At 39.9% G+C, this 57328-nt stretch carries 67 protein-coding genes (2 of these 67 only partly in view); 21 read left to right on the forward strand and 46 right to left on the reverse strand.

The genetic code is table 11. The features are described 5' to 3' along the window. On the forward strand, positions 1 to 101 hold the end of the coding sequence (locus EJ995_RS12310) for a DUF4198 domain-containing protein (RefSeq protein ID WP_126448685.1). Its footprint begins 1060 nt before the window's first position; the window shows 101 of its 1161 coding nt (coding positions 1061-1161); its start codon lies off the left edge, out of view; its stop codon occupies positions 99 to 101. Positions 102 to 156: 55 nt separating this feature from the next. Further along, a complete protein-coding gene (locus EJ995_RS12315; protein ID WP_241234649.1) occupies positions 157 to 777 on the forward strand; it encodes a HupE/UreJ family protein in 621 nt (206 codons plus the stop codon). Positions 778 to 977: 200 nt separating this feature from the next. On the opposite strand, the gene EJ995_RS12320 is transcribed toward EJ995_RS12315, so the two are convergent. The 36 genes from EJ995_RS12320 to rpsL form a co-directional block, all read right to left on the reverse strand. Further along, positions 978 to 2264 carry a citrate synthase gene (locus tag EJ995_RS12320; RefSeq protein WP_126448687.1) on the reverse strand — a complete coding sequence of 429 codons (1287 nt, stop codon included), beginning with the start codon at positions 2262 to 2264 and terminating at the stop codon, positions 978 to 980. A gap of 260 nt (positions 2265 to 2524) precedes the next feature. Further along, entirely contained in the window at positions 2525 to 7756 is a 5232-nt protein-coding gene (locus EJ995_RS12325; protein WP_126448688.1) for a reprolysin-like metallopeptidase, read from the reverse strand. Between the two features lie 166 nt (positions 7757 to 7922). Next, on the reverse strand, positions 7923 to 9209 hold the full coding sequence (eno, locus tag EJ995_RS12330) for a phosphopyruvate hydratase (protein ID WP_126448689.1): 1287 nt from the start codon (positions 9207 to 9209) through the stop codon (positions 7923 to 7925). Further along, positions 9206 to 10324, reverse strand: coding sequence for a glutamine-hydrolyzing carbamoyl-phosphate synthase small subunit (gene carA, locus EJ995_RS12335; protein WP_126448690.1), 1119 nt, complete (start codon positions 10322 to 10324; stop codon positions 9206 to 9208). Before carA ends, eno begins: the two co-directional genes overlap by 4 nt. Before the next feature lie 74 nt (positions 10325 to 10398). Then, on the reverse strand, positions 10399 to 10875 hold the full coding sequence (gene rplQ, locus EJ995_RS12340) for a 50S ribosomal protein L17 (RefSeq protein ID WP_126448691.1): 477 nt from the start codon (positions 10873 to 10875) through the stop codon (positions 10399 to 10401). A gap of 29 nt (positions 10876 to 10904) precedes the next feature. Continuing rightward, positions 10905 to 11897 (reverse strand): DNA-directed RNA polymerase subunit alpha, encoded by a 993-nt coding sequence (locus tag EJ995_RS12345; RefSeq protein ID WP_126448692.1) that lies wholly within the window; start codon positions 11895 to 11897, stop codon positions 10905 to 10907. 21 nt (positions 11898 to 11918) lie between these two features. Continuing rightward, positions 11919 to 12524 (reverse strand): 30S ribosomal protein S4, encoded by a 606-nt coding sequence (gene rpsD, locus EJ995_RS12350; RefSeq protein WP_126448693.1) that lies wholly within the window; start codon positions 12522 to 12524, stop codon positions 11919 to 11921. Between the two features lie 84 nt (positions 12525 to 12608). Next, a complete protein-coding gene (gene rpsK, locus EJ995_RS12355; RefSeq protein ID WP_126448694.1) occupies positions 12609 to 12998 on the reverse strand; it encodes a 30S ribosomal protein S11 in 390 nt (129 codons plus the stop codon). A gap of 8 nt (positions 12999 to 13006) precedes the next feature. After that, a complete protein-coding gene (gene rpsM / locus EJ995_RS12360; protein ID WP_126448695.1) occupies positions 13007 to 13381 on the reverse strand; it encodes a 30S ribosomal protein S13 in 375 nt (124 codons plus the stop codon). Positions 13382 to 13384: 3 nt separating this feature from the next. Further along, a complete protein-coding gene (ykgO, locus tag EJ995_RS12365) occupies positions 13385 to 13501 on the reverse strand; it encodes a type B 50S ribosomal protein L36 (protein WP_015361145.1) in 117 nt (38 codons plus the stop codon). Between the two features lie 2 nt (positions 13502 to 13503). Then, entirely contained in the window at positions 13504 to 13719 is a 216-nt protein-coding gene (gene infA / locus EJ995_RS12370) for a translation initiation factor IF-1 (protein WP_015361146.1), read from the reverse strand. A gap of 1 nt (position 13720) precedes the next feature. Then, positions 13721 to 15055 carry a preprotein translocase subunit SecY gene (gene secY / locus EJ995_RS12375; RefSeq protein WP_126448696.1) on the reverse strand — a complete coding sequence of 445 codons (1335 nt, stop codon included), beginning with the start codon at positions 15053 to 15055 and terminating at the stop codon, positions 13721 to 13723. Positions 15056 to 15064: 9 nt separating this feature from the next. Continuing rightward, positions 15065 to 15517, reverse strand: coding sequence for a 50S ribosomal protein L15 (gene rplO / locus EJ995_RS12380; RefSeq protein WP_126448697.1), 453 nt, complete (start codon positions 15515 to 15517; stop codon positions 15065 to 15067). A 9-nt stretch (positions 15518 to 15526) separates the two neighbouring features. Beyond that, positions 15527 to 15706 carry a 50S ribosomal protein L30 gene (rpmD, locus tag EJ995_RS12385; RefSeq protein ID WP_126448698.1) on the reverse strand — a complete coding sequence of 60 codons (180 nt, stop codon included), beginning with the start codon at positions 15704 to 15706 and terminating at the stop codon, positions 15527 to 15529. 5 nt (positions 15707 to 15711) lie between these two features. Continuing rightward, the gene (rpsE, locus tag EJ995_RS12390; RefSeq protein ID WP_126448699.1) at positions 15712 to 16236 is read right to left on the reverse strand and encodes a 30S ribosomal protein S5; all 525 of its coding nucleotides are present in this window, start codon (positions 16234 to 16236) and stop codon (positions 15712 to 15714) included. Between the two features lie 18 nt (positions 16237 to 16254). After that, the gene (gene rplR, locus EJ995_RS12395; protein ID WP_126448700.1) at positions 16255 to 16602 is read right to left on the reverse strand and encodes a 50S ribosomal protein L18; all 348 of its coding nucleotides are present in this window, start codon (positions 16600 to 16602) and stop codon (positions 16255 to 16257) included. A gap of 9 nt (positions 16603 to 16611) precedes the next feature. Continuing rightward, positions 16612 to 17154 carry a 50S ribosomal protein L6 gene (gene rplF, locus EJ995_RS12400; protein ID WP_126448701.1) on the reverse strand — a complete coding sequence of 181 codons (543 nt, stop codon included), beginning with the start codon at positions 17152 to 17154 and terminating at the stop codon, positions 16612 to 16614. A gap of 10 nt (positions 17155 to 17164) precedes the next feature. After that, positions 17165 to 17563, reverse strand: coding sequence for a 30S ribosomal protein S8 (gene rpsH / locus EJ995_RS12405; protein ID WP_126448702.1), 399 nt, complete (start codon positions 17561 to 17563; stop codon positions 17165 to 17167). Positions 17564 to 17588: 25 nt separating this feature from the next. Continuing rightward, complete coding sequence (rpsN, locus tag EJ995_RS12410; protein WP_126448703.1) at positions 17589 to 17858, reverse strand: 30S ribosomal protein S14; 270 nt, start codon at positions 17856 to 17858, stop codon at positions 17589 to 17591. Positions 17859 to 17860: 2 nt separating this feature from the next. After that, a complete protein-coding gene (gene rplE, locus EJ995_RS12415) occupies positions 17861 to 18412 on the reverse strand; it encodes a 50S ribosomal protein L5 (RefSeq protein WP_126448704.1) in 552 nt (183 codons plus the stop codon). Between the two features lie 2 nt (positions 18413 to 18414). Next, positions 18415 to 18726, reverse strand: a complete 312-nt coding sequence (rplX, locus tag EJ995_RS12420) for a 50S ribosomal protein L24 (RefSeq protein ID WP_126448705.1) — start codon at positions 18724 to 18726, stop codon at positions 18415 to 18417. 8 nt (positions 18727 to 18734) lie between these two features. Beyond that, positions 18735 to 19103 (reverse strand): 50S ribosomal protein L14, encoded by a 369-nt coding sequence (gene rplN, locus EJ995_RS12425; protein WP_126448706.1) that lies wholly within the window; start codon positions 19101 to 19103, stop codon positions 18735 to 18737. Beyond that, entirely contained in the window at positions 19103 to 19360 is a 258-nt protein-coding gene (gene rpsQ, locus EJ995_RS12430; protein WP_126448707.1) for a 30S ribosomal protein S17, read from the reverse strand. The genes rplN and rpsQ overlap by 1 nt, the downstream gene beginning before the upstream one ends. A gap of 11 nt (positions 19361 to 19371) precedes the next feature. Then, complete coding sequence (gene rpmC, locus EJ995_RS12435) at positions 19372 to 19554, reverse strand: 50S ribosomal protein L29 (protein ID WP_126448708.1); 183 nt, start codon at positions 19552 to 19554, stop codon at positions 19372 to 19374. A gap of 6 nt (positions 19555 to 19560) precedes the next feature. Further along, a complete protein-coding gene (rplP, locus tag EJ995_RS12440; RefSeq protein ID WP_090754397.1) occupies positions 19561 to 19980 on the reverse strand; it encodes a 50S ribosomal protein L16 in 420 nt (139 codons plus the stop codon). A gap of 9 nt (positions 19981 to 19989) precedes the next feature. Further along, positions 19990 to 20709, reverse strand: a complete 720-nt coding sequence (gene rpsC / locus EJ995_RS12445) for a 30S ribosomal protein S3 (RefSeq protein ID WP_126448709.1) — start codon at positions 20707 to 20709, stop codon at positions 19990 to 19992. Between the two features lie 7 nt (positions 20710 to 20716). Next, the gene (gene rplV / locus EJ995_RS12450; RefSeq protein WP_126448710.1) at positions 20717 to 21124 is read right to left on the reverse strand and encodes a 50S ribosomal protein L22; all 408 of its coding nucleotides are present in this window, start codon (positions 21122 to 21124) and stop codon (positions 20717 to 20719) included. A gap of 3 nt (positions 21125 to 21127) precedes the next feature. Beyond that, a complete protein-coding gene (gene rpsS, locus EJ995_RS12455) occupies positions 21128 to 21406 on the reverse strand; it encodes a 30S ribosomal protein S19 (RefSeq protein WP_041494981.1) in 279 nt (92 codons plus the stop codon). Between the two features lie 3 nt (positions 21407 to 21409). Then, positions 21410 to 22234 (reverse strand): 50S ribosomal protein L2, encoded by an 825-nt coding sequence (gene rplB / locus EJ995_RS12460; protein WP_126448711.1) that lies wholly within the window; start codon positions 22232 to 22234, stop codon positions 21410 to 21412. 11 nt (positions 22235 to 22245) lie between these two features. Then, on the reverse strand, positions 22246 to 22536 hold the full coding sequence (gene rplW / locus EJ995_RS12465) for a 50S ribosomal protein L23 (protein WP_126448712.1): 291 nt from the start codon (positions 22534 to 22536) through the stop codon (positions 22246 to 22248). A 3-nt stretch (positions 22537 to 22539) separates the two neighbouring features. Continuing rightward, complete coding sequence (gene rplD, locus EJ995_RS12470) at positions 22540 to 23169, reverse strand: 50S ribosomal protein L4 (RefSeq protein WP_126448713.1); 630 nt, start codon at positions 23167 to 23169, stop codon at positions 22540 to 22542. Then, entirely contained in the window at positions 23169 to 23786 is a 618-nt protein-coding gene (rplC, locus tag EJ995_RS12475; RefSeq protein WP_126448714.1) for a 50S ribosomal protein L3, read from the reverse strand. Before rplC ends, rplD begins: the two co-directional genes overlap by 1 nt. Before the next feature lie 75 nt (positions 23787 to 23861). Continuing rightward, positions 23862 to 24167 carry a 30S ribosomal protein S10 gene (rpsJ, locus tag EJ995_RS12480; protein WP_041494987.1) on the reverse strand — a complete coding sequence of 102 codons (306 nt, stop codon included), beginning with the start codon at positions 24165 to 24167 and terminating at the stop codon, positions 23862 to 23864. Between the two features lie 10 nt (positions 24168 to 24177). Then, positions 24178 to 26319, reverse strand: coding sequence for an elongation factor G (gene fusA, locus EJ995_RS12485; protein WP_126448715.1), 2142 nt, complete (start codon positions 26317 to 26319; stop codon positions 24178 to 24180). 3 nt (positions 26320 to 26322) lie between these two features. After that, positions 26323 to 26799 (reverse strand): 30S ribosomal protein S7, encoded by a 477-nt coding sequence (gene rpsG, locus EJ995_RS12490; protein WP_126448716.1) that lies wholly within the window; start codon positions 26797 to 26799, stop codon positions 26323 to 26325. Between the two features lie 63 nt (positions 26800 to 26862). After that, positions 26863 to 27237, reverse strand: a complete 375-nt coding sequence (gene rpsL, locus EJ995_RS12495) for a 30S ribosomal protein S12 (protein WP_055412060.1) — start codon at positions 27235 to 27237, stop codon at positions 26863 to 26865. A gap of 188 nt (positions 27238 to 27425) precedes the next feature. On the opposite strand from rpsL, the gene EJ995_RS12500 reads away from it, so the two are divergent. The 7 genes from EJ995_RS12500 to rlmB all read left to right on the forward strand — a co-directional run bounded on the left by EJ995_RS12500 (position 27426) and on the right by rlmB (position 38133). Further along, the gene (locus EJ995_RS12500) at positions 27426 to 29066 is read left to right on the forward strand and encodes a BamA/TamA family outer membrane protein (RefSeq protein ID WP_164549919.1); all 1641 of its coding nucleotides are present in this window, start codon (positions 27426 to 27428) and stop codon (positions 29064 to 29066) included. Positions 29067 to 29182: 116 nt separating this feature from the next. Then, positions 29183 to 32218, forward strand: coding sequence for a SusC/RagA family TonB-linked outer membrane protein (locus EJ995_RS12505; protein WP_126448718.1), 3036 nt, complete (start codon positions 29183 to 29185; stop codon positions 32216 to 32218). 15 nt (positions 32219 to 32233) lie between these two features. Continuing rightward, entirely contained in the window at positions 32234 to 33838 is a 1605-nt protein-coding gene (locus EJ995_RS12510) for a RagB/SusD family nutrient uptake outer membrane protein (RefSeq protein WP_126448719.1), read from the forward strand. Positions 33839 to 33859: 21 nt separating this feature from the next. Next, positions 33860 to 34702 carry a hypothetical protein gene (locus EJ995_RS12515; protein ID WP_126448720.1) on the forward strand — a complete coding sequence of 281 codons (843 nt, stop codon included), beginning with the start codon at positions 33860 to 33862 and terminating at the stop codon, positions 34700 to 34702. 116 nt (positions 34703 to 34818) lie between these two features. Next, positions 34819 to 36423, forward strand: coding sequence for a RagB/SusD family nutrient uptake outer membrane protein (locus EJ995_RS12520; protein ID WP_126448719.1), 1605 nt, complete (start codon positions 34819 to 34821; stop codon positions 36421 to 36423). A 21-nt stretch (positions 36424 to 36444) separates the two neighbouring features. After that, on the forward strand, positions 36445 to 37287 hold the full coding sequence (locus EJ995_RS12525) for a hypothetical protein (RefSeq protein WP_126448721.1): 843 nt from the start codon (positions 36445 to 36447) through the stop codon (positions 37285 to 37287). A 111-nt stretch (positions 37288 to 37398) separates the two neighbouring features. Continuing rightward, the gene (gene rlmB, locus EJ995_RS12530) at positions 37399 to 38133 is read left to right on the forward strand and encodes a 23S rRNA (guanosine(2251)-2'-O)-methyltransferase RlmB (RefSeq protein ID WP_126448722.1); all 735 of its coding nucleotides are present in this window, start codon (positions 37399 to 37401) and stop codon (positions 38131 to 38133) included. A 3-nt stretch (positions 38134 to 38136) separates the two neighbouring features. Here rlmB and EJ995_RS12535 read toward each other — a convergent pair whose 3' ends face one another. Next, a complete protein-coding gene (locus EJ995_RS12535; RefSeq protein ID WP_164549920.1) occupies positions 38137 to 38688 on the reverse strand; it encodes a rhomboid family intramembrane serine protease in 552 nt (183 codons plus the stop codon). Positions 38689 to 38914: 226 nt separating this feature from the next. On the opposite strand from EJ995_RS12535, the gene EJ995_RS12540 reads away from it, so the two are divergent. Next, positions 38915 to 40210 (forward strand): replication-associated recombination protein A, encoded by a 1296-nt coding sequence (locus EJ995_RS12540; RefSeq protein ID WP_126448724.1) that lies wholly within the window; start codon positions 38915 to 38917, stop codon positions 40208 to 40210. On the opposite strand, the gene EJ995_RS12545 is transcribed toward EJ995_RS12540, so the two are convergent. From EJ995_RS12545 to EJ995_RS12570, 6 genes are read right to left on the reverse strand one after another with little or no spacing between them, the layout of a single operon-like run. Next, entirely contained in the window at positions 40192 to 40887 is a 696-nt protein-coding gene (locus tag EJ995_RS12545; RefSeq protein ID WP_126448725.1) for a YjjG family noncanonical pyrimidine nucleotidase, read from the reverse strand. The genes EJ995_RS12540 and EJ995_RS12545 overlap by 19 nt on opposite strands. Further along, complete coding sequence (locus tag EJ995_RS12550) at positions 40880 to 42172, reverse strand: DUF7033 domain-containing protein (protein WP_126448726.1); 1293 nt, start codon at positions 42170 to 42172, stop codon at positions 40880 to 40882. Before EJ995_RS12550 ends, EJ995_RS12545 begins: the two co-directional genes overlap by 8 nt. Further along, positions 42169 to 42870, reverse strand: coding sequence for a RadC family protein (gene radC, locus EJ995_RS12555; RefSeq protein WP_126448727.1), 702 nt, complete (start codon positions 42868 to 42870; stop codon positions 42169 to 42171). Before radC ends, EJ995_RS12550 begins: the two co-directional genes overlap by 4 nt. Positions 42871 to 42875: 5 nt before the next feature. Beyond that, positions 42876 to 43637 carry a peroxide stress protein YaaA gene (yaaA, locus tag EJ995_RS12560; RefSeq protein ID WP_126448728.1) on the reverse strand — a complete coding sequence of 254 codons (762 nt, stop codon included), beginning with the start codon at positions 43635 to 43637 and terminating at the stop codon, positions 42876 to 42878. Positions 43638 to 43642: 5 nt separating this feature from the next. After that, the gene (locus EJ995_RS12565; protein ID WP_126448729.1) at positions 43643 to 44671 is read right to left on the reverse strand and encodes an RluA family pseudouridine synthase; all 1029 of its coding nucleotides are present in this window, start codon (positions 44669 to 44671) and stop codon (positions 43643 to 43645) included. 4 nt (positions 44672 to 44675) lie between these two features. Further along, complete coding sequence (locus EJ995_RS12570) at positions 44676 to 45287, reverse strand: PASTA domain-containing protein (RefSeq protein ID WP_126448730.1); 612 nt, start codon at positions 45285 to 45287, stop codon at positions 44676 to 44678. A gap of 126 nt (positions 45288 to 45413) precedes the next feature. Between EJ995_RS12570 and EJ995_RS12575 the strand changes: the two genes are divergently transcribed. From EJ995_RS12575 to EJ995_RS12585, 3 genes are read left to right on the forward strand one after another with little or no spacing between them, the layout of a single operon-like run. Then, entirely contained in the window at positions 45414 to 46397 is a 984-nt protein-coding gene (locus tag EJ995_RS12575; protein ID WP_126448731.1) for a D-alanine--D-alanine ligase, read from the forward strand. Next, positions 46394 to 46846 carry a pantetheine-phosphate adenylyltransferase gene (gene coaD / locus EJ995_RS12580; protein WP_126448732.1) on the forward strand — a complete coding sequence of 151 codons (453 nt, stop codon included), beginning with the start codon at positions 46394 to 46396 and terminating at the stop codon, positions 46844 to 46846. The genes EJ995_RS12575 and coaD overlap by 4 nt, the downstream gene beginning before the upstream one ends. Continuing rightward, the gene (locus EJ995_RS12585; protein ID WP_126448733.1) at positions 46843 to 48609 is read left to right on the forward strand and encodes a M14 family metallopeptidase; all 1767 of its coding nucleotides are present in this window, start codon (positions 46843 to 46845) and stop codon (positions 48607 to 48609) included. Before coaD ends, EJ995_RS12585 begins: the two co-directional genes overlap by 4 nt. On the opposite strand, the gene EJ995_RS12590 is transcribed toward EJ995_RS12585, so the two are convergent. After that, on the reverse strand, positions 48602 to 49204 hold the full coding sequence (locus EJ995_RS12590) for an NUDIX hydrolase (RefSeq protein WP_126448734.1): 603 nt from the start codon (positions 49202 to 49204) through the stop codon (positions 48602 to 48604). The two genes, EJ995_RS12585 and EJ995_RS12590, sit on opposite strands and share 8 nt — an antisense overlap. Before the next feature lie 7 nt (positions 49205 to 49211). Between EJ995_RS12590 and pyrE the strand changes: the two genes are divergently transcribed. Further along, positions 49212 to 49859: an orotate phosphoribosyltransferase gene (gene pyrE / locus EJ995_RS12595; protein ID WP_126448735.1), complete on the forward strand. Its 648-nt coding sequence runs from the start codon at positions 49212 to 49214 to the stop codon at positions 49857 to 49859. 4 nt (positions 49860 to 49863) lie between these two features. Next, on the forward strand, positions 49864 to 50250 hold the full coding sequence (locus EJ995_RS12600) for an SRPBCC family protein (RefSeq protein WP_126448736.1): 387 nt from the start codon (positions 49864 to 49866) through the stop codon (positions 50248 to 50250). Here EJ995_RS12600 and EJ995_RS12605 read toward each other — a convergent pair. Next, entirely contained in the window at positions 50247 to 50960 is a 714-nt protein-coding gene (locus tag EJ995_RS12605; protein WP_126448737.1) for a biotin--[acetyl-CoA-carboxylase] ligase, read from the reverse strand. The genes EJ995_RS12600 and EJ995_RS12605 overlap by 4 nt on opposite strands. 76 nt (positions 50961 to 51036) lie before the next feature. On the opposite strand from EJ995_RS12605, the gene rsfS reads away from it, so the two are divergent. From rsfS to EJ995_RS12635, 6 genes are all read left to right on the forward strand, one after another. Then, a complete protein-coding gene (gene rsfS / locus EJ995_RS12610) occupies positions 51037 to 51408 on the forward strand; it encodes a ribosome silencing factor (protein WP_126448738.1) in 372 nt (123 codons plus the stop codon). A 14-nt stretch (positions 51409 to 51422) separates the two neighbouring features. Further along, a complete protein-coding gene (ftsH, locus tag EJ995_RS12615) occupies positions 51423 to 53447 on the forward strand; it encodes an ATP-dependent zinc metalloprotease FtsH (protein ID WP_126448739.1) in 2025 nt (674 codons plus the stop codon). Positions 53448 to 53515: 68 nt separating this feature from the next. Beyond that, entirely contained in the window at positions 53516 to 54139 is a 624-nt protein-coding gene (locus EJ995_RS12620) for an LUD domain-containing protein (protein WP_126448740.1), read from the forward strand. Positions 54140 to 54141: 2 nt separating this feature from the next. Then, complete coding sequence (locus EJ995_RS12625) at positions 54142 to 54978, forward strand: phosphatidate cytidylyltransferase (RefSeq protein ID WP_126448741.1); 837 nt, start codon at positions 54142 to 54144, stop codon at positions 54976 to 54978. Next, on the forward strand, positions 54968 to 55627 hold the full coding sequence (locus EJ995_RS12630) for a phosphatidylserine decarboxylase family protein (RefSeq protein ID WP_126448742.1): 660 nt from the start codon (positions 54968 to 54970) through the stop codon (positions 55625 to 55627). The genes EJ995_RS12625 and EJ995_RS12630 overlap by 11 nt, the downstream gene beginning before the upstream one ends. Continuing rightward, complete coding sequence (locus EJ995_RS12635) at positions 55620 to 55898, forward strand: acyl-CoA-binding protein (protein WP_126448743.1); 279 nt, start codon at positions 55620 to 55622, stop codon at positions 55896 to 55898. Before EJ995_RS12630 ends, EJ995_RS12635 begins: the two co-directional genes overlap by 8 nt. A 113-nt stretch (positions 55899 to 56011) precedes the next feature. Here EJ995_RS12635 and EJ995_RS12640 read toward each other — a convergent pair whose 3' ends face one another. Then, positions 56012 to 57328: the 3' end of a valine--tRNA ligase gene (locus EJ995_RS12640; protein ID WP_126448744.1), read on the reverse strand. Its footprint extends 1317 nt past the window's final position; only the last 1317 of its 2634 coding nucleotides appear in the window; its start codon lies off the right edge, out of view; its stop codon occupies positions 56012 to 56014.

Consider the following 57328-nt stretch of genomic DNA (forward strand, 5'->3'; position numbering starts at 1 on the left):
ATCATGATCATGATGAAGATGGTTTGCCTATTTGGATATTTATTGCAGGTAGCATTGTGTTGATAGGTGGTTTGTTCTTCTACTTCAGCCGTAAGAAGTAATATGTTACGATCCTCAAAGAGAATCTTATTGTGCTTGATATTGCTGCTACCTGTTATGGCATTTGCGCATGGCGTGAGCAGTACAGATCAAGCAACACTCGATAGCGGTGGACTGTTATCCTATATCTATGTAGGTGCCAAGCACATGCTTACTGGCTATGACCACTTGCTTTTCTTAGTAGGCGTTGTTTTTTACTTGAAGGGCTTTAAGGATATCCTGAAATTCATAACTGTATTTACCATAGGTCATTGCATTACTCTTCTAGGCGCAACTTATTTAAGTTTCAAGGTTGATGAACATCTGATTGATGCTGTCATTGCCTTGAGCGTTTTATACAAGGGCTTTGAAAACCTTGGTGGATTCAAAAAATTGAACATCAATGCACCTAATTTGTTGGCTATGGTATTTGGCTTTGGACTTATTCACGGATTGGGTTTATCGGCCAGACTGCAGTCCTTTGATATAGGTACCGATCAATTTCTAGCTAAGATCCTGTGCTTTAATGTTGGTGTGGAAATCGGTCAAATCCTGGCGCTGATTCCTATTGTTTTTCTCATCTCCTTATGGAAAGGAAAGAAGAGCTATCTGCCATTTTATAAAGCTGCAAATGTTTATTTAGTGATCGCTGGAATTGGTTTGTTTATTTATCAGTTAGTTGGGTATTTCAATTCTTGAAAAAATCGGAGCGATTTTATATAGGACGAAAAATCGAGAATCTTATTGCAGTAAGACTTTCATGATTCCGCTTTCCTGCCTTGCTGGCAGGCAGGCGCTTAAGCGGAATACCATAAAGTCAAACTCACGTCCTAAATTATTTCAACAAAAAATCCCATAAGCAACAGCTTATGGGATTTCAATTTTATAGGAATTGAGGATTATCTCTTTGAAACTTCCTTGAATTCTCTGTGCGTCTCACCTACATAAACTTGACGTGGACGTCCTATAGGTTCTTTGTTTTCTCTCATTTCTTTCCACTGTGCGATCCATCCTGGTAATCTACCTAGTGCAAACATTACCGTGAACATCTCTACTGGAATTCCCATGGCTCGGTAAATGATACCTGAATAGAAATCTACATTAGGGTATAACTTGCGGTCAACGAAATATGGATCGTTCAAGGCTTCTTTCTCAAGACCTTTGGCGATCTCCAGGATAGGATCCTCTACTCCTAGGTCAGAAAGAACCTCATCTGCCGCTTTCTTGATGATGCGTGCGCGTGGATCAAAGTTTTTATAAACTCTGTGACCAAAGCCCATCAAACGGAAAGGATCTTCCTTATCCTTGGCTTTTGCCATGTATTTTTTGGTATCACCACCATCTTCTTTGATAGCTTCTAGCATTTCAAGAACTGCCTGGTTGGCACCACCATGCAATGGACCCCAAAGGGCGTTGATTCCAGCACTTAAACTAGCAAAGAGACCTGCGTGAGAAGAACCAACGATGCGTACCGTACTTGTGGAACAGTTTTGCTCGTGGTCTGCGTGCAGAATTAAGAGTTTATCAAGTGCATCAACCACTACCTGATTGTGCTTGTATTCAGAATTAGGCTTCTTGAACATCATCTTTAAGATGTTCTCTACATATCCTAGATTGTCATCACCATAGTCTAATGGCTGTCCAGTGCGCTTGCGCAAGGCCCATGCTACCAACACTGGGAATTTACCCATGATGTTGACAATGGCCTTATACATGTCTTCCTCGCTATCTACATTGACTGAAGATGGGTTGAAAGCAATAAGTGCGCTAGTCAAAGAAGACAGCACGCCCATAGGGTGTGCAGACTTAGGGAAACCGTCCAATATTTTCTTCACATCCTCATCTACATGAGATTGTGCCTTGATATCGTTGTGAAATTTATCTAGCTGGTCGCTGGTAGGCAGCTCGCCAAAAATGAGCAAATACGCCACCTCTAGAAAACTAGCTTTTTCTGCTAAATCCTCGATCGCATATCCTCGATACCTCAGGATTCCTTCTTCTCCATTCAAGAACGTGATCGCACTTGTACAGCTACCCGTGTTTTTAAAACCTGGATCGATGGTAGTAACACCATCTGTCGCACCGCGCAACGCCTTGATATCTATCGCTCTTTCATTCTCAGTTCCTGTGATGATGGGAAATTCATATTTTGACCCATCAATGTCTAGTATCGCTTTATCTGCCATTAGTCTTTAAAATTTTGTAATCTCAAAAATACGACCTGGCTTTATCAATTTGAAGTTTTGGCAGCTTGATCTCCATCATTTTAATAAAAGATTGAGAATAAATTGCAGGAAACTCATTGAGTTAGAGAATATTCATTTGATTGTTATGATAAATGATGTGTGTTAGCTTTCGCGAAAGCATAATCATAAAAACCTACTGCATAAAAAACGGCGACCAGATGGCCGCCGTTATCGTCTATTAGCTCCAAAACAAATAAACGTTATTCAATCACAAGCTGACGTGTGATGCTGTGCTCGCCTGAGGTAACTTTTACCATGTACAATCCTGAACTCATGCGGGTTGTTGGCTCGATGATTAGCCTGCCGTCAAAGGAATCATTTTGAGAATAGATATTTTGACCCAGCGCATTAAAGATCTCAACCTTGACTGCAGATTGATTTGTGGCTAGATTCTCGATGGTGAATTTTCCCTGACTTGGATTAGGGTACATCGTCCAACTATCAAGGTTTATATCATCACTACTTAATGTGCCAGATGTGCGCTTGATGTAAAATCTATCAGCAGCTTTGCTTTGTTCATCATCACTAACGGTAAATGAGATTTGCTGATCATTTGCGATGACTGTTTCTGTCTCTAGGTAATTGTCGACTAGAACAAAGTCTGCATTTTCAACACCATTCAACTGTACGTTTATAGCGTAGCGAGTAGATCTCAAACGATCCATGTGCAACTTGATTTGTTCATTGAGTTCTAAGTCCTGACGTCGCTCAATACTTAATAGTTTGTCATAAGAAGATATGGCAAATGTCTCGTCTTGATTATAGAATTTGGCGGCGTCATTGTCATCCACTTCATTGTTGTGACTTGCATCAAATCTCAATTTGACCTGGTCTAGAATAGTGCCTTGGTCATTATTCAAGCTCACCACCATAGATTTAGATGGTTGCTGTATGTCAAATACATTAGCTATAGGTTGATCTAGGGCCTTCATGGACTGCGTGAACTCAAACTGACTAGCGCCAGTTGCTTTGACAAAAAATGATTGACCTGGCTGCAAAAATTTACTAGCTGAACTATTAGATGGTGTAGGCTCGCCATTTCCTTCATTGATTTCTACGGCAACATAGGCGCCGCGCTCATTTAATGTAGCGTCCCATACATAAACGAAGCCTGTTGCTACACCGCTCGTTTGAGCATTGCCCATAAGAGCCGTCGCATCTACGGCTGCCTGATAAGGGTTAGCCACCAATACAAAGTCTTGATCGCTCGTTGCATAATTTGTATTAACCGCACCTGGATTTAACGTACCAATTGATCGCAAGATGGTATTAGTTGCGGTAGCCGTATTGCTTGACAAATCTACAGTCCGGTCACCGCGCACCAACATTCTATATCCTGTACCAACGGTAGGCTTATTGACATCTGTATTAGAGATGGCTTGCCATCTTTGCGTATCATTATTAAAAGTAAATAGCGATGGATTACCACTAGCTGTTTGATCAAAGCCATTTGCTCCTGTGTTTGAGCCTGTGATGTGAGTGCCTAATCCTGCAATCGTGGTTCCATTTTCTTGCCAATTTTCATAAATCGTCTTGCTTGAATTAACGGTAGGTGCTATAAATCTGAAGGCTCTTCTTGCCGGAATATACTGCTCGACAATCACGTTACCTGTGATGGTAGCTTGATCCAGATTTGCCACCTGCGCCGTACCATTTTCACTACTGCCTAAGGTTAGTAAATCATTGGTGTTGATTGTTGCATCGTTAGGCGTTAAAACACCATTGATTCTCACAGGAACATTTATATCTACTAATGACGAAAAAGGAACTGTAAGCTTATGCACCTGAACATCACCTGTTCCCGTGATGGACACGTTAGGTGCATCGAGTACTAATTCTCCCAAATTGCTAGTACTTATCGTACCATCAACAAATAAGTCACCTGAGACATTTAAGGTTGAATTAAGAACAAGTGATTGTCCAGCATCCACGAATAATTCACCTATGAAGGCTTCACTATCAATCGTTGCCTCACCACTTATTACTGTTGCTGTAAGATCTTGAGTGTCAAATCTAGGTGCAAAAGGTTCCCAGAAATTATTGAACGTCAAGATAGGCTGCTCAATGTTGATCGCCATAGTTTTCTCGCCATCGATGGTGTTATTCTTGCCCAACAAAACATAATCAAATGCATCATTGTAAACCAGCTCATCAGAGGTATGAGAATAAGCTATGGAACCGTTGTCAATATCTGCCTGTGTAAATGTTGCACCTAATCCTAGAGTGATACCAGCACGAGTGATTTGTCCATAAACCGGAAGTTTTGATAGCACATAAACCATGTCTGTAGTGGTTGCGCCAGCTTGAGTGCTGCTTAATGTACTTGTCTGTATTTGAGAAATACCATTGAAAAATGCAGATAATTCTTGATTAGATGATGAAAAGTCATTTACATACTGTAATCTTCCTGTAATGGTTACTGAAAAGTCGTTAAAAGTACCTCCATTACCGTTACGTGTGTCACGATCAGTAGCTAGCAGTTCCCATGTACCCTTAGAGCTTTCTCCATGGAATCTTTTGAAGCTTTGACCTGGGAAACGAGTACCACTCAAAGGATTGGGACGTGACCCACTTGTACAAGCGAAAGCTACAGATGAATTGTCAGTTACTGTCACATTGAAATTTCTACCTTCTGCACAATCGCGATTATACACTTCACTAAAAGTTCCCGATGGCCCTCTAAATTGCATTTTTATATCTCCTGTACGTCCATGCGTTGCGTTCATGTAAAAGCTAACATCAGTCATTTCAATGTCATCTGTTATGTTGACTTTTACACTTATCGCGTTATTAGTATTAGGGTTCCAGGTGTTATCAGGCGTACTACCTTCATTGAAGTAAGTCTCATCGTCATATGTTCTAGTAACTACTTGAGAAGTCTGAAACGCGTAAACCTTGGAATATTCTGAACTACCACAGTCATTTGATGCCTTAATACTCCAGTAATAAAGATTTCCAGGAACTAGGCTGGTTGTATTGTAACTAGTTACGTTACCTATGGTGGCTGTTTCTACGACTTGAGTAAGTGTGGGATCTGTAGCGATTACGATCTCATATCCATTTGCCGATGCTAGGTCCTGCCATTCAATAGTAGTATTCACATCTTGATTACCTGCTCCATTAGCAGGAGACAAGACAATTACTTCATCAATATTATTGTTAAACACTTTGAGTATTAAGTCCTTTACCACCGTTAAACTAGCAGTAGTTGCTGTTAATTGGAAAGGATATGCACCGGCAAGAACATTTTGGGTTCCTGATATACTAATATTTAAAGAGGTATCTGCCGTTGCGGTTGTAGTAGAAAGTGTCGCGTTGAGTGCCGCCGGTAATCCCGTTAGTTGAAAGGTTGCCGGCTCTTCAAATCCGGGCGCAGCATCATAGGTCACATTCATAGAGGCATCTGCTGGTTTGCAAGAACTAGCCAAGTCGTTTGCCGCTATAAGCTCGAAGGAACCGCTTTTAATCTCAAAATTAGTGCTGTTGATATTGAAGAAAACGTTTTGTGCAGCCTCTACCATAATGCGTGCATTTGTTGTAGCAACTTCTGGAACGGTAACTTCATGTGATCCATTATTGGTTACAGAATTGGCCAATTCTATTGGATAAGTTAAACCACCATCCAGCGATAATTTTATATTGACCGTAGGTGAATATGTGTTTGCATTTGTACCGTTAACATTCCACGTGATGGTCTGCTGTGAATTACCGTACCATATACTGTTGGTAGGATTATTGACTGTCAAAGGGCCGCTGGACCCTACACTCAAAGTTACTTGTGTAAAGTTCGTTTGTCCACCAAATGGATTGTTGTCTCTGACAGTGCAATAAAACGTCATATCTCTTTCTACAGATGGTAAGGTTTCCCATACTGGATCAATCCCTACAGATAAATCTTTGAGATTAGGGAAAAAGCGAGTTGGATTGATAGTCGCAAATTTGGACCTAAACATAGGGCCTTTGTCATTTGTAGATCGAGGTGGTTGAGGTGCACCTGTTTCTGCAGCTGCACCAAAATCATATTGCTCCCAATTGTAGGTGAGAATTTCATTATCATCAGCACCGGTCGAGGCATTAGCTGTTAATTTAAAAGGCGTTGATTTAGGAATAGTTTTATTAGCCACATCATCAATGACCAATCCATTAGGGTTTAATATTCCTAAACTAGTCTGAGCATCACAAGTATCATCTTGTAACGCATTATGCATTTGAGCAATGCTTACATGATGAAAATATGCGTCTGAATTATCTTGAACATTAGGACCACAAATACCAGCGTAGCCCATGATTGTGGATGCGCTGCCAGATTCAAATGGAGCGCTAGAAGGGCTACCACCAAAACAACCATTGTAAAATGTATGACTAGCCCCAAACTGATGACCTATCTCATGAGAGACGTAATCAATGTCAAAAGCATCAAATTCTGGTGTTACAATTCCGGTTACACCTTGTCCTTTGGAAGAATTTGTACACCTAACAGGCGATGCCACACCACCACCACCGGTAGAAAATATGTGTCCTATATCATATCGCTGTGATCCTATAATATTATTAATTACACCAGTATTGGCATAAAGCATTTGAGTCGCACTGTAGTTATCAAAAGTGTCCGTTCTACCTTGCCTATTGCGACCGTTATAGAAAATCAAATAATCGTTATAGTCATTGAGTTGAAAACGAATGGCCATATCACGCTCAAAAACTGAATTTACCCTGGTCATCGTTATAACTATGGCTGCTAGAGCATCCTCCATGATATTACCATTAGTATCATCACCATCATCATGATAAGCAGAATACTCTGATGTGGTTGATACCGCAATGGTATAAGTCCTAAGCGCGCGATCGCTGAAAGCTTTACCAATTGAAGAGCTATTAACTTGTTCTAGAACTGAAATCTCACTATCATCAAATTCACAGGTGAAGTTGTCACTATCACTTCTAAGCATATCACTACGATCGTAAACTATCATCTTAGAAGCTATCCCTTTTTGAGCTGGGCTTAAGTATGATATGCGCTCACCGTCTATCGTGCCATAAAGGCCTTGAGGTGTAATACTAAAGAAGATCTTTTGAAGCGGATTATTAGGATTGAAACCGTAGTAAGATCTTATTTCAGGATACCTTTCTTCTAGTAAAGGCGACATAGCACCAGATTTATAGACCGAGAATGTTACCATAGTACCATTACCCGTTGGGAACGGCATTTCAATGGCATCATTTCCTGAAAATCGATCACTAGCATCTACAAGTAGCGCTGATATCGCATCGATATCAACTTGATACGTATCTGATTTGGCAATAAGTTCTTGTCGTTCTTTGCTTATCGACTTTGAAAAAGTAGATATAGGACTAGGAGTCCATATTTGAGCATTACTAGAAATGGTCATAGCCACAAAAGCAGCTATGCTTAGGAGTAGAGTATTTTTCACCGTTTATTTGTTTTGGAACGGCAAATAAATACGATTAAGTGCTATAATCCTAAATTTTACTTAATAAAAAATGTCTTTTATCTTAATGTACTGTATTTAAACGACGAAAGCCACCTGTTAAAGTGGCTGTTTATCGATATTATGCTTTCGCGAAAGCGTAATGGTTCTAAATCTGGAACGCTTTACGTCCAGGAAAGTAGGCTGAATCATTCAATTCTTCCTCAATCCTAAGTAGCTGATTGTACTTTGCCATACGATCAGATCTTGAGGCAGATCCAGTTTTTATCTGTCCAGTACCTAGGGCAACTGCAAGGTCTGCAATGGTATTATCCTCAGTCTCACCACTGCGGTGTGACATTACAGATGTAAAGCCTGCTTTATGGGCCATACTAACCGCAGCGATGGTCTCGCTGAGTGTCCCTATCTGATTCACTTTAATCAAGATGCTGTTTGCAATATTTTCCTTGATACCACGAGAGAGTCTCTCAACGTTAGTCACAAAAAGATCATCGCCTACCAGCTGTACCTTATCACCTATAAGATCGGTGACCATTTTCCAGCCATCCCAATCATTCTCATCCATTCCATCCTCGATAGAGATGATAGGATATTTACTGGCTAGTTGTGCTAGATATTCTGCCTGCTGTTGGCTTGTGCGCTTAACGCCAGTGTCTCCTTCAAACTTGGTATAATCATACATGCCATCCACGTAAAACTCTGCAGCGGCACAATCAAGAGCGATCATCACTTGCTCACCTGGTGTATATCCAGCATTTTTGATAGCTAGTAATATTGTGTCAAGGGCATCTTCAGTTCCATCTAGTGTAGGTGCAAATCCACCTTCATCTCCTACTGCAGTGCTTAATCCACGATCATGCAATACTTTCTTTAGATGGTGAAAAATCTCGGTACCCATTTTTAATGCCTGACTAAAGCTATCTGCTTCCACTGGCATCACCATAAATTCTTGAAATGCAATGGGCGCATCACTGTGGGAACCACCGTTGATAATGTTCATCATAGGTACCGGCAAGGTTGCTGCACTCATACCGCCGATGTATTTGTATAATGGCTGGTTGAGTTCATTAGCGGCCGCCTTTGCAACTGCAAGAGATACTCCTAGAATCGCATTAGCTCCCAACTTAGCTTTATTAGATGTGCCATCCAGATCGATCATGGTTTGATCAATATAGCTTTGCTCAAATACGGATACTCCACGCAATTCATCTGCAATGGCAGTATTTACATTGTTTATAGCATTCTTGACACCTTTACCCATGTAATCGCTACCGCCGTCACGCAACTCGACAGCTTCATGCTCACCTGTCGACGCTCCTGATGGCACGGCTGCTCTACCCATGATACCATTTGCTGTTATTACATCAACTTCTACCGTTGGGTTACCTCGAGAATCAAAAATTTGTCTCGCGTGTATATCTATAATTGTACTCATATTGTTTCTTGTTTAGTTGTATTGATTAATTCTATAAATTGGTCAAAAAGATAGGTCGCGTCATTAGGACCTGGTCCAGCTTCTGGGTGATATTGAACAGAAAAGCATGGTTTTGAAATTAGTTTTATACCAGCCACTGTATCATCATTAAGATGCATGTGTGTTATTTTGACATCAGGATTGCTCTGTGCTTCCTCTTTATTGATGGCAAATCCATGATTTTGTGAGGTAATCTCACCTTTATTATTTTCAAGATTTTGTACCGGATGATTGATTCCTCTATGACCGGTGTGCATTTTATAGGTACTGATCCCATTTGCAAGGGCTATCACTTGATGACCCAAGCATATTCCAAATAGTGGATGTTGTTTTTCTAGTACCGCTTTCGCGAAAGCTACCGCATCGACCAGCGGTGCAGGATCACCAGGACCGTTTGAAATGAAGTAACCGTCTGGGTTGAATGATAAAGTTTCCTCATAAGTCGCATTAAAAGGGAAAACCTTGATATAGCAATCCCTAGAAGCTAGGTTGCGCAAGATATTGGTTTTAACTCCAAGGTCTAAAGCTGCAATGCGATATTGAGCATTTTCATCACCAAAGTAATAGGGCTCTTTAGTGGATACAGCGCTAGCCAACTCTAGACCTTTCATGGACGGTGTATCATTCAATTGCTTCTTGAGTTGATCAACGTCATTTACCTGCGTGGACATGATGGCATTTTGAGCTCCATGATCCCTTATGTGACTGACCAATGCACGAGTATCAACATCTGAAATGATACATAAGTTATTGTCTTCCAAAAACTCAAAAAGTCCTTTATCAGCTGCCGGTCGTGAGAAATCACTAGAGAAGTTTTTACAAACTAGTCCTGCAATCTTGACCGAATCTGACTCTATATCAAAATCAGTAGTGCCGTAATTACCTATATGAGCATTTGTAGTGACCATGATCTGCCCATAGTACGATGGATCTGTAAAGATCTCCTGATAACCAGTCGTTCCTGTATTAAAACAAATCTCACCAGTTGCGTGATTCTGGGTGCTTACCATCTTACCATGAAATATGGTACCATCTTGTAACAGAATGATCGCGTCTTTTTTTTCTAAATATGCCATAATTCAAAATTAAAATATAAAAAAAGGATCAATGAACGAGCCATTGATCCTTTATTAAATTGTTATGAAGATTTTTATTCTTCTTCATTGCTTTTTTCAGTTGCAGTTTCTACTGGAGCGACTGCTGGTTTTGACTTACCACGACGACTTCTTCTTGTCGTCTTTTTGTTTGCCTCACCTGGCTTATAAAGCTCGTTGTAATCAACTAATTCTATCATCGCCATATCTGCATTATCACCAAGACGATTACCCAATTTGATGATTCTGGTATATCCACCTGGACGATCACCAACCTTTGCACTAACTTCTCTAAAAAGCTCGGTTACCGCATCCTTACTGCGCAGCTTTGCAAAAGTCAATCTGCGGTTGTGAGTGGTATCTTCTTTTGACTTAGTTATTAGAGGCTCTACAAATTGCTTAAGTGCTTTAGCTTTTGCAACTGTTGTATTAATTCTCTTGTGCTCTATAAGGGAACAAGCCATGTTAGAAAGCATCGCCTGACGGTGAGCTGTCTTCCTGCTTAAATGATTTACTTTTTTTCCGTGTCTCATTATATATTCTTTTCTCCAACTAGGATTACCTAGTCACGGTCTAATTTATATTTAGAAAGATCCATTCCAAAGTTCAAACCTTTCACGTTTACCAGTTCTTCTAACTCAGTCAATGATTTTTTACCAAAGTTTCTAAACTTCATTAAATCATTCTTGTTGTAAGATACTAGGTCGCCTAATGTCTCAACTTCTGCGGCTTTCAAACAGTTTAATGCTCTAACAGAAAGTTCCATATCAACAAGCTTAGTTTTAAGCAATTGTCTCATATGAAGACTTTCTTCATCATAAGTTTCTGTCTGTGCGATCTCATCAGCTTCAAGTGTTATTCTCTCATCAGAGAACAACATAAAGTGGTGAATCAACGTCTTGGCAGCCTCAGTCAATGCATGCTTAGGGTGAATACTACCGTCAGTAACGATTTCAAAAACTAATTTTTCGTAGTCGGTCTTCTGCTCTACACGATAGTTCTCGATGCTATACTTTACATTTTTGATTGGTGTAAAGATGCTGTCAACCGCGATGGTACCTAATGCTGCACTTGAGTTTTTATTCTCTTCTGCAGGAACATAACCACGACCTTTCTCGATGGTTAATTCTAAGTTCAAATTGATTGAAGACTCTGTATTGCAAATCACCATTTCTGGGTTCAACACTTGAAAGCCAGAAATATATTTTTGCATATCACCTGCAGTAAATTGATCTTTACCAGAGAATGATACATTAACAACCTCACTGTCAACCTCGTCAATTTGACGACGGAAGCGAACTTGCTTAAAATTCAAAATGATTTCGGTGACATCTTCTACAACACCTTCAATTGTTGAGAATTCGTGATCGACACCTTCTATACGAATAGAAGTAATCGCAAAACCTTCAAGAGAAGAAAGTAGTACACGACGCAATGCGTTACCAACTGTCAATCCATATCCAGGTTCCAAAGGTCTAAATTCAAACTTACCTTCAAAATCGGTTGAATCGATCATGATTACTTTATCCGGCTTTTGGAAATTTAAAATTGCCATAAAAATTTTGTGGTTTAGTTATTATTTAGAATACAATTCAACTATCAACTGCTCCTTGATATTTTCAGGGATTTGAAGACGCTCAGGTACTGCTACAAAAGTACCAGACATTGTAGCCTTATTGAAAGTTATAAAGTCGTATACATGCTCGTTGCTAGAAAGAGCATCGTCAATTGCAGTTAAAGATTTTGATTTCTCACGTACTGCAACTACATCACCAGCCTGTAGCTGATAAGAAGGAATATTAACCAACTGTCCATTAACAGTAATGTGTCTGTGTGACACCAGTTGTCTAGCACCACGACGAGAACGAGAAATACCCATGCGGTACACCACATTATCTAATCTAGATTCTGCTAATTGAAGTAGGACTTCACCTGTGATTCCTGTGCTACGAACAGCTTTTTCAAACATCAAGCGGAATTGCTTCTCTAAAATACCATAAGTGTATTTTGCTTTTTGCTTCTCTTTAAGCTGAACCGCGTATTCAGATTCTTTTCCACGGCGTCTTGCGTTACCGTGCATTCCTGGAGGATAATTTTTCTTCTCCAATGCCTTACTAGGGCCAAAAATTGGTTCTCTAAATCGACGAGCAATTTTTGCCTTAGGACCTCTATATCTTGCCATTTTCTTGTTGTTTAGTTGTTGATGTACTGTGAATTCAGGTCAATATCCTTCAGCAGCCAATAATCAACAGATATTTATAATTAATTATACTCTACGACGCTTAGGTGCTCTACAACCATTGTGAGGCAGTGGAGTCACATCTATAATTTCAGTCACCTCGATACCTGCATTGTGAATTGTGCGAATAGCACTTTCACGACCGTTACCTGGACCTTTAACATAGGCTTTCACCTTACGTAAACCTGCCTCATGAGCTACTTTAGATGCATCTTCTGCAGCTAATTGTGCTGCATAAGGAGTATTCTTCTTAGAACCTCTGAAACCCATTTTACCAGCAGAAGACCATGAGATAACCTCACCTTTCTTATTGGTTAAAGAAATAAGGATATTGTTGAATGATGAAGAAATGTGCGCCTCACCAATTGAATCAACAACGACTTTACGTTTTTTAGATACTGTTTTAGACTTTGCCATATCAAATATTATTTAGTTGCTTTCTTCTTGTTAGCAACTGTCTTACGCTTACCTTTTCTTGTACGCGAATTGTTCTTAGTTCTTTGACCTCTTAACGGAAGACCAGATCTGTGACGGATACCACGATAACAGCCGATGTCCATCAAACGTTTGATATTCATTTGCGTTTCTGATCTCAGCTCACCTTCAATAGTAAACTCGCCTATCGCGTTACGTATCTTACCGATCTCATCATCATCCCAATCACTTACTTTTTTATCTAAACCGACACCAGTTGACTGAAGTACTTCTTGAGCACGACTTCTACCTACACCGTAGATATAAGTTAGGGCGATCTCGCCTCTTTTATTTTTTGGTATGTCTACACCTGCAATTCTTGCCATAACTTAACCTTGTCTTTGTTTAAATTTTGGGTTCTTTTTGTTGATCACATAAAGGCGACCCTTGCGACGCACGATCTTACAATCGGCGCTTCTCTTTTTAATTGATGCTCTTACTTTCATAATTAGTATCTATAAGTGATCCTTGCTTTCGTCAAATCGTAAGGACTCATTTCTAATTTTACTTTATCTCCTGGTAATAGTTTGATATAATGCATACGCATTTTACCAGATATGTGTGCTGTGACAACATGTCCATTTTCAAGCTCCACTCTAAACATTGCGTTTGAGAGTGCTTCAATAATGGATCCATCTTGCTCTATAGCGGATTGTTTAGCCATATTATGCTACTGCTTTTCTGTTTTTACCTGTTTTAATCAAACCATCGTAATGACGATTCAACAGGTATGAATTAATTTGTTGCATAGTGTCAATAGCCACACCTACCATAATCAACATTGATGTACCTCCATAAAACAAAGCCCAAGCCTGCGTAACACCCATTAGGCTAACGAAAGCAGGAACAATAGCAACGAGTGCTAGAAATATGGAACCCGGTAATGTAATCTGTGACATTATACGATCAAGATAGTCTGCAGTTTCCGTGCCAGGTCTTATACCTGGAATAAAACCGCCATTTCTCTTGAGATCATCTGCCATTTTGTTAGTTGGTACCGTGATCGCAGTATAGAAATAAGTAAAGACAATAATTAACAAGGCAAAAACTAGATTGTACCAAAATCCGAAAATATCTGAAAAAGCAGTTGCTACACTCTTCGCCCAATCAGACTCAAGTGTTCCCAATGCTTGAGGTACAAACATGATAGCCTGTGCGAAAATGATAGGCATAACACCAGATGCATTCAAGCGCAGTGGAATGTATTGACGTGAACCAAATACATTCTTTTCGTAGCCACCGGTAGCGGTTCTACGCGCGTATTGGACAGGTATTTTTCTAACAGCCATTACTAACATGATACATGCAAGAATGACAACTAGCCAAATAACGATTTCAATGATTATTACGAACGGTCCACCAACACCATTAAGTCGTGAAGCCACCTCTTGAGCAAAAGCTTGAGGCAACGTGGCGATGATACCGACCATTATAAGCAATGATATACCATTACCGATACCGCGATCTGTAATCTTCTCACCCAACCACATAGCAAATACACATCCTGTTACAAGAATAATGGTACCTATTACCAAAATCAATGTTTGATTGTCCAATAAGTAAGCTGATTCAGGAACACCAAGGGTTCCTAGACTTAACAGATAACTAGGAGCTTGAATTAAACAAATCCCGATGGTCAACCATCTAGTGATTTGATTAATCTTACGGCGACCAGACTCTCCTTCTTTTTGAAGTTTTTGTAGATACGGTACGGCAATACCCATGAGCTGAACAACGATACTAGCGGAAATGTAAGGCATAATACCAAGAGCGAAAACTGATGCATTAGCAAATGCACCACCGGTAAAAGCGTTGAGTATAGTACCGATACCACCACCTTCAAAGTTGCCTTTAAAACCAGCTAATTGCGTAGAATCTATAAAAGGAAGTACAACTTGCGCACCAAATCTATAAACCAGCAATAAGCTAAAGGTCATAATAATACGATCCTTTAGCTCTTCTATCTTCCAAATATTTTTTAAGGTGTCTAGTGCCTTCATGTAGTTCTTTTATGCAGTTTGTGCTTTGCCACCTGCTTTTTCTATTGCAGCTTTCGCGGAAGCGGTAAACTTATGAGCTGTAATGGTAAGTGAACTAGTTACTTCACCACGACCCAAAATCTTAACAAGATCATTTTTACCTACTAATCTCTCACTAATAAGGTCTTCAATAGTAATCGTTTCATTCAACCTTCCTTCAGCATGATATGCCTGTAAAGTATCTAGGTTGATACCTTGATAATCCTTACGATTGATATTGGTAAAACCGAATTTAGGTACTCGACGTTGCAAAGGCATTTGACCACCTTCAAAACCTAGTTTTTTAGAATAACCAGATCTTGACTTGGCACCTTTATGTCCACGTGTTGCAGTACCACCTTTACCTGATCCTTGACCACGGCCAATGATTTTGGCAGATTTTTTTACTGACCCTTCTGCAGGTTTTAAATTTTCTAAACTCATGATGTGATATTATGCTTTCTCCACAGAGATTAAGTGAGACACCTTAGCAATCATTCCCATAACAGCAGGAGAATCATCATGCTCTACAACTTGGTTCATCTTACGCAAACCTAGCGCCTCTAATGTTTTCTTTTGTCTTGCTGTGCGATTAATCGCACTGCGAACTTTCTTTACGTGTAATTTTGCCATCTTGATTATCCGTTAAATACTTTGTCAATAGAAACTCCACGTTGTTTTGCTACGGTAGCTGCATTTCTCAATTGCAATAACGCATCAAATGTAGCCTTTACCACATTATGTGGATTTGAAGAACCTTGGTTTTTTGACAGTACGTCATGCACTCCTACAGCTTCAAGCACCGCGCGAATTGGTCCACCAGCAATAACTCCTGTACCAGCAGATGCAGGCAGCAATAGTACTCTGGCACCACCAAATTTACCTTTTTGCTCGTGTGGTATACTTCCTTTTTGTAGCGGTATGCGTACTAGATTCTTCTTAGCATCTTCCACGGCCTTAGAAATTGCCTCAGAGACTTCTTTGGACTTACCTAAACCATGACCTACTACACCATTCTCATCACCTACAACTACTATTGCAGAGAATCCAAATGCACGACCACCTTTAGTAACCTTAGTAACACGTTGTACACCTACAAGACGATCTTTAAGATCAAGTCCACCTGGCTTAACAGTTTCTACGTTTTTATACTTTTGATACATTGTCTGTATTATTTCTTATTAAAATTTCAAGCCTCCTTCACGAGCTCCTTCAGCTAAAGAAGATACTCTACCATGATACAAATAACCACCACGATCAAAAGATACCTCAGTAACGCCAGCAGCGATAGCTTTTTCAGCCACCTTTTGACCTACTAGTTTTGAGACTTCCTTCTTAGGAGCATCTGACTTCAACTCTCTTGAACTAGCTGAAGCGATAGTAACACCATCAATATCATTAATTACCTGAACGTAAATCTCTTTATTACTTCTATAAACCGAAAGTCTTGGTCTTGCAGATGTACCAGAAACGACTTTTCTGATTCTACGACGTACTTTATTTCTTCTTGCGGACTTTGAAAATGCCATAACTTATAATTATGCTGATTTACCAGCTTTTCTTCTTAATATCTCACCGACAAACTTCACACCTTTTCCTTTGTAAGGTTCTGGCTTGCGGAAGCCTCTAATCTTTGCAGCGACTTGTCCAACAAGCTGCTTGTCAAATGAAGTTAACTTAACAACTGGGTTTTTTCCTTTTTCGCTTATCGTTTCCACCTTTACTTCAGGCGCAATATCTAAAACGATGTTATGAGAAAACCCTAATGCCAAATCTAATTTTTGACCTTGGTTTGAGGCACGGTATCCTACCCCAACAAGCTCTAACTGCTTAGTCCATCCTTCTGACACTCCTAGAACCATGTTCTGAAGCAATGATCTATAAAGACCATGCTTGGCTCTGTGATCTTTAGAATCAGATGGACGAGTAACAACTAATTGATCTTCCTCTACCTCGATAGAAACATCTGAGTAAGATTGTGTAAGTGTTCCCAACTTACCTTCTACCTTGATTTCTGAATCGGTAACATTTACCTTAACTCCTGAAGGAATTGATACCGGATTATTTCCTATTCTAGACATTTCTTAATTTTTAATATACGTAACATAAGACCTCACCACCTACATTCTCAGAACGAGCTTGCTTGTCAGTCATAACACCACGAGATGTAGATATTATAGCTATACCCAAACCGTTCAAAATACGTGGTAGCTCCTTTGATCCAGCGTACTTTCTCAAACCTGGCTTTGATAGTCTTTGAATATCTTTTATTACTGACTCCTTAGTATCGCGGTCATATTTCAAAGCAATCTTGATGATGTCCTGTGCAGAACTATCAACAAATTTATAGCTAAGAATGTAACCTTGATCAAAAAGAATCTTTGTGATTTCTTTCTTAACCTTACTTGCAGGAATCTCAACGACGCGGTGATTAGCACGCACAGCGTTGCGTATTCTTGTTAAATAATCTGCTATTGGATCTGTATTCATAATCTATTCTTTGTCGCCGTTAGGATTACCAACTAGCTTTTTTAACACCTGGTATTAAACCTTGATTAGCCATTTGTCTGAACATCACACGTGATATTCCAAACTGACGCATGTAACCTTTAGGACGGCCAGTAAGTTTACATCTATTATGTCTTCTAACTGGACTAGCATTCTTAGGAAGCTTCTGAAGTGCTTCATAGTCACCAGCTTCTTTCAAAGCTTTGCGCTTTTCAGCATACTTTTCTACAAGTGCCTCTCTTTTGCGCTCACGCGCTTTCATTGATTCTTTTGCCATTCCTAATTCTTTTTAAATGGTAAACCAAGTTCCGTTAACAAGGACTTAGCCTCTTTATCTGTTTCAGCATTGGTTACGAACGTAATATCCATTCCCGATATCTTATTGACCTTATCGATGTTTATCTCAGGAAAAATAATTTGCTCTACAATACCTAAGTTGTAATTTCCTCTACCATCAAAACCAGTAGCCTTAATACCTTGAAAATCACGTACGCGAGGTAAGGCGACAGTTACTAGACGATCAAGAAATTCATACATTCTTTCACCTCTCAATGTAACCTTAGCGCCGATAGGCATACCCTTACGTAGCTTAAATGAAGCAACGTCCTTTTTGGACATCGTTGCCACGGCTTTTTGACCAGTGATTGCTGTAAGCTCTTCGATTGCATAATCAATCAACTTCTTATCAGCAACAGCAGCACCAACACCTCGACTCAAGACTATTTTCTCAAGCTTTGGTATTTCCATTACATTAGAATAACCGAATTCATCCTTTAATGAATCCATTACTCGTTCTTTATATTCCGTCTTTAGTCTTGGTATATACGACATGACTATATTGTTTCTTTAGTAGATCTTGCGACACGCACTTTCTTGCCATCGTTGATGTCATAACCTACACGAGTAGATTTACCATTGCCATCAATTAGAGCAAGATTTGAGATATGCAATGCAGCCTCTTTCTCTTTAATTCCTCCTTGTGGATTAGTTGCACTAGGCTTCTCATGTTTAGAAACAAGATTAACACCTTCAACTATCGCTTTAGATTTATCTGTGATAATTTTCTGAACCTTACCCTCAGCACCTTTATTGGCACCAGCAATAACTCTCACAGTATCTCCAGATTTGATTTTATACTTTCCCATAACTTTTTCTACAGCACCTCAGGTGCTAATGAAACTATTTTCATGAATTGCTTATCACGCAGCTCACGAGCTACTGGCCCAAAAACACGGGTACCTCTCATATCAGATGTAGGATTCAATAAAACACAAGCATTATCATCAAATCTAATATAAGAACCATCAGCACGACGTACTTCTTTACGAGTACGAACAACTACAGCGGTTGACACAGCTCCTTTTTTAATGTTTCCGTTAGGAGTTACCTCCTTAACAGAAACAACAATCTTATCTCCAACTGAAGCATAACGACGTTTAGTACCACCTAACACACGGATGCAAAGAACTTCTTTGGCACCAGTATTATCAGCAACTTTTAATCTTGATTCCTGTTGTACCATTACTTAGCTCTTTCTAAAATTTCTACTAATCTCCAATTCTTAGTTTTACTCAACGGACGAGTCTCCATGATGCGTACGGTATCACCCTCATTGCAGTCATTTTTCTCATCATGAGCTACGTACTTTTTAGTGTTCAAAACGAACTTACCGTACATAGGGTGCTTTTGACGCTTAACTTCAGCAACAACGATGCTTTTATCCATCTTGTTACTTCTTACCACGCCGATACGCTCTTTTCTTAAATTTCTTTCCTCCATGATAATACCTATTATGAATTATTGATCGCTGTTTTCAAACGAGCAATAGTCTTTCTCAACTTTGTTATTTGTGAAGGATTCTCAAGTGGCGACACAACGTGTGTTCTTTTAAGATCTGTATAAGCTCTTTGAGACTCTGCCAACTTATCTGACAGTTCTGCTTGAGAGTAACCCTTTACTTCTGATTGTTTCATAGCTTCTTACTCTTGATAGTCGCGTGCGACAATGAATTTTGTTTTAACTGGTAGTTTTTGAGCTGCTAGACGCAAAGCTTCTTGAGCGGTCGCCAAAGGCACACCAGAAACTTCAAACAATATTCTACCCGGCTTAACTACAGCTGCCCAATATTCCACAGCACCTTTACCTTTACCCATACGTACTTCAAGTGGCTTCTTAGTAATAGGTTTGTCTGGAAATATTTTGATCCACAATGAGCCTTCACGCTTCATGAAACGAGTAGCAGCAATACGAGCCGCCTCGATCTGACGTGAATTAATAAACTCAGAATCCAATGATTTGATTCCAAAAGTTCCGTAAGCTAGCTGATTACCTCTACCAGAATCACCTTTCATGCGACCCTTTTGCTGCTTTCTAAATTTAGTTTTTCTAGGTTGTAACATTACTAGCTATTATTTTCTACGACGTCTATTACCACCTCTTGATGGAGCGCCACTTTGTTTACCTTTACTCTTTGCAAGTCCAGCTAAAGGAGACAATTCTCTTTTACCATAAACCTCACCTTTCATTATCCAAACTTTCACGCCAATTCTACCATAGGTAGTATGAGCCTCTACCAATGCATAATCAATATCTGCTCTAAAAGTTGAAAGAGGAATTCTTCCATCTTTGTAAGATTCAGATCTTGCCATCTCAGCACCATTCAATCTACCAGAAATTTGGATTTTGATTCCTTCTGCATTCATTCGCATCGCAGCGGCGATGGCCATCTTGATCGCACGTCTGTAAGATATACGATTCTCAATCTGACGCGCAACACTAGCACCAACTAGGTGAGCATCAAGTTCCGGACGTTTGATCTCATGAATATTGATCTGAACATCTTTACTCGTAATTTTTTTGAGCTCTTCTTTAAGTCTATCTACTTCTTGACCACCTTTACCAATAATAATACCTGGTCTTGCGGTAGTAATAGTAATAGTTACGAGTTTAAGAGTACGTTCAATGATGACTCTGGAAACACTAGCCTTGGAAAGACGTGCATGAATATATCTGCGTATCTTATCATCCTCGGCAAGTTTATCACCATAGTCGTTACCACCGTACCAGTTAGATTCCCAACCTCTGATAATACCTAATCGATTTCCTATTGGATTTGTCTTTTGTCCCATATTCTAATTAGCTATTCTGTTGGTTAGACTCTCCTAAAACAAGAGTAACGTGATTTGATCTTTTTCTAATACGGTGCGCACGTCCTTGAGGTGCTGGACGCAACCTCTTCAACATTGTACCACCGTCTACTCTAATTTCTTTAATAAATAAACCAGCATCTGCAACATCTCCTTCTTCATTTTTTGCCTGCCAGTTAGCTACTGCACTAAGTACAAGTTTATCTAATCTTCTCGCTGCTTCCTTAGAAGAGAATTTAAGGATGTTCAAAGCATCTTCTACTTTTTTACCGCGAATAACATCGGCAACTAATCTCATCTTGCGAGGAGATGTAGGACAATTATTCAACTTAGCAAAAGCTATGTTTCTTCTCTCTTCCTTCAAGCGTTCTGCTGATTGTTTCTTACGAACTCCCATAGCTTATTTCTTTCCTTTATTTTTAGCGGCTGCATGTCCACGATAAGATCTAGTTGGTGAAAATTCACCAAGTTTATGACCTACCATGTTTTCAGTTACATATACAGGAACGAATTGTCGTCCATTATGAACTGCAATCGTCTGACCAACAAAATCTGGCGTAATCATAGATGCACGAGACCATGTTTTTATTACCGTTTTCTTACCTGACTCAACATTTTGAGCCACCTTAGATTCCAACTTATGAAATACATAAGGTCCTTTTTTTAATGAACGAGCCATAATTTATTTCTTTCTACGTTCTAAAATATATTGAGTACTAGCCTTGTTAAGATCTCTCGTTCTGAAACCTTTTGCAGGTATACCATTACGTGATCTTGGGTGTCCACCTGATGCACGACCTTCACCACCACCCATTGGGTGATCAACAGGATTCATCGCTACAGGTCTTGTACGTGGACGACGACCTAACCATCTACTGCGACCAGCTTTACCACCAACAACAAGTTGATGATCACTATTACTAATTGCACCGATCGTTGCTAAACATTCTTGTAAAATCAACCTAGTTTCTCCAGATGGCATCTTTATAGTTGCATACTTACCATCCCTCGCCATCAGTTGAGCAAAAGAACCAGCACTGCGCGCAATAACGGCACCTTGACCCGGACGTAACTCAATACAACTAATAATAGACCCTAAAGGAATATTAGCAAGTTTCATAGCATTACCTACTTCAGGAGCTGTGCTATCGTTCGAAACGATATTCTGTCCTACCTGCAGACCGTTCTGTGCGATAACATAACGCTTCTCACCATCCTGGTAATTGACCAATGCGATGAAAGCGGTACGATTAGGATCGTACTCAATGGTAGATACCGTTGCCGGCACACCTTGCTTATCACGCTTAAAGTCTATGATGCGGTAGCGACGTTTGTGTCCACCACCTTTGTAACGCATAGTCATACGACCCGTCGCGTTACGACCTCCAGAGCGTTTCTTAGGAGCCAAAAGGCTCTTCTCAGGCTTATCAGTAGTAATGGCATCATAGCCATTTACTACTCTAAAACGCTGCCCGGGAGTTACTGGTTTTAATTTTCTTACTGACATTATTGTCTTAATTATAGATTGCTATAAAGGTCGATACTATCACCGTCCTTAAGTTGTACAAACGCTTTTTTACGAGCCGCTGTTTTACCAACTTGCATTCCTGATTTAGTGTACTTTGATTTACGATTAATGCGAGTATTCATGGTTCTAACTTTAAGAACCGTCACGCCGTAAACCTCTTCTACTTCTTTTTTGATCTGTACTTTGTTTGCCTTAGGAGACACTTCAAAACCATATCTATTCAACAACTCACTATCGCTCGTTGCTTTCTCGGTAATTATTGGTTTAATTAAAATGCTCATGACTTATTTACTTAGATTTTGCTGAATTCCGTCGAGTGAACCTTCTAGCATCACAACATTATTAGCATGTAATATCTTGTAAGTGCTTAATTCTGAGTGAGTTACAACATCAGTACCCTTCAAATTTCGCGAAGACAAATATACATTATTATTTGATCCACCCAACACAAACAATGTTTTTTTATCATTAAGTCCTAAATCGCTTAAAACCTGAATGAAATTCTTTGTTTTAGGAGCCTCAAAATTGAAGTCCTCCACTACGTGCAAAGCTCCTTCAGAAGCCTTTTGACTTAAAGCACTTTTACGCGCCAATCTTTTCTGAGCCTTGTTGAGTTTAAAACGATAATCACGTGGTACTGGACCAAAGATTCTACCACCACCTCTAAATACTGGAGACTTTATAGAACCAGCACGAGCTGTACCCGTACCTTTTTGTTTCTTGATCTTTCTTGTACTACCAACAATCTCTGCACGCTGCTTTGCTTTGTGCGTTCCTTGTCGTTGATTTGCTAGGTATTGCTTTACATCCAGATAGATGGCATGCTCACTAGGCTCTATTCCAAAAACATCGTCAGACAATTCTACCTGACGTCCTGTTTCTTTTCCTTTGATGTCTAATACTGCTACCTTCATTATTTCTGAACGATTACATAAGAGTTCTTGTGTCCTGGAATTGCTCCCTTAACTACAAGTATATTTTGCTCAGGTACAACCTTGAGCACTCTTAAATTTTGAACTTTTACTTTTTCATTACCCATCTGGCCCGCCATGCGCATTCCTTTGAATACTCTCGCAGGATATGACGCAGCACCGATAGAACCAGGAGCTCTCAAACGATTATGTTGACCGTGGGTCGCTTGACCTACACCACCAAAACCGTGACGCTTAACAACACCTTGAAATCCTTTACCTTTTGATGTACCAGACACATCGACAAATTCACCTTCAGCAAACATATCAACAGTGATGGTATCACCTAATTTGTACTCCTCATCAAAACTCTTGAACTCAGCAACTTTTCTCTTGACAGCAGTACCAGCTTTTTTAAAGTGCCCTTGAGCAGCTTTTGAAGCATTCTTGTCTGATTTGTCATCGAAACCTAGTTGCAGCGCGGCATAACCGTCTGTATCTTCAGTTCTGACTTGGGTAACGACACATGGTCCAGCTTGAATGACAGTACATGGAAGATTTTTTCCATTCTCGTCATAAATGCTAGTCATGCCAATCTTTTTTCCTATTAACCCAGACATAATTTATTATTTGATTTAATTCTATTTGTTACGCTTTCGCGAAAGCGTGATATACATTATCCGTAATAAAGGTAATTACACCTTAATCTCTACTTCAACACCACTAGGTAGTTCTAATTTCATCAACGCATCTATCGTTTTTGAAGAAGAACTGTAAATATCCAATAGTCTCTTGTACGAGCTCAATTCAAATTGCTCACGAGATTTCTTGTTAACGTGTGGTGATCTCAGTACAGTAAAGATCTTCTTGTGTGTTGGTAAAGGAATAGGTCCCGTAACAACAGCTCCTGTACTCTTAACGGTCTTAACAATCTTTTCAGCAGATTTATCTACCAGCATGTAATCGTAAGACTTTAACTTGATTCTGATTTTTTGACTCATCTCTTGAAAATTAGTTGTTACCTTTTGTTGCAGCAATTACTTCTTCACTGATATTAGAAGGTGTTTCTGCATAGTGTGAAAACTCCATAGTTGACGTTGCACGACCTGAGGACAATGTCCTAAGCGTTGTAACATATCCGAACATTTCAGAAAGAGGAACTTCAGCTTTAACCACCTTGGCTCCAGCTCTATCACCCATATCATTAACTTGACCACGACGTCTGTTCAAATCACCCACGATATCACCCATATTCTCTTCTGGAGTGATAACCTCTACTTTCATAATAGGTTCAAGGATGACGGCACCAGCAGCTTTAGATGCAGCCTTGTATCCCATTTTTGCAGCAAGCTCAAATGATAATGCGTCAGAATCTACTGGGTGAAAAGAACCATCATTAAGTGTGATTCTCATACTATCCATCTCAAATCCAGCTAGTGGACCATTGGTCATTGCTTCTCTAAAACCTTTCTCGATTGCAGGGATAAATTCCTTAGGAATGTTACCACCTTTAATCTTGTTTTCAAATTGAAGACCTTCTTCTACTTTTCCTTCTTCATTTTCATGAGCAGGCTCCATAGTAAAGACGATATCTCCAAATTTACCACGTCCACCCGATTGCTTTTTGTAAGTTTCACGGTGATCAGCGGCTCTTGTAATAGCTTCTTTGTATTCAACTTGTGGAGCACCTTGGTTCAACTCTACCTTGAACTCACGACGCATACGGTCAACAATAATATCAAGGTGTAGTTCGCCCATTCCCGAAATGATCGTCTGGCCAGAAGCCTCATCAGTTCTTACTTGGAACGTTGGATCCTCTTCTGCAAGTTTTGCAAGAGCCATACCCATTTTGTCAACATCTGCCTTTGTCTTAGGCTCTACTGCGATACCAATTACTGGATCAGGGAAATCCATGCTCTCAAGAACAATTGGATTCTTTTCATCAGTCATTGTATCACCAGTCTTAATATCCTTAAAACCTACCGCAGCTCCAATATCTCCAGCCTCGATAAAATCGATAGCATTTTGCTTATTTGAGTGCATCTGATAAATACGAGAGATACGCTCTTTCTTACCTGAACGATTGTTCAAAATATAAGAACCTGCGTCCAATCGACCAGAATAAGCACGGAAGAATGCTAGACGACCCACAAAAGGATCAGTAGCAATCTTAAATGCTAGCGCTGCAAAAGGAGCACTCACATCTGGCTTGCGCAATTCTTGCTCTCCAGTATCTGGATTAGTACCCACAATACCTTCTTTATCTGTAGGAGCTGGCAAATAGCGACATACTGCATCTAGTAGGAACTGAACACCTTTATTTTTAAATGCAGATCCACAAATCATAGGAATGATGGACATGTCCATAACCGCAGCACGCAGTGCAGCATGCACTTCGTCCTCGGTAATTGAGTCCTCATCCTCCATGAATTTCTCAAGAAGATTCTCATCATATCCAGCTACTTCCTCGATAAGCAGTGCGCGATATTTTCTCGCTTCTGCCTTCATATCTTCAGGAATGTCAATCACATCAAAAGTGGATCCTTGAGTCTCATCATGCCATACAATTGCACGGTTCTTAACAAGGTCAATAATTCCTTTGAAATCAGCCTCGTCACCTATATTAAGTACAATAGGCACAGCATTTGACTTCAACATATCTTTCACCTGCTGACAAACAGCAAGAAAGTTTGAACCTTGACGGTCCATTTTATTCACAAAACCTATACGTGGGACCTTGTAATTGTCTGCAAGTCTCCAGTTAGTCTCAGACTGTGGCTCTACACCATCAACTGCACTAAATAGGAATACAAGACCATCAAGTACACGTAATGATCTGTTTACCTCTACGGTAAAGTCTACGTGACCAGGTGTGTCAATAATATTAAAGTGGTAGTCCTTAGTCTCAGGTAATGGCTTTGCATTCTCCATCGGGAACTTCCAAGTACATGTTGTAGCTGCAGATGTAATGGTGATACCACGTTCCTGCTCTTGCTCCATCCAGTCCATAGTCGCAGCACCATCGTGCACCTCACCAATCTTGTGACTTACACCAGTATAGTAAAGAATACGCTCTGTAGTAGTGGTTTTACCAGCATCAATGTGCGCAGCAATACCAATATTTCTAGTATATTTTAAATCTCTTTGTGCCATTTTTTAGAATCTAAAGTGTGAGAATGCCTTGTTCGCCTCTGCCATCTTGTGGGTATCTGTCTTTTTCTTTACCGCAGCACCTTCTTCCTTAGCCGCGGCAAGAACTTCTGCAGCAAGCTTTTGTGAGAATGACTTCTCATTACGCTTTCTAGAATAGCTTATCAACCACTTCATAGCAGTAGAAATCTTTCTATCTGGACGTATTTGCATTGGGATTTGAAAAGTAGCACCACCAACACGGCGACTGCGTACTTCTACGTGAGGCATCACGTTAGAAAGAGCTTCCTTCCATATCTCTAGGGAATTTTTCTCCTCATCTTGATTTTTCTCTTCTACGATATCCATTGCATCATAAAAGATTTTAAAAGCTACTGACTTCTTACCGTGCAACATCATCATGTTGACAAAGCGAGTCACTAATTGATCATTAAAACGCGGATCTGGAAGGATCGGGCGTTTTTTTGCCTGTCTTTTTCTCATTTCTTCTCTTTGAGTTTGTTATTAAAGCTTACTCACCGTAAAAAGTGAGCACTCTTAAAAATTTTACTTCTTAGGGCGTTTTGCACCATACTTAGACCTACGTTGTGTACGATCTGCAACACCAGCGGTGTCCAGCGCGCCACGCACGATGTGATATCTAACTCCTGGTAAATCTTTAACCCTACCACCTCTAACCAATACTATCGAGTGTTCTTGTAGATTGTGTCCTTCTCCTGGGATGTATGCATTTACCTCCTTACCATTGGTAAGTCTCACACGCGCGACCTTTCTCATTGCTGAGTTAGGCTTCTTAGGCGTTGTAGTGTAAACACGAGTACATACTCCACGACGTTGAGGACAAGAATCTAGAGCAGCCGATTTACTCTTCTTGGTTATTTTGGATCTTCCTTTACGTACTAATTGTGAAATCGTTGGCATATTGTTTTACGCTAATAAATTAATCCCCTATTTTAGGGTCGGCAAAGGTATAAAACTTATTTGCTTATTCAAATCTCATTCTCAAGTTTTTACGAGATATTTTTCCTGATGCAAGATTTCCTTCATTTTGAGCGTTGCCATCTCAACAGTTTTCACAACGTACCATGAGGCATTCCTTAACCTTCATAATGCTATCTATATTACTATTGAGTGTCAATGGTCAAACCAGCATCTTAAAACTGGAGATTTTGAAATCAGCAAGTTCACCAGAGGCGAATACTTCTATCGTCATCAAGAAAAATTCCTATGAAGAAATCCTTGAATCTTCTGACTCTATATATAAGGACTACCTAGAGAAAGGGTTTTTCTCTTCGAATAGAAGCAATATTAGAGTTGTTGACAGTAACGTTTTTGCTCAGAGAATCTATTTAGAAAAAAGATTCTACTCTATCTATCTAGAAGAATCAAACAAAGATGCAGATGAGATGGTGGTGAGTCAGCTTTCGCGAAAGCGTAAACATTTTAATTCTCTGGAACAATTCAAACAGTATTTGAACCTTGAACAAAAATTATTGCAAGATGAAGGTTACCCATTTGCCAAGGTAAGTCTTGAAAAACTCGATCTGCTATCCAAAACAGATACTGCGGTTGCCTTTATTAATGTGAACAAAAATGAAGCTAGAACTTTAAATAGAATTATAGTCAAGGGCTACCCAGGATATCCAAAGGGTCTAACGAAAAAAATGCTGCGCAAAACAACGGCGTACAACCCTAAGTCAATTAATAGAATATTGAATGTAGTAGAAAACACTCCTTATATAAAGACTACTAGACAGCCCGAGGCGTTATTTAAAAAAGACAGCACACTGCTTTATTTATACCTTGAACGCGTGAAAAGCAATCAAGCAGATGGGCTGATAGCATTTAACAACAACGATGAGGATAGACTGGAACTTACAGGATACCTGCAGGCCAATCTTCTCAACAACTTTAATCTGGGTGAATCTATCGCCTTTGAATATCGCAATGCAGATGGTGATCAGTCAATTCTTGATCTTGCTGCCACAGTACCCTATGTTCTACTTTCTTCTATAGGAATAGATGGACGTCTTAACATTACCAGACGTGATTCAACCTATCAGAATAGCACCATCTCTATAGGAGCCAAGTATCCTATTGCACCACAAATTAACATAGGATTGAGCTATTTAAATAAGACATCAAATGCTACCACACCAATTGCCGGCGAGAATCGTAATGAAGATTTCAATGTGAACGGCGTGAGCCTATCAAGTAACTATGTAAGACCTCGTAATAACTTGTTGCAACCTATAAATCTCAATGCAACCATCACCGCCACAATACAGACAAGGGATGGTGAATTGGTTAAGGATGACCAACTAATGATACATGGGGAAATCAATAAAGTATCTAAGCTAAGTCCCAGGCTCTTTATTATGAATAGACTGAATGGTTTCTACCTTGAAACAGATAATCTGCAATTCAACGAGCTCACCCAAATAGGTGGTCAACAATCTATCAGAGGTTTTAATGTGAATAGCATAGATACGTCTGCTTTCTTGAGCACTCAAAGTGAGCTTAGATATGTATTGAATGATCAAATTTACCTGCACACCATTGCCGACGCAGGTGTATTTAATGAATTCACCTCAAGAAATTCGCAATATTTATACTCAATTGGTGCAGGATTAGCAATTTTAACAAAAGCTGGTGTTTTGAGAATATCAGCTAGCAACGGCAGGTTTGTTGACGCTAAAGACGCGGTTTCCAGCACAATAGCTGACATAAATCTTCTCGTTAGATTTTGAAATGTTACCAGATTGTTAAGTATTCTTAAAATAAACTTGAAAAACATTTTTTAAAAGTTGTTTTATTAACTGTTTTTTGGCACTTTTGGCGTTGGCTAATTCAAATAAATCTAAACATGAAAACAAAATTAAATGGAATCTTAACACTATTTCTAGTGTTAGTTGTGCAAGTAGCTTTTGCACAGCAAACAGTTACCGGTAAGGTAATTGACGCGAGCGGCGAACCCATACTGGGCGCAACTGTTCTCGTACGTGGTAGCTCAAACGCTACTACTACTGATTTTGATGGTAACTATTCTATCCAGGCTAACGCTACAGATGTGCTATCATTCTCATTCTCAGGATACGATTCTAAGAATGTAACAGTTGGCAATCAAACAACTATAAATGTTACCCTATCTGCTTCTCTTGAAGCTGTAGTAGTAACAGGATATCGTACTACTACAGCGCCTCGTAGTAATGTAGCTAGTACAACAATATCAGCTGAAAAGATTGAAAATAGGCCTAACGCTTCTTTCGTTCAAACCTTAAGTGGTCAAGTAGCTGGTTTGAACATTACCACTGGTAGTGGTCAACCTGGCGCTAACAGTTTGGTTCAAATACGTGGTGTCAACTCTATTAATGGTAATACAGAGCCATTATTTATTATAGATGGTGCTCCTGTTGATGAAGATAACTTTAGATCTCTTAACCCACAGGATATTGCTTCGATATCTGTACTTAAAGATGCTGGTGCTACTGCAATCTACGGTAACCGTGGTGCAAATGGTGTAATCATCATAAAAACTAAAGCTGGTGGATTTGAGCAACCATTGTCTATAAGAACTAGTAGTATTTTATCATACACGACTCTTCCTGACAATGACTACAATCTTTATGACGCTGCTGGATATTTGAGACTTGAGAGAGAATTTGGCGTAGGTCGTGGTGCTGGTAGAGCAACAGGTGGTGTACCATTAACGGATGCTGAGATTGATGCAGCAGAAAGTACGGACTGGCTAGATGTATTCTTTAGAACTGGTGTTACTAAAAATAATACGGTAAGCTTAAGTAGTGGTGGTAAGAAAACTACTCAATACACAAGTTTAGGTTACTTTGAGCAGGATGGTATTCTTGTGCAGTCAAGTCTACAGCGTTTCAACTTTAGAAACAATATGACTGGAAGAAGTGAAAATGATAAGTTTAACTACGCTTCTAATTTCACTGCTAACTACTCAACTAATGATGAGCCTAACTCTATTGGTAGTGGTGCGGTTAACAGAAACTACTTACTAGGAGCAAACTCTAGTTTGCCTTACTTACTTGTTTCTGACTATACACCAGGTGAAGGTGGTAGCCTAGCGCCTCTTTTGAGAAACGCGCCATTGTTCCTTCTAGACCGTCTAGAAACTTATACTCGTAAAGAGGAAGAAATCAAGCTTATTGGTTCATTCACTGCTTCATGGGAATTTGCAAAAAACTTGACAGCTAGATCTGTCTCTGGTGCAGATTATCAAAATGTTATATTGACTAGAAGCGAAGGACCTACATCTTTTAACTCTGTTTTCTTTGCCGAAACCGGTGAAGATTTGCCTGGTACACAAGACCAGCAGACTACTAGACAATTTACATTTAATCAAACTACATCGTTGAATTACAACAATACGTGGGGTAAACACTCTCTAGATGTTGGACTATTTACTGAATATTTTAAGGCGCACCTTAGAACATTTGGTTTCCGTCAGCAAGGATTGGATCCTAGAACCTTCTCTCCTGGTGATGGGTCTGGTTTCGTAGGATTTGATAGAGGACTTGGTTTATACGATGATATTGCAAATGCTAACATATTGAATGCAGGTTTATTTTCATACTTTGGATCAGCTGACTACGATTATGACAGCAAATACGGTTTAGGTCTCGCCTATCGTAGAGATGCCTCTTACCGTTTTGCACAGAGTAATCGTTACGCTACCTTCTACTCCATTTCTGGTAGATGGAACATTGGTAAAGAAGACTTTATGGATGACTCCGTATTTGATGCATTGAAATTAAGAGCATCTTACGGTACGTCTGGTAATCAACGTATAACAGGCCCTGGGTATTTTTCAGGAAATAATCTTACACGTGACCTTTATGCAACTGCACCAACTTACGGTGGACAACAAGCGCTTACTCTATTCACCCCAGGTGGTATAGCCGGTGTTATAGCGAATCCATTCCTAGAATGGGAAACTGTAGCTCAAGCAAACGTTGGTATCGATTTTGAAATATTTGATAGTAGATTGAGAGGTTCTATCGATGGTTACATCAAGAAAACTGAATCCCTGTTCCAAAACACGCCAACGTCTGCGTTAGTAGGAACTTTTGGTTTGAGTGCGAACACGGGTAGTCTGTATAATAGAGGTTTTGATTTTGAATTATACTATGATGTGATTAGAGGTCAAGAAAATGGAGACTTTGAACTTGATGTGTTTGTAAACGGTAACTTCAACAAAACCGAATTGGAGGACATTCCTTCTGAAGCTGGATTCATTCCTGGTATTGGACAGAACGGTGGTAGATTGTTTGAGTACTATGCAGTAAGACAAGTAGGTGTAAATCCAGCGAATGGTGAGCTTCTTTTCTTAGACGCAGATGGAAATCTAACGGAGTCACCTAATGTTGAATCTGACCGTGTATTCCTAGACAAGAACATCATTCCAGAATTTCAAGGTGGATTTGGTCTTAACGCAAGTTTCAAAGGATTTTATGTTCAATCTCAATTCAACTATGTAGTAGGTGTTGATAGATTTGACGGTGACCTTGCTGGATTCCAGGATGAGGATGACATAGGTCAATTCAATTTATCTAGAGACCTTGAGCGTGCATGGACACCTGATAACAGAATTACTGACATTCCTTCATTAAATGCTACAAATCTTAACCTGGATAATACAGACAGATACTTGAGAGAAGCAGATTACCTAAGAATGAGATTCTTATCATTAGGATATAACTTCCAACCTCAGATGCTTGAAAAAGCAGGTTTGAATAGTCTAAATATCTTTGTTAATGCTGAAAACCTTGTGACTTTCACTAAGTGGAGAGGATTTGATGTAGAAGCAAGAGATAACGGATCGAGAGGTTACCCTACCCCAAAGATCATCTCACTAGGTGTTGAAATAGGAATCTAAAAATTATAAAACAAAATGAAAAACTATAAATTATTAATATTAGGTTTCCTAGGCCTTGCCGTACTTACTGCAAGTTGTGAGGATGCCATTGACATTATACAGCCAGGAGAACTACCTGCTGAGAACGCTGTATTGAATCTTGACGATTTAGAGAGTGTAACTATCGCAACTTATGCCTTGCTAGATCTCTCAGGAGAGATAGGTTGGACATCAGCCTTTACCGATGAGATTACAAGAGCACTCTCATGGGGTGGACAGTGGAATCAAGAACTGGATTTTCAACTTGATGCTGCAAGTGCAGCCTCAAGTGAATTCTGGCTCACTAACTATAGAACGATCAATCAGGTGAACAGATCCCTCGTACAGGCAGAGACCTTGAGAGAAACTGTATTAGGTGGTTCTGATGACGATGATGATTCTGACGATGATGATGATGACGATGACGTAGATTTTGATGATGACAGGTATAATGACCTAGTCGCTCAACTGAGAGTTTTAAGAGCTTACTCTTACTTCCAGTTGCTAAACTTCTACTCTACTGACTTGATGGACGACAGCGCCTTGGGTGTGCCGCTCATTGACTTTGTTCCTGAACTTGACGTACAACTATTGAGAAGTACTAACGGCGAAGTATTTGGTCTTATAGAGTCTGACCTTGATTATGCCGATGAGAATCTTCAAACTGAATTTAGTACGACCTTTATCAGTACAGATATGGTACAAGCCCTAAGAGCTCGTATCGCTAATGAAAGAGGTGACTATGAAGAAGCTGAAGATCTAGCTACTGAACTTCTTGACATCTACGGTCTTGCTGATTCAGATGACTATCCTAGCATCTTTACCGACGCAAGCAATGAAGAAATCATCTTTAAGCTGGAAAGAGCTAACGGTGGTGGCGCTCCTTATGATCAACAAGGTGCTACTGGTAGCGCTTTTGCTGGTGGATGGGTTGGAGCCAACTATGCTTTTGGTGGACCTGGTCGTGGTGGATCTCCTTACATGGAGGTGGATCGTAACCTTTTCAACCTAGTCAACAATGAAGATGATACTAGTGAGGATGTACGTCGTGGATTGATCATCGATGAGGCAACTTCTCTCATTGATGAAGATTTCCCTGATGTAGGATTTGATTACCGTGAATCTGACCAATTGATCGTTAACAAGTATAGAGGATCAGAAGGACAGCCACTCATGAATGACATCAAAGTATTCAGATCTTCTGAGATGTTGTTTATCGCTGCTGAGGCACACGTAGCTCAAGGTGAGCTTGACGATGCTGAAGAGTTGATAGAAGATCTTCTTGATGCAAGGATTGATGACTTTGACGATGACGGAGCTGACCTATTTGAGGCTGATGTAGAATTTGACGATGCAGAAGAAGCTTATCAAGTGATCCTTGAGCAAAGACGTATCGAACTGGCTTTTGAAGGACACAGATGGAAAGACATCAAAAGATTGGGACAAAGAGCAAACAGAGGTGTTGATAGAAACCCTCTAGACTGCGAATTCAATGGTGCATGTACTTTATCGCCTGACAGCTTTAAATTCACTTTGCCTCTACCAATCGCAGAATTTAATGCTAACCCAGGTATCAGAGAACAACAAAACCCTGGTTACTAATCCTAAAATAAAATTAATACAATGAAAAAATATCTAATACTTGGCGCACTAGCCATCACAAGCCTAATAGGCTGTGACAAGGATGACGAGCTAAGGGTCTTTGACGCTGAGGGCGGACAGACACTTATAGGCTTTGTCAACGAATCAGAAGATCTAAGAATCGTTGAAAACGGAACTGGAACTCTAAGAATTCCAGTAAATGTTAGCACCGTTTCTGATCAGGATAGAACTTTCAACATCTCACTCAACGATGATTCTGATGCTCTTGAAGACTCTTATGACCTGCCGGATACCTTTACCGTACCAGCTGGTGAGTACACAGGCTTTATTGAGATCAATGGAGTGGATGAGGATGTAGAGGTAGATCCTAGAGGTATCATCATTGACCTTGTTGGAAATGGTGACGATGTAGTTGTAGAAGATGATAACAGCCAGGTGGTCGTTAGAGTATTCCAAGTGTGTCCGGTACCTGAAGACTACCTTGTGGGTAGTTACTCATTTGAAAATGGTGTTACCGTGACTGGACCAACCTTTGGAGATCAAAACTTCAATGAAGGTGATGTTGAGATAACTATAGGCCCTGCTGAGACCCAGCGTACCTTCACTAGACAACTGCTTCCTGCAAATGGTGGCAACATGCAAAGTGTGGTTATCGATCTAGGTTGTGAAAGCGCTCTTAGGTTTGGTACAACACTAGCCACTGGTTTTACTAACCTAATCTACGTACCAAATCCAAATAGCACCGCTACTTACGATCTGGATGACGATGAGGAGTTCACCGTTGACTACATAGAGAACCCTAACAATGCTTTTGCTCCTACTTCTGGAGTAGCAACGTTTGAAATTGAAAAAAATGATGACTAGGTAACAACCTCAAATCATTACACAATCAAGCCCTTGATATCATCAAGGGCTTTTTTATTGATTCAAACGCAACCTTTATGACAATCACGCATCTATAAGGAAATAAACCTTTAAAAATGAAAAACTATAAATTATTAATATTAGGTTTCCTAGGCCTTGCCGTACTTACTGCAAGTTGTGAGGATGCCATTGACATTATACAGCCAGGAGAACTACCTGCTGAGAACGCTGTATTGAATCTTGACGATTTAGAGAGTGTAACTATCGCAACTTATGCCTTGCTAGATCTCTCAGGAGAGATAGGTTGGACATCAGCCTTTACCGATGAGATTACAAGAGCACTCTCATGGGGTGGACAGTGGAATCAAGAACTGGATTTTCAACTTGATGCTGCAAGTGCAGCCTCAAGTGAATTCTGGCTCACTAACTATAGAACGATCAATCAGGTGAACAGATCCCTCGTACAGGCAGAGACCTTGAGAGAAACTGTATTAGGTGGTTCTGATGACGATGATGATTCTGACGATGATGATGATGACGATGACGTAGATTTTGATGATGACAGGTATAATGACCTAGTCGCTCAACTGAGAGTTTTAAGAGCTTACTCTTACTTCCAGTTGCTAAACTTCTACTCTACTGACTTGATGGACGACAGCGCCTTGGGTGTGCCGCTCATTGACTTTGTTCCTGAACTTGACGTACAACTATTGAGAAGTACTAACGGCGAAGTATTTGGTCTTATAGAGTCTGACCTTGATTATGCCGATGAGAATCTTCAAACTGAATTTAGTACGACCTTTATCAGTACAGATATGGTACAAGCCCTAAGAGCTCGTATCGCTAATGAAAGAGGTGACTATGAAGAAGCTGAAGATCTAGCTACTGAACTTCTTGACATCTACGGTCTTGCTGATTCAGATGACTATCCTAGCATCTTTACCGACGCAAGCAATGAAGAAATCATCTTTAAGCTGGAAAGAGCTAACGGTGGTGGCGCTCCTTATGATCAACAAGGTGCTACTGGTAGCGCTTTTGCTGGTGGATGGGTTGGAGCCAACTATGCTTTTGGTGGACCTGGTCGTGGTGGATCTCCTTACATGGAGGTGGATCGTAACCTTTTCAACCTAGTCAACAATGAAGATGATACTAGTGAGGATGTACGTCGTGGATTGATCATCGATGAGGCAACTTCTCTCATTGATGAAGATTTCCCTGATGTAGGATTTGATTACCGTGAATCTGACCAATTGATCGTTAACAAGTATAGAGGATCAGAAGGACAGCCACTCATGAATGACATCAAAGTATTCAGATCTTCTGAGATGTTGTTTATCGCTGCTGAGGCACACGTAGCTCAAGGTGAGCTTGACGATGCTGAAGAGTTGATAGAAGATCTTCTTGATGCAAGGATTGATGACTTTGACGATGACGGAGCTGACCTATTTGAGGCTGATGTAGAATTTGACGATGCAGAAGAAGCTTATCAAGTGATCCTTGAGCAAAGACGTATCGAACTGGCTTTTGAAGGACACAGATGGAAAGACATCAAAAGATTGGGACAAAGAGCAAACAGAGGTGTTGATAGAAACCCTCTAGACTGCGAATTCAATGGTGCATGTACTTTATCGCCTGACAGCTTTAAATTCACTTTGCCTCTACCAATCGCAGAATTTAATGCTAACCCAGGTATCAGAGAACAACAAAACCCTGGTTACTAATCCTAAAATAAAATTAATACAATGAAAAAATATCTAATACTTGGCGCACTAGCCATCACAAGCCTAATAGGCTGTGACAAGGATGACGAGCTAAGGGTCTTTGACGCTGAGGGCGGACAGACACTTATAGGCTTTGTCAACGAATCAGAAGATCTAAGAATCGTTGAAAACGGAACTGGAACTCTAAGAATTCCAGTAAATGTTAGCACCGTTTCTGATCAGGATAGAACTTTCAACATCTCACTCAACGACGATTCTGATGCTCTTGAAGACTCGTATGACCTGCCGGATACCTTTACCGTACCAGCTGGTGAGTACACAGGCTTTATTGAGATCAATGGAGTGGATGAGGATGTAGAGGTAGATCCTAGAGGTATCATCATTGACCTTGTTGGAAATGGTGACGATGTAATTGTAGAAGACGATAACAGCCAGGTGGTCGTTAGAGTATTCCAAGTGTGTCCGGTACCTGAAGATTACCTTGTAGGTAGCTACTCATTTGAAAATGGGATCACCGTGACTGGACCAACCTTTGGAGATCAAAACTTCGATGAAGGTGATGTTGAGATAACTATAGGCCCTGCTGAGACCCAGCGTACCTTCACTAGACAACTGCTTCCTGCAAATGGTGGTAACGTGCAAAGTGTGGTTATCGATCTAGGTTGTGAGAGCGCTCTTAGGTTTGGTACAACACTAGCCACTGGTTTTACTAACCTAATCTACGTACCAAATCCGAATAGCACAGCTACTTATGATCTGGATGACGATGAGGAGTTCACCGTGGACTACATCGAGAACCCAAACAATGCTTTTGCTCCTACTTCTGGTGTGGCAACGTTTGAAATTGAAAAAAATGATGACTAGGTAACAACCTCAAATCATTACACAATCAAGCCCTTGATATCATCAAGGGCTTTTTTATTGATTCAAACGCAACCTTAGTATCACGATAGATACTATTCATATCTTTGCATCATGAGCAAGGAACAACAAATTCACGGACTAAGACCGATTATAGAAGCTATTGAAAATGGCGAAGAAATTTCCAAAATATACTTCCTGAAAGAAGGAAACGGTGTGCTTTTCAATGAACTCAAGCATAAAGCAAAACAAGCAAACATAGCTACTTCTTATGTTCCTGAAGAAAAGCTCTACAAACTCACAAAAGAAAACCATCAAGGCGCAGTAGCTAAATTATCACCAGTAAAGTTTGCTGACCTAGAAATCATTCTAGAAACAACTGATATGACAGCTAATCCAATATTCTTGTTACTCGATGGAATAACAGATGTTGGCAACTACGGTGCTATCATTAGAACGGCAGAATGCACCGGTGTGACAGCGATTGTGGTATCAGAAAAAGGCTCTGCTCCCATCAACGCTACGACTGTTAAGACAAGCGCTGGCGCTGTATTTAATATACCTATCTGTAAAGTAAATCACCTCAAGGATGCGATCTACCTAATGCAAGCATATGATATAGCTCTAGTTGGTGCTAATGAAAAAGCCAGTGAAAGCGTTTTTGAATCTGAACTAAATAAACCTATAGGTATTATCATGGGTAGCGAGGATCGAGGTATCAATCCATCGACCCTAAAAATTTTGGATCAGCAAATAAAACTTCCCTTAAAGGGTACCATAGGGTCACTTAATGTATCGGTTGCTTGTGGAGCGATTTTATTTGAAGCAATACGACAAAGAATGTTTTGATTACTATTCTTCTTCATCTATTAGGAATGGAGCAAAATCTCCATTCTCATCAAATTGCTGTAAAAACCAATCTTCTTGTTCTGTTCCACGTATAGTTTTTGGGATTTTAGCTTTCACTTCCAAATCGGTTGTATTTATAACCATGGCTAGTATTATGCCTGCAATCGCTCCGGCCAGATGGCCTTCCCAAGAAATAGCATTATCTATAGGGAACACATACCACACCAGCGACCCATAAAAGAAAACGACTGCAAAACTCAAAGCGACTAATTCCTTTGATTTTTTGATCACTCCTTTACTGATAAGAAAACTTGCTAAAAAATAGATCAGTCCACTCGCTCCTATATGATAAGACTCTCTACCTATAAGCCATGTCATAAATCCTGAGAGTAAAACTGCCAACATAAAAATTCTACCAGCCTCGTACCTGAAGAAATAGAACAACGCTATTCCCAAAAGTAAAATAGGTGGCGTGTTACTCCATAAGTGGTTCAAATCAGCATGTAAAAAAGGGCTGCATACGATTCCTATGAGCCCAGAAAACGCTCTAGGCATGATGCCATACTCATTGAGGTTTAAGCGGGTATGAGTATTTAGCCAGAAGCTAATCCACATCGACAATACCAATAAAACGGGTACACCATATGTGTAAATATCAAATTTATAACTTCGGGACATGAAGGTTCATTTTCAATTACCAAGCCTAGTTAGTCAATAGCAACAAATTGTCATGAAAGCGTTTTTGAGCCAAAGCACATGAAATACTATGTAAATTTGTTACATGGAAAACACGACTCCACTTGCTGAACGTATAAGGCCTCATACACTAGATCAATATTTGAGTCAAAGCCATCTTGTAGGTGAGAAAGGCTCGCTGCGCAACCATATTGTCAATGGTACCGTACCATCTCTCATACTTTGGGGTCCACCAGGTACGGGCAAGACCACGCTAGCTAATATTATTGCTCAAGAAAGTGGAAGACCCTTTTACACTCTTAGTGCTATCAATAGCGGCGTTAAAGATATACGCGAGGTGATTGAAAAGGCAAAAACCTCAGGTGGTATGTTTACTGCCAAAAACCCTATTCTTTTCATTGATGAGATTCACCGATTTAGCAAGAGTCAACAAGACTCGCTGTTAGGCGCTGTTGAAAAAGGATGGGTGACCTTGATAGGAGCTACCACAGAGAATCCCAGTTTTGAAGTTATTCCTGCCCTACTCTCTCGATGCCAAGTTTACGTACTTGACGCATTCTCAAAAGATGATCTTATCAATCTACTCAAGAGAGCAATGACAACAGACAAAATGCTTCATAGCAAAAGCATTGACCTAAAGGAAACTAATGCGCTACTGCGCATAAGCGGTGGTGATGCCAGAAAGCTTCTTAATGTGTTTGAATTAGTTGTCAACTCACAGATCGATAATCATATAACGATCACTAATGAATTAGTCCTCGCTCAAGTGCAAAGCAATACTGCGAGATACGATAAGACTGGTGAACAGCATTACGATATCATAAGTGCGTTTATCAAGTCACTAAGAGGTAGTGATCCCAATGCTGCAGTTTATTGGCTCGCTAGAATGATAGAAGGTGGCGAGGATTTGAAATTTATTGCTCGTCGCATGATCATACTAGCTAGCGAGGATATAGGTAATGCAAATCCTACTGCATTGATTATGGCAAATAACTGTTTCCAGGCAGTTTCAACGATAGGTTATCCTGAATCTCGTATCATTTTAAGTCAATGCGCTATTTATCTGGCGACATCTATTAAAAGTAATGCGAGTTATAAAGCGATAGGAGCAGCTCAACAATTGGTGAAAACTACCGGTGACCTATCGGTGCCTTTAGGGCTGCGCAACGCGCCTACTAAGCTTATGAAAGAATTGGGCTATGGTGATGAATATAAATATGCACATGATTATCCGGGTAATTTTGCGGTATATGATTTCCTACCTGAAGAAATAAGTAAAACCACTATCTACAAACCAGGTAATAATCCGCGTGAAAATTCACAGAAAGACTTTTTAAAAAAACGATGGAAAGATCACTACGATTACGATAACAACTCTTGAATTTGAGATAATCGTTCTACGCGATAACCATTGTAATTAGCATCAATTTTATCTGGATCAAACCATACAGCTTGCATACCAGCCGCAAGGGCTCCTTCAACATCAGCTTCCAAACTATCGCCTACCATTAGGCTATTGAATGGCGTTGCACCAGTATCTTTCATTGCTTGCTCAAATATTTTGAGGTCTGGCTTCTTCACACCTGCAGTTTCTGCTGTCAGCATGTAGGCAAAATATTTTTTGAGTCCCGCATTAGTAATTTTATATTCCTGTACCTCATCAAAACCATTAGTAATTAAATGAATTTGATAACGATCTTTCAAACCATCTAATAACTCAAGACATCCTTCAAAAAGATGATTATGTTCAGGTAGTTTGAGAATATATTGATCTGCAATGTGGTCAATCTGAACCTTGTCGACTTCAATTCCATAAGAATCAAAAGCTGTTTTCAATCGCTGAAATCTCAATTCTTCCTTTGATATCTCATTATGGCGATACATTTTCCAGAACTTAAGATTGAGAGGTATATAGATCTGGACAAACTTTTCAATATCTATATCAAGATTTTCCTCCTTAAAAATCCCTGCATAGGTCAATTTACTGTTCCTGTCAAAATCCCATAATGTATGATCCAGGTCAAAAAATATATGTTCTATGTTCTTAAAGTCACTCATCAATGAGGTATTTCAATATTTTCATAGCGTGACTATTGATCTCGCTATCAAAATGTTCTAAGTAAAATTGTACTGTCAAGTTGCCACCAGAATGTTTGAGACTATTTTTTACGGAACGTACACTAGCCATCTGCCCATCAAGTGTTTGCATCATGATCGCATTATAATGCAAGGCATACGGCTTTATTACTAGCGGTGTTTGCACTTCATAGTCAAGGTCATAAAAGTAAAACGGCTGGCTGGTGCTTGCACGATAACCAGGCATATTGACATAACCCATGCTGTAATCCTCTACTGATTTTGTATCGACCAGCAGCTTATAATGACCAGGCATACTAATTTTTGACATAGCCGCCATAGTAGCGCCTAGCGGTCTTTTGAGCAATTCCTCAAATCTTTTTTCTTCTTGCAACACCTGTCGTTGATCAGCATTACTAGAAAACCTCAACCCTAGATTTGTATAATCACCCACATGCTTTATTTGTTCAATGTAGGTCTTGCTTTTATAGGTAGTGCCGGTATCGGTGCCGGTAAAGTTTCCTAGATGATAAAAGAAGATAACCTGTTCTCGCAAGGATCTGCCAGAGATAGTTGCACGCAAAACGTCTAGAATACTCTGGATGTTATCATATGGATCTATGGCTAGATTAAGTAAGACGCGCAGTTGATTGACTGCTCTACTCAAATTCAATTGTCTCACAGACTTAGAAAAGGACCTCAAGTTTACCAAGATGCCACGATGACGGTATTTGTAGAAACTGCCTATTTCAAAGGTTATTTTTTTGTGGGTATTCCGCTTTCGCGAAAGCGTAATCTCTCCAACACTTAACTCACTCGATAACTTGTTCATCCACAAGTCAACCAGCGGCAATGCAAGAAAGTTGTTCTTATATGCCACACTTTCCTGTGGACTGTAACGGCCATACTCATCTTTAACCTGCGGCAAGTACTCTTCATAGCGCGTAATCAAATAAAATGCGGCGCTAAAAATATCAAATGGCAGGCTACTCGTTTCTGGCGCCGCAAAAAATGCAGGTAAATCATCCCAAAATGTCATCTCAATCGCGTGATCGTCGATGCCGTGCTCATCTAGCAATCCCATGGACCAGATGAACATCTCGTCGCCCAGCGGCTTATTACCGTATGAAAATTTGATACCGTCATGACTAACGAATGCACTAAGATCTGATGTGACGTCGTAGTCGGTCTGCATCATCCTTTTAAAGATGTGCTTGAAGATATATTGCTTTCTAGCAGTTAGATCTGGACAGTAGATTAAAATCATGGCATGATCCCATTATCTGCAAAACTGTAGAAATCTCTTGCGGTGACTATAACATGATCCAGCACTTTGATATCCAGCATTTTTCCAGCTTCCTGAATTTTTTGGGTGATATGCTTATCAGGTGCACTGGGCTTAAGGCTGCCGCTAGGATGGTTGTGTGCTAGTATTAATGCGACGGCTCCCATTTCAATTGCTTTGCGGTAAATCAATCGTGTATCGACATGTGTTGCCGTAATACCACCTTTACTCAATTGATGGGTATCCAGAACCTTGTGTGAGTTATCAAGTAATAAAATCCAAAACTCCTCATGTTTGAGCTCACCTAATGACGGTTGCAAAAGTTTGAATGCGTCATCGCTACAACTTATTCTTGTAATCTTCTCTGGCAATTCCATCGCGCGCCTACGACCCAATTCCATTGCGGCTGCTATGGTAATGGCTTTAGCCTCACCTATTCCCTTATGCTTTTGCAGTTCTTTAAGGCTTTTGAGTCCCAATTGCTGCAAGGAATTGTCTGCATTATTGAGTATTTGTCGGCTTAAATCCACAGCGCTTATAGACACCGTACCAGATCCTAATAAAATGGCCAACAACTCTACCTCGCTTAATGCGCTGGCGCCTTTTTTCAAAAGCTTTTCTCGTGGTCGATCCTCTTGTGACCAGTCCTTGATAGATATGTAGCTAGGTAGATCAGGCATTCTCTCTATCTGATAAATGTAGGTTCCAGCTCATCTTCTGTATGAGACTCACTGTATCTATAACCATTAACATCAAAGTCATGGATACCTGCTAGGGATGAAACATCATTTTCAACTAGAAATCTAGCCATGCTACCTCTTGCCTTTTTAGCATAAAAAGAAATAATCTTGAGCTTATCGTTTTTATAGTCTTTGAATACCGGCGATATCAACTTTCCCTTTTGGCTATCAAGATTTATCGCTTTGAAGTATTCATTGCTGGCAAGATTGACAAGTAATTCATCATCTTTCATCTCGCTATTTAGCTGCGCAGTAATGCGATCATTCCAGAATTCATATAAATTCTTGTCATGACCTAACGACAGGTCTGTTCCCATTTCTAACCTGTAAGGTTGTATTAAATCCAATGGTCTGAGCACGCCATACATACCTGATAAAATTCTAATACTATCCTGAGCTTTATCTAGGTGATCAGTGTCAAGTGAATAGGCGTCAAATCCGCTGTACACATCACCAGCGAAGGCATAGATCGCTGGTCTTGAATTGTCCTTATCAAAATGTTCCTGGAAATCTTGATATCTTGAGTGGTTGAGATCAGCAAGTTTTGCAGAGATGCTCATAAGATCCTGTAAGTCTGCCTTAGTTTGACGTTCCAGTTTTCTATTAATGGTGATTGCCTCTTCTTTAAATAAAGGTTGAGTACCTCGAGAAGTTGGCAGTTTGCTTTTATAATCCAGCGTCTTTGCTGGCGACAACAAGATTTTCATTTTCTTTAATTTAATTCAATGCTATTGGTCGCATAGGCTTTCCATTTATCAATACAAGCTTGCATATCCTGTGGTATTTCTGATTCAAAATCCATCCATTTGCGAGTTGTAGGATGCTCAAAACCTAAAGTGCGTGCGTGTAGTGCTTGTCTAGGCAATACTTTGAAACAGTTATCTACAAACTGCTTGTATTTTGTAAAACTGGTTCCCTTTAAAATTTTATCACCACCGTAACGCTCATCATTAAATAATGTATGACCTATGTGTTTCATATGTACTCTTATTTGATGAGTACGACCAGTCTCAAGCTTACATTTGATTAGAGTGACATATCCTAAATCTTCCATCACCTCATAATGGGTTACCGCAGGTTTACCTTTATCACTATCATCGCCGCTCCATACGGTATTTTGTAATCGGTTTTTTGGGTGCCTACCTATGTTGCCTTCTACCGTGCCGATGGGCTCATCAAATGATCCCCAAACTATCGCTACGTATTCTCGTTTACTCGTTTTGGCGGCAAATTGAGCCGATAAATAACTCATCGCCTGTTCTGTTTTGGCAACTACCAGCAAACCGCTGGTATCTTTATCTATTCGGTGTACCAATCCTGGACGATTACTGCTATTGTTAGGTAAGTTCTCAAAGTGATAAATAAGTGCATTGATTAGCGTGCCTTCATAATTTCCATGACCTGGATGTACTACCATACCAGCTGGTTTGTTCAAGACGATCAAATCATCATCCTCATACATGATATCCAAGTCAATATTCTGTGCGACCAGAAGGTTCTCATGTGGTGGATGATCTAGCAATACTCTTATATCATCACCTGGCTTTACCTTATAATTTGACTTGACTATCTGCTCGTTTACTCTTACACTGCCATCCTTAATGGCTGCCTGAATTTTATTGCGCGTAGAATTCTCGATAAAGTTCATCAGGAATTTATCGATACGCAGCGGTACCTGACCATCACTTGCTACAAAATGATGATGTTCATGAAGATCTATATTTGAATTATCATCTGCCATTGAACTAGTTGTCAATATCTTGTGTAGTATCGTCGCCTGTTGATGCTGGTTCATAGGTAGCGCCAGGACGATTTCCATCTCCTAAGACAAGATCAATAGAAGAGGCCTTGCGCAACTGCTCACCTGGTTTCAACTCTTCACCATTATAGCGCATTTCTAGAACCATGTCTCGAGCTATATTAGATTTATAGGTAATATCTCCTATTTCAAAACCTAATGCTTCCAGCGTTGGCACGGCCTGACGCTTTGTTTTAAAAATCACATTAGGTACAGGTATCTTACCATATCCTGATGGATTAAGTTTTATGTAAATCTTACGATTTTCTTTGACCGCTCTTCCTGCTTCAGGATTTTGTTCAATCACAGATCGCGGTGGATAATCAGGGTTAAAATTTGCGCTGTCAATAATTTGCCTGCGCAGATCAAGTTCTTCTAGTGATGCATCCACTTGAGACAAGGTCATACGCTCAAGATTAGGAACGGTAATTTTTTGATCATGGTTGGTATACCAGTCTAACCAGAATAAATACCCGAAACATAACGCAACGATTAAAACTATTGCTAGAAGGACTTGCACCCAGAAGGTTTTGGTAAAAATGAACTGTATAAAATTCATAGTATATTGGTGATTGTATGGTTGGCGTTAAAGGGCTTGTTACACCTTGTAAAGATAAGGATGTAGATCATTCCTTAAACGGTGGCTTTTGTAACTTTGTTATATGAACACAACAATCCTTGAGCTATGAAAAATGTAGCAGTTATTATGGGCGGCTACTCCAGTGAAAAGGAGATCTCAATAAAAAGTGGGCAGATTATCCTTGACCACCTTGATAGCCATAAGTACCACGGTTATGGAATTAATGTAACAGAAGATCGCTGGTATCACAAGACAGCTAGCGGGCAAGAGATTAATGTAAACAAGAACGATTTTAGCCTCACAGTCGATGATGAGAAAATAATATTTAACTGTGTTTATAACACAATCCACGGTACACCAGGAGAAGACGGTAAATTCCAGGCGTACTTAGAAATGATCCAGATACCACAAACATCTGCTGCTTCCTATCAGTCTGCAATCACATTTAATAAGCGTGATTGTCTTGCAGTTCTCAAACCATGGGATATTTTGACTGGTAAGCATGTTTATGTAAATCAGGAAGACTACATTGATATTGACAAGATCATTACTCAGGTAGGATTACCTTGTTTTGTAAAAGCCAATCGAAGCGGTAGCAGCTTTGGTGTGTCAAAAGTGTATCATCGTGACGGCTTTGAAAAGGCACTAGAAACAGCATTTGCCGTTGATAACGAAATTATTATCGAGTCGTTTTTAGATGGTATGGAAATATCAGTAGGCGTTTACAAGCTAAATGATGAAATCATTGCGTTACCACCGACTGAGATCGTAAGCGAAAACGACTTCTTTGACTACGAGGCCAAATACGAAGGAAAGTCTCAGGAAATAACACCAGCGAGATTGGATAGATCTACGACCAGCATCGTGCAGATCCTAAGCAAGCGTATTTATAAAATCTTAAAGTTGAAAGGTATAGCCCGTGCAGACTTTATCTTTCACAATGGCGAGCCACATTTCATTGAAATAAACACCAATCCTGGTATGAGTGCAGAAAGTATTGTACCACAACAAATTAAAGCAGCCGGAAACACACTTAAGGAATTCTTATCTCAAATTATTGAGGATACCATAAAACAACATGCTAAATGAAAAAGGCAGTCTTTCCAGGAAGTTTTGATCCTTTAACCTTAGGTCATCAGGATATCATTGATCGAGGTCTCAGGGTATTTGATCATATAATTATCGCGGTGGGCATCAACGCAGATAAGAAATATATGTTTGACCTGGATCAACGCGTTTCATTCATAGAGGAGTTATATAAAAACAAGAAAAACATCAGCGTCAAAACGTATGATGGCTTGACCGTCGATTTTTGCAAGAAAGAAAATGCACAGTTCATTTTGAGAGGCTTGCGCAATCCCAATGACTTTGAATTTGAAAAAGCAATTGCACAGGCTAATGCGCAACTTAGCGATATTGAAACGACCTTTTTATTAACTAATCCGTCAACCAGCTTTATTTCATCCTCAATTGTGAGAGATGTCATACGTAATCATGGAGATTATAAAAAATTTGTACCACATACTGTAGTATTATGAGAAAATCGATTGCATTACTTTCAATATCAATAATGCTACTTTCCTGTAGGGATGATCAAGCAGTAACAGCAACAAGCGATACAGTTGATAAAGAATATCTGACTCCGTTTGAAAATGGTAATGGTAATCAAACCACTACCTATGAAGAATGCATCGCCTTTTATGAGAATCTAGCGGCAGATTTTTCTAGCGTAAGTATAGAAGAGGTAGGAATGACCGATTCTGGCAAACCATTACACGTCATTCACTTTTCTAAGTCCAGTATTGACTGGAAAGATCCTAATGAGGATCGCATTAAGATTCTAATAAATAACGGTATTCACCCTGGCGAGAGCGATGGCATTGATGCTACAATGATGCTCATGCGAGACCTAGCCACTGGCGTTATTGAGGTGAGTGACAAACTTATCTTCAGTGCGATTGCCATCTATAATGTAGGTGGTTCGCTTAACCGCAACTCTACATCGCGTACCAATCAAAATGGTCCAGAAGCTTACGGCTTTAGAGGTAACTCACGCAACTATGACCTGAATCGTGATTTTATAAAAATGGATACTCGCAATGCTCGCAGCTTTGCACAAGTCTATCATCAAATTAAGCCAGATCTATTCATTGATAATCACGTAAGCAATGGTGCTGATTATCAATACACCTTGACACATTTATTTACTCAACACAATAGAATGGGTGGCGCAACCGGCACTTACATTCATGATGTATTGCAACCAGCGCTTGAAAAAAATCTAAGTGATAGAGATCTTGATATCACGCCATACGTCAACGTGTATGGTCAATCGCCGGATAAGGGTTTTAGTCAGTTTCCTGACGAGCCGCGCTATTCCACTGGTTACACCGCTTTATGGAATACACTGGGCATGATGGTAGAAACCCACATGCTTAAACCATACAATGATCGCGTGCAGGGAGCACGTGCCATCATGGAAGAGATCATTAATATAGGTCAGGCACAACTAGAGCAAATTAAAGAAGTGCGCAAACAGTCATTTGACTACCAGCAGTCCAGAGAATATTTCCCACTCACCTATGAGATTGACAAGCAGCGTGCTGATACCCTAGATTTCAAAGGTTATGAGGCACGTCAAGACCCAAATGAACTCACAGGCAATAAACTCATGACTTATAATCGAGAGAAGCCTTTTAATAAAAAAACACCTTTTTACACTTATTTCAATGTCAAGGATAGTGTGGCAATTCCTGATTTTTATGTGATTCCTCAAGGACAATGGGAAATTCTTGATATGCTCAGGCTCAACAATGTAATCATGGAACCACTTTCAAAGGACAGCACGATGACTGTAACTGCATACAAAATTGAAGAGTACGATACAGCACGCAATGCTTATGAAGGACACTATCCTCATAGCAATGTAAAAGTTGCAGGTGAGGTCGTAGAATTACGCTTTCGCGAAAGCGATATCCTCATACCAACCAATCAACCAGGTATCAAATATGTCATGGAAACTCTAGAACCAGCTGCACCCGATTCCTTTTTTAAATGGAATTTCTTTGATACTATCCTGCAACAAAAAGAAGGTTTCTCGCCCTATGTTTTTGAGAAAAGTGCTAGAGAATTGCTAGCAGACGCACCAGAATTGAGACGGGAATTTGATTCTCTCAAGCGTACCAATAAAGCATTTAAAAACAGTAACTACGCACAATTAGACTGGCTGCATAAAAGATCGCCGAATTATGAAACCGCGCATTTGAGGTATCCTATCTATAAATATCGAGCTGCTAACTAGAAATCATTGATAGTGGAAACAGCTCACGTATATTGGCGTAAGATTCTGTGAGAGCATTGGTCACCTCTTCATCGGTGAGCCAGCTGGCTATCTCTATTCCTTCCTTAGCTTGTGGTTTCAGTTTACCTTTGTAATCTGTTCGCATCTCGTACCAGTGAGTCAACTTTAGTGACATTTTTCCATTGCGCGAGAAAATATGATAAGTTTTATCTAGGTATTTTGATATTTCGAGGTTTTTTACGCCTGTCTCCTCTTCTACCTCACGCAATGCCGTTTGTTCTATGCTCTCGTTTTTTTCCGCTTTCCCTTTGGGTAGATCCCATTTGTTGTTGCGATAAATGAATAGATACTTTTCATCACTGTTAAGCACCATACCGCCGCCAGCAAGTACCAGTGGTAATTTTTTATGCAGACGCTTTAATAGTTTCTCTTCATTTTTGGAATAAAGCAAGACCTTTCCCAACTTTCCTTTTTCAATCCTTTTTACCACTTTGCGCAAGTTTACGCGCTTAAGGTTGAAGTGCTCATATTCTGGAAAGGAGTTCTTGTCAGAGGTCACGATTATAGCGACTTCTTTGACAAAAACTTTATACATTTGCGGCATGGTCAGAAATAAGAATACTGCGGCAAAGACCGCAGAATTGTTACTGCAAATTAAAGCAATAAAATTGCAACCACAAGACCCGTTCACTTGGGCTAGTGGCTGGCAATCGCCAATTTATTGTGACAATAGAATAACCTTATCGTATCCTAGCATACGCAATTTTTTAAGAGAACAACTGGCTAATCAAATAGAAGAACTATACGGCAAGCCAGATGTAATCGCAGGAGTTGCTACTGGTGCGATAGGTATAGGCATGCTCGTGGCAGACTACATGAACCTGCCATTTGTATATGTGCGCCCAGAAGCCAAAAAGCACGGTCGCAAAAATCAAGTAGAAGGTCACCTGCAAGCTGGTCAAAAGGTTGTGGTTGTAGAAGATCTCATCAGTACGGGAATGAGCAGTCTCAATGCGGTGACAGCACTCAAGGAGGCTGGTGCACAAATCAAGGGAATGGTTGCTTTATTTTCTTATGGGTTTGATTTTGCAACGGACAATTTCAAACAGGCTGAAGTTGAACTTACCACCTTGAGTGATTATAAACACTTGATACAAACTGCGCAAGAGGCAGGACATTTTAACGACAACGATTTACAACTGCTATCCAGCTGGAGAGATGATCCAGCAAACTGGAGCAATTCAAAATAAAATTATGAACCTAGAGAGTCGCGTTGTTAAAACGCAAAAATCACCTGAAGAACTATACAATTTTCTAACACAGGTAGAGAATTTCAAGAAATTACTGCCAGAAGATGCAAAGTTTGAATTGCTGGGTGAGGATAAATTCCTTTTTGGATTGAAAGGCATGCCTGAAATAAAGCTCACTCTCAAGGACTCTACACCACATTCTCAAGTAGTATTAGGTTCATTGGGCGACAAATTATCGTTCACTCTCACTTGTAATATTAGTCAAGAAGGTGATGGATCACAGGCACAATTACTGTTTAATGGCGATTTCAATGCTATGATGGCGATGATGATAAAGGGCCCAATCAATAAGTTTCTAGAACAACTGGCTAAAGGTATCGAGCAGCTCTAGTAAATCATTTTTATCTGCTTTGTCTCATAGGCAGTTACTTGTCCATCAACCTCTAGCAACATGCGACCTTGATCGTCAACACCACGCAGGATACCATGGATTTGCCGACCCTCTATTTTATATTGAGCTAGTTGATCTTTTTTGTAAAGTAGTGACTCATACATTGCTACAACCGCATGGTGATGAACTAATTGATGATGTAGATACGCCACAAAGCTAAAAAGTAATTCTTCCAGGTGGTACTCTTTTCCAGTGATGGACTGTAGTGATATCGCCCTGGGTAATGCCTCAAAGTCTAGCTGATTCACGTTGAGACCTATGCCGTGTATCGCATGTACCGTTCCATCGGCTGCATGAACGTTTTCTACTAGAATTCCTGCCAATTTATGATGGACTGACACTATGTCGTTAGGCCATTTAACGTGTGTCTGTATTTGGTGTTCCTGGCGCAGCCATCGTGCCAAACAAACCGATATAAATTTCACTTGCTCAAAACCCTGTTTGTCGACAGGCACATCGCGCAATAAAGTACTGAATGTTAAGTTTTTACCAGCCTGTGATTGCCACACAGCACCCATCTGGCCGCGACCGGCACGTTGATGGTGAGCGTATAATGTGGTGAGGTTGGGAATTACGCTTTCGCGAAAGCGTAACTTCAATTCATCATTTGTGGAGTCAGTGGCATGTATTTTGACAAAAGATGGTAACACAAATAGGCAAGTTTAAACGGCTTAACGTAAGTCGCGTTCAAAAAAAGAATAAATTTGTGGATACAAAAAATTTTTAATGGTTAAAGAAAATGTTTCTACCGATGCACTCATTACGCAGATCATTGCTGGTATTGAAGATGTCAAGGGAAATGAAATTACCATCCTCGACCTAAGAGATATTGATAACACGGTTACTAGTTACTTCATTATTTGTAGCGGTACCTCAAACACTCAGGTCAACGCGATTGTCAACTCTGTACAACGCAAGGTAAGCAAGGAATTACAGGAAAACGCCTGGCACGTTGAAGGTGCACAGCAGGCAGAATGGGTCCTTATGGATTATGTGGATGTGGTCGTTCACGTTTTTCAAAAACAGACCCGAGAATATTATGACCTAGAAGGATTATGGGGCGACGCCAAGGTATCGACTATTGAATCCACTTATTAATACAGCACAACAGCATGTCTCAAGATAAAAAAAACACCACCAAAAAGGCTCCTAAAAAATCTGGATCACCTATGAACCAGAAGCCAAAATTTAGCATCTGGTGGATTGCGGTACCAATTTTATTGGTCTTTCTAGGCTACAATTTTGTAACCAGTCAACTTACCGCACCCAAAACGACAACGCCTAATGAATTCTTTGAGTATCTAGAAGATGGTGAAGTAAGCAAGGTAGTGGTAGTCAAGAATCGCAGTATTGCGAGAGTATTCTTGACCGAAGAAGCCATAAAACTTCAAAAGCATAGCAAGTCACAAAAAGATGGTGTGCTAGGTAATTCAGAAGTACCACAGTATAGTGTTGAATACGGTGACCTGGAACTATTTGAAAAGCGTATTAATGAGATCATTCAAGAACGTAATCTAGAAACCACGCTCAAATTTGATGCAGAAGATGATGGGTTATGGAATCTACTATTAAGCATTCTACCATTTGTTCTCATTATCGGAATATGGATATTCCTCATGCGCAGAATGTCTGGCGGCGGCGCTGGCGGCGCAGGTGGACAAATTTTTAATATTGGTAAGTCTAAGGCTAAGCTTTTTGACCAGAAAACAGATATTAAGACGACATTTAAGGATGTTGCAGGTCTAGAAGGAGCTAAGGAAGAAGTTCAAGAGATCGTGGACTTCCTAAAAAATCCAGAAAAATATACAAGTCTAGGTGGTAAAATACCGAAAGGTGCATTACTTATTGGGTCGCCTGGAACTGGTAAAACTTTATTGGCTAAAGCGGTTGCCGGTGAGGCAAAGGTTCCTTTCTTTTCTTTGAGTGGTTCTGACTTTGTAGAGATGTTTGTGGGTGTAGGTGCGAGCCGTGTAAGAGATTTGTTTAAACAGGCAAAAGAGAAAAGCCCAGCGATCATCTTTATTGATGAGATCGATGCTATAGGGCGAGCGCGTGGAAAAAGTAATTTCTCCGGTTCTAACGACGAGCGTGAGAATACCTTGAATCAATTATTGACTGAGATGGATGGTTTTGGGACTAATACCAATGTAATCGTATTAGCCGCTACCAACCGTGCTGATATTCTTGACAAGGCACTGATGCGTGCTGGTCGATTTGATCGACAGATCTATGTCGATCTTCCAGATGTAAGAGAACGTGAAGAAATTTTTGAAGTACACTTACGCCCAATCAAGAAAGTAGATGACGGACTTAATACCGAATTTCTAGCAAAGCAAACTCCAGGTTTCTCTGGTGCTGATATTGCAAATGTTTGTAATGAGGCAGCACTGATAGCCGCCAGAAAAGGTAAAAAAGCAGTAGATCGCCAGGATTTTCTTGATGCAGTAGATCGCATTGTTGGCGGACTAGAAAAGAAGAATAAACTTATCACACCATCAGAGAAGAAAACTATTGCTTATCACGAGGCTGGTCACGCCACGGTAAGCTGGATGACAGAACATGCAGCGCCCTTAATTAAAGTTACAATTGTGCCACGTGGACAATCTTTAGGTGCAGCATGGTACTTACCAGAAGAACGTCAAATAGTACGTCCAGAGCAAATGCTCGATGAGATGTGTGCTACCATGGGCGGTCGTGCAGCAGAGAAAGTGATTTTTGATAACATATCGACAGGAGCTTTGAGTGATCTTGAAAAAGTCACAAAACAAGCTAAAGCAATGGTAACGATCTATGGTCTTAACGAGAAAGTAGGTAACATCACCTACTATGATTCTAGTGGACAGCAGGAATACAGCATGACCAAGCCTTACAGTGAGTCAACTGCAGAGATTATTGATCAAGAAATTTCAAAAATCATTGAGGAGCAATATCAACGAGCGATCAAGATCCTATCTGATAACAAGGATAAGTTGACTGAGTTAGCTGAGTTGCTTCTTGATAAAGAAGTAATTTTTAAAGATGACCTTGAAAAGATTTTTGGCAAACGTGCCTTTGTTAAAGAAGAGCCTATCGCACTTAAATCATCAAGTAGATCTATGTTGAATGGTTCGACTACTAGCAAAGAGGAAGAAGAATAAAGCTTGTTTGTCATCATGTAAATAAGTACCTATATTTACATTGACCCCTTAAATGATTGCCTTAGGCGATGAGCATATTCAAGAAACTGTTTAATAAATCTACTGATTCTGAATCTCAAAGCGGAAAGGCTAAAGGTCGTTCCAAATACATGCCTGAGGAAAAGTTGCCGCTAGACGAGCAGTTTATCCACAACTTTACCCAGCAAGGTGGTAGATTCTTATATGCGGTTGATGAGAATCAATTGCAGGATCATTTTGAGGATATCCTAGTAGAACATGACTTCTTTGAGACTGACGTTTTTTGTTATGACGATCAATTGAAAGATCGGTTCAATCAATTTAATTTGACTTTCAACAACAACAACGTTAATAGTAGTTTCTTTTTATCGACCTGTGAATATGTCATTGCTGATAACGGTGCTATTCTATTTTCTTCCAATCAAATTAAGGAGAGTAAACCTGCACAGCTGCCTGAAACCTTTGTGGTAATTGCTAGCACAAGTCAAATAGTTGAATCTATTGGCGAAGGATTGCGTGGCATTAAAATTAAAAGCAAAGAAACTATACCAACGAATATTACTACCCTTAAAAACTTTCAAGATAAGTCCCTTAAAAAAGCCAAAGAAAAAGAGCTTATGAACTACGGTGTTCCTAATAAGCGACTTTATTTACTATTACTTGAGGATTTATAGGCATGAGAGAATTATTAGTAAGATCCATATCTGGGATATTATATGTCTCTCTTGTTGTGCTAAGCGCACTGTACTCTAGAGAGGTTTTTATTTTTCTATTTTGCCTTTTTGCCTTTATCTGTTTACTGGAGCTTATGCCTATGATAAGATTAAAGCAATGGCTTATACTACCATTACTACCTATTGCTTACTATTTTATAGTATGGCAAGGCGTACCTACCTATGGTATTTATGCATTGCTGGCAGCTACTCTTTTGGTAAATATTTATTTGATTCGTGATCTTATTCTTGTAGATCGTATTGCGTTGTTCAATACTAAAAAGCATGTGATAGCACTCTTGTACCTTATAGGATCAAGTTTGTTCCTGGCATTAATTCCTGATATTGTAGAGACACCTGATGGCATATCATCTTTCAAACCGCAATTACTCATAGGAATTTTTGCCATCATCTGGACCAATGACAGTTTTGCTTATGTATCTGGTAGATTATTTGGTAAACACAAACTCATGAAGCGCATCAGTCCTAAAAAGACTATAGAAGGTTTTGTAGGCGGCCTTGTAATGGCTATCGTCATGGGAATAGCGTTACACTTCTATCTAGATTCTATTAATTTGAATGACTACAGTTTGACGGAATGGGCGATCATAGCTTTTGTAGTGGCATTCTTTGGAACTATAGGAGATCTAATCCAGTCAAAGATTAAGCGTCAGGCAGCTGTAAAAGATAGCGGTAGCATCATGCCAGGTCATGGTGGCATATTTGATCGTATGGACAGTATTATATTTGCTGCACCATTTGCTTATCTAACTTTTTTAATCATCAACCATGTTTCATAAAGAAGGTATTGTATCCATTGCTATTGCTGTATCAGTCGCTGCTATATTGTCGATCGTTGCGTTCACCGTAGAAATGCCAGTATGGACGCAGATACTTTTGCTGCTTTTAGCCGCATTTGTGTTGATTATCATCCTTCAATTTTTCAGAAACCCGTCAAGGAAAACGATTCTTGATGATACGACTATTGTCTCACCTGTCGATGGAAAAGTTGTGGTCATAGAAAAAGTTACTGAAAATGAATACTTCAAGGACGAGCGCATAATGATATCCGTTTTTATGTCTCCACTCAATGTTCATGTGACGCGATACCCAGTAGGCGGTAAAGTTGCCTACAGTAAATATCATCCCGGAAAATACCTGGTGGCATGGCATCCTAAAGCTAGCGAAGAAAACGAGCGCACAACCGTAGTCATTAACCATAAAAATACAGCCCAAATTCTGTATCGTCAGATCGCAGGCGCGCTAGCCAAACGGATAGTAAACTATGCAACCCAAGACGATTCAATCGTACAAGGAGCTGATAGCGGATTCATAAAATTTGGATCTAGAGTAGATGTGTATTTACCGCTGGATGCTATCATTACTGTAGAGCTCAATCAAAAACTCAAAGGTGGTGAATCTATCTTAGCCAAATTCACGGATGAGTGACGACAAGCTAGATATAGCTTTTAATGAAGCCGTCGAGAAAGCTTCAAAGGAAGAACAATCTGATGTTCCTCTAGAACTACAATTGCATTTATACGCATACTATAAGCGAGTGATCAACGAGCCGTACGTAAACAACAAGTCTTTTCAAACCAATGACCTGAGAGCTGGTTTCAAGATGAATGCATTGATACAAGTGCAACGCATAAGCAAGACTGAAGCCAAGAAACGCTACATCGAGATCATTGAATCATTATATCCACGACCGTGGTAAGAGTCAGATTTTGAAACTTCTATTTCTTGCGCATCACATAGATCGCAAGGCTAATCAAACAGACCATCAACGCCCCAAAAATGATTGCTATTAAAGTAAATGGATTCATTTGCTTATGATTTGAGTGCAGCTATGCTAGTTTCCAGAGTTTCAATTTTGGCTAAAGCATCTGCCTGTTTTTTCTTTTCCATAGCTACCACTTGATCTGGAGCGCCTGCCATAAATCGCTCATTACCTAGCTTCTTCTCTACACTTTTTAGGAAGCCTTGAGCTCTAGTGAGTTCAGCAGTTAGTTTTTCAACTTCTGCGACAGTATCTATAGTTCCTTCTAGTGGTATAAAATACTCGCTAGATTTTACACGATAACTGGCAGCAGCAGCGACCTGTTCAAAAACTAACTCAATATTTTCAACATTACCCATTTTCATAATAAGCTCGTCATAGTCTGATGAGAGCTTCTCATTATTGATCACCTTAAGTTCAATGGTGTCTTTAAAACTTATCTGTTTCTCCTTACGCACCTTGCGCACGCCTGCAATTACCTCTTGCACTAATTCAAAGTCAGATAATATCTCATCTTCTACATTTCCTTGCTTTGGCCACGTATCGACACACAGTGACTCCTGAGGCTGCCTGTTGGAAATAGTTTGCCATATCTCTTCGCTAATAAAGGGTGTAAATGGATGGATCAACCTCAAGTTATCTTCAAATAACGCGATAACCTGAGCCATCGTTTGAGCGTCGATAGGTTGTTGATAGGCTGGTTTAACAATCTCCAGCAACCAGCCGCAAAAGTCATCCCATATCAATTTATAACTTGTCATGAGCACATCGCTTATACGATACTTTGAATAGTGACCCTCTATTTGCTCAAGAGCCTGAGAAAACCTGTTGCGATACCACTGTATACCTTGTTTAGCGTACAATGGCTGCTCTAACTTCTTATCAACTTCCCAGCCTTGAGTAAGCCTAAAGGCATTCCACATTTTATTGACAAAATTCTTCCCTTGTTGGCATAAATCCTCATCAAACATCAAATCGTTACCAGCCGCGCTACTTAGCAATAAACCAACTCGTACGCCATCAGCGCCATATTCTTCAATTAACTTGAGTGCATCTGGCGAGTTACCCAAGGATTTTGACATCTTACGGCGTTGTTTATCACGCACCAGACCTGTTAAATACACCTTATCAAAGGGTTTCTCGTCGCGTAATTCATATCCGGCTACAATCATACGAGCCACCCAAAAAAACAAAATATCTGGTCCTGTAACTAGATCTCGGGTTGGGTAATAGTATTTGATCTCTTCATTCTCAGGCTCCAACACTCCATTGAAAACACTTATAGGCCATAACCAGCTAGAGAACCATGTGTCCAGAACATCACTCTCTTGACGCAGATCATTTGCTGTTAGGGTATGGTTATTAGT

Origin of the sequence: Nonlabens ponticola (genome assembly GCF_003966335.1) — a bacterium.
In the GTDB taxonomy this organism is placed as follows: Bacteria; Bacteroidota; Bacteroidia; order Flavobacteriales; family Flavobacteriaceae; genus Nonlabens; species Nonlabens ponticola.

Coding starts and splice junctions, on each gene's coding strand:
- EJ995_RS12315 (WP_241234649.1), top strand. CDS start 157: ATGGCATTTGCGCATGGCGTGAGCAGTACAGATCAAGCAACACTCGAT.
- EJ995_RS12320 (WP_126448687.1), bottom strand. CDS start 2,264: ATGGCAGATAAAGCGATACTAGACATTGATGGGTCAAAATATGAATTT.
- eno (WP_126448689.1), bottom strand. CDS start 9,209: ATGAGTACAATTATAGATATACACGCGAGACAAATTTTTGATTCTCGA.
- carA (WP_126448690.1), bottom strand. CDS start 10,324: ATGGCATATTTAGAAAAAAAAGACGCGATCATTCTGTTACAAGATGGT.
- rplQ (WP_126448691.1), bottom strand. CDS start 10,875: ATGAGACACGGAAAAAAAGTAAATCATTTAAGCAGGAAGACAGCTCAC.
- EJ995_RS12345 (WP_126448692.1), bottom strand. CDS start 11,897: ATGGCAATTTTAAATTTCCAAAAGCCGGATAAAGTAATCATGATCGAT.
- rpsD (WP_126448693.1), bottom strand. CDS start 12,524: ATGGCAAGATATAGAGGTCCTAAGGCAAAAATTGCTCGTCGATTTAGA.
- rpsK (WP_126448694.1), bottom strand. CDS start 12,998: ATGGCAAAGTCTAAAACAGTATCTAAAAAACGTAAAGTCGTTGTTGAT.
- rpsM (WP_126448695.1), bottom strand. CDS start 13,381: ATGGCAAGAATTGCAGGTGTAGACATACCAAAAAATAAAAGAGGCGAG.
- ykgO (WP_015361145.1), bottom strand. CDS start 13,501: ATGAAAGTAAGAGCATCAATTAAAAAGAGAAGCGCCGATTGTAAGATC.
- infA (WP_015361146.1), bottom strand. CDS start 13,719: ATGGCTAAACAATCCGCTATAGAGCAAGATGGATCCATTATTGAAGCA.
- secY (WP_126448696.1), bottom strand. CDS start 15,055: ATGAAGGCACTAGACACCTTAAAAAATATTTGGAAGATAGAAGAGCTA.
- rplO (WP_126448697.1), bottom strand. CDS start 15,517: ATGAGTTTAGAAAATTTAAAACCTGCAGAAGGGTCAGTAAAAAAATCT.
- rpmD (WP_126448698.1), bottom strand. CDS start 15,706: ATGGCAAAATTACACGTAAAGAAAGTTCGCAGTGCGATTAATCGCACA.
- rpsE (WP_126448699.1), bottom strand. CDS start 16,236: ATGTATCAAAAGTATAAAAACGTAGAAACTGTTAAGCCAGGTGGACTT.
- rplR (WP_126448700.1), bottom strand. CDS start 16,602: ATGGCATTTTCAAAGTCCGCAAGAAGAAATAAAGTACGTCGTAGAATC.
- rplF (WP_126448701.1), bottom strand. CDS start 17,154: ATGTCTAGAATAGGAAATAATCCGGTATCAATTCCTTCAGGAGTTAAG.
- rpsH (WP_126448702.1), bottom strand. CDS start 17,563: ATGAATACAGATCCAATAGCAGATTATTTAACAAGAATACGCAACGCT.
- rpsN (WP_126448703.1), bottom strand. CDS start 17,858: ATGGCAAAAGAATCAATGAAAGCGCGTGAGCGCAAAAGAGAGGCACTT.
- rplE (WP_126448704.1), bottom strand. CDS start 18,412: ATGTCGTATATACCAAGACTAAAGACGGAATATAAAGAACGAGTAATG.
- rplX (WP_126448705.1), bottom strand. CDS start 18,726: ATGGGAAAGTATAAAATCAAATCTGGAGATACTGTGAGAGTTATTGCT.
- rplN (WP_126448706.1), bottom strand. CDS start 19,103: ATGGTACAACAGGAATCAAGATTAAAAGTTGCTGATAATACTGGTGCC.
- rpsQ (WP_126448707.1), bottom strand. CDS start 19,360: ATGGAGGAAAGAAATTTAAGAAAAGAGCGTATCGGCGTGGTAAGAAGT.
- rpmC (WP_126448708.1), bottom strand. CDS start 19,554: ATGAAACAATCAGAAGTAAAGGGTTACTCTCAAGCAGAACTGTCAGAT.
- rplP (WP_090754397.1), bottom strand. CDS start 19,980: ATGTTACAACCTAGAAAAACTAAATTTAGAAAGCAGCAAAAGGGTCGC.
- rpsC (WP_126448709.1), bottom strand. CDS start 20,709: ATGGGACAAAAGACAAATCCAATAGGAAATCGATTAGGTATTATCAGA.
- rplV (WP_126448710.1), bottom strand. CDS start 21,124: ATGGGAGTTCGTAAGAAACAATCAGCAGAACGCTTGAAGGAAGAGAGA.
- rpsS (WP_041494981.1), bottom strand. CDS start 21,406: ATGGCTCGTTCATTAAAAAAAGGACCTTATGTATTTCATAAGTTGGAA.
- rplB (WP_126448711.1), bottom strand. CDS start 22,234: ATGTCAGTAAGAAAATTAAAACCAGTAACTCCCGGGCAGCGTTTTAGA.
- rplW (WP_126448712.1), bottom strand. CDS start 22,536: ATGAGCATTTTAATTAAACCAATAATTACCGAGAAAGCAACGAGCGAT.
- rplD (WP_126448713.1), bottom strand. CDS start 23,169: ATGAAGGTAGCAGTATTAGACATCAAAGGAAAAGAAACAGGACGTCAG.
- rplC (WP_126448714.1), bottom strand. CDS start 23,786: ATGTCTGGGTTAATAGGAAAAAAGATTGGCATGACTAGCATTTATGAC.
- rpsJ (WP_041494987.1), bottom strand. CDS start 24,167: ATGAGTCAAAAAATCAGAATCAAGTTAAAGTCTTACGATTACATGCTG.
- fusA (WP_126448715.1), bottom strand. CDS start 26,319: ATGGCACAAAGAGATTTAAAATATACTAGAAATATTGGTATTGCTGCG.
- rpsG (WP_126448716.1), bottom strand. CDS start 26,799: ATGAGAAAAAGACAGGCAAAAAAACGCCCGATCCTTCCAGATCCGCGT.
- rpsL (WP_055412060.1), bottom strand. CDS start 27,237: ATGCCAACGATTTCACAATTAGTACGTAAAGGAAGATCCAAAATAACC.
- EJ995_RS12500 (WP_164549919.1), top strand. CDS start 27,426: ATGCTATCTATATTACTATTGAGTGTCAATGGTCAAACCAGCATCTTA.
- EJ995_RS12505 (WP_126448718.1), top strand. CDS start 29,183: ATGAAAACAAAATTAAATGGAATCTTAACACTATTTCTAGTGTTAGTT.
- EJ995_RS12510 (WP_126448719.1), top strand. CDS start 32,234: ATGAAAAACTATAAATTATTAATATTAGGTTTCCTAGGCCTTGCCGTA.
- EJ995_RS12515 (WP_126448720.1), top strand. CDS start 33,860: ATGAAAAAATATCTAATACTTGGCGCACTAGCCATCACAAGCCTAATA.
- EJ995_RS12520 (WP_126448719.1), top strand. CDS start 34,819: ATGAAAAACTATAAATTATTAATATTAGGTTTCCTAGGCCTTGCCGTA.
- EJ995_RS12525 (WP_126448721.1), top strand. CDS start 36,445: ATGAAAAAATATCTAATACTTGGCGCACTAGCCATCACAAGCCTAATA.
- rlmB (WP_126448722.1), top strand. CDS start 37,399: ATGAGCAAGGAACAACAAATTCACGGACTAAGACCGATTATAGAAGCT.
- EJ995_RS12535 (WP_164549920.1), bottom strand. CDS start 38,688: ATGCCTAGAGCGTTTTCTGGGCTCATAGGAATCGTATGCAGCCCTTTT.
- EJ995_RS12540 (WP_126448724.1), top strand. CDS start 38,915: ATGGAAAACACGACTCCACTTGCTGAACGTATAAGGCCTCATACACTA.
- EJ995_RS12545 (WP_126448725.1), bottom strand. CDS start 40,887: ATGAGTGACTTTAAGAACATAGAACATATATTTTTTGACCTGGATCAT.
- EJ995_RS12550 (WP_126448726.1), bottom strand. CDS start 42,172: ATGATTTTAATCTACTGTCCAGATCTAACTGCTAGAAAGCAATATATC.
- radC (WP_126448727.1), bottom strand. CDS start 42,870: ATGCCTGATCTACCTAGCTACATATCTATCAAGGACTGGTCACAAGAG.
- yaaA (WP_126448728.1), bottom strand. CDS start 43,637: ATGAAAATCTTGTTGTCGCCAGCAAAGACGCTGGATTATAAAAGCAAA.
- EJ995_RS12565 (WP_126448729.1), bottom strand. CDS start 44,671: ATGGCAGATGATAATTCAAATATAGATCTTCATGAACATCATCATTTT.
- EJ995_RS12570 (WP_126448730.1), bottom strand. CDS start 45,287: ATGAATTTTATACAGTTCATTTTTACCAAAACCTTCTGGGTGCAAGTC.
- EJ995_RS12575 (WP_126448731.1), top strand. CDS start 45,414: ATGAAAAATGTAGCAGTTATTATGGGCGGCTACTCCAGTGAAAAGGAG.
- coaD (WP_126448732.1), top strand. CDS start 46,394: ATGAAAAAGGCAGTCTTTCCAGGAAGTTTTGATCCTTTAACCTTAGGT.
- EJ995_RS12585 (WP_126448733.1), top strand. CDS start 46,843: ATGAGAAAATCGATTGCATTACTTTCAATATCAATAATGCTACTTTCC.
- EJ995_RS12590 (WP_126448734.1), bottom strand. CDS start 49,204: ATGTATAAAGTTTTTGTCAAAGAAGTCGCTATAATCGTGACCTCTGAC.
- pyrE (WP_126448735.1), top strand. CDS start 49,212: ATGGTCAGAAATAAGAATACTGCGGCAAAGACCGCAGAATTGTTACTG.
- EJ995_RS12600 (WP_126448736.1), top strand. CDS start 49,864: ATGAACCTAGAGAGTCGCGTTGTTAAAACGCAAAAATCACCTGAAGAA.
- rsfS (WP_126448738.1), top strand. CDS start 51,037: ATGGTTAAAGAAAATGTTTCTACCGATGCACTCATTACGCAGATCATT.
- ftsH (WP_126448739.1), top strand. CDS start 51,423: ATGTCTCAAGATAAAAAAAACACCACCAAAAAGGCTCCTAAAAAATCT.
- EJ995_RS12620 (WP_126448740.1), top strand. CDS start 53,516: ATGAGCATATTCAAGAAACTGTTTAATAAATCTACTGATTCTGAATCT.
- EJ995_RS12625 (WP_126448741.1), top strand. CDS start 54,142: ATGAGAGAATTATTAGTAAGATCCATATCTGGGATATTATATGTCTCT.
- EJ995_RS12630 (WP_126448742.1), top strand. CDS start 54,968: ATGTTTCATAAAGAAGGTATTGTATCCATTGCTATTGCTGTATCAGTC.
- EJ995_RS12635 (WP_126448743.1), top strand. CDS start 55,620: ATGAGTGACGACAAGCTAGATATAGCTTTTAATGAAGCCGTCGAGAAA.